The 41,136-nt window shown below is 57.1% G+C and carries 37 protein-coding genes and 2 pseudogenes (1 of these 39 only partly in view); 18 read left to right on the top strand and 21 right to left on the bottom strand.

Features of this window, described 5'->3' with window-relative positions; genetic code table 11:
• Positions 1 to 397, top strand: the 3' portion of a protein-coding gene (locus WH277_RS18615; protein WP_339506283.1) for an alpha/beta fold hydrolase. Its footprint begins 389 nt before the window's first position; the window shows 397 of its 786 coding nt (coding positions 390–786); the start codon falls outside the window, past its left edge; its stop codon occupies positions 395 to 397.
• A gap of 8 nt (positions 398 to 405) precedes the next feature.
• Here the strand turns inward: WH277_RS18615 and WH277_RS18620 are convergent, their stop codons facing one another.
• Entirely contained in the window at positions 406 to 2,088 is a 1,683-nt protein-coding gene (locus tag WH277_RS18620) for an SgrR family transcriptional regulator (RefSeq protein WP_171148446.1), read from the bottom strand.
• A 205-nt stretch (positions 2,089 to 2,293) separates the two neighbouring features.
• Between WH277_RS18620 and WH277_RS18625 the strand changes: the two genes are divergently transcribed.
• On the top strand, positions 2,294 to 3,004 hold the full coding sequence (locus WH277_RS18625; RefSeq protein ID WP_227534530.1) for a ribulose-phosphate 3-epimerase: 711 nt from the start codon (positions 2,294 to 2,296) through the stop codon (positions 3,002 to 3,004).
• Between the two features lie 52 nt (positions 3,005 to 3,056).
• Positions 3,057 to 4,991 carry a PTS fructose transporter subunit IIABC gene (locus WH277_RS18630; protein WP_167864907.1) on the top strand — a complete coding sequence of 645 codons (1,935 nt, stop codon included), beginning with the start codon at positions 3,057 to 3,059 and terminating at the stop codon, positions 4,989 to 4,991.
• 40 nt (positions 4,992 to 5,031) lie between these two features.
• On the opposite strand, the pseudogene WH277_RS18635 reads toward WH277_RS18630, so the two are convergent.
• Positions 5,032 to 5,857, bottom strand: a pseudogene (locus tag WH277_RS18635) (SDR family oxidoreductase).
• A gap of 93 nt (positions 5,858 to 5,950) precedes the next feature.
• Between WH277_RS18635 and WH277_RS18640 the strand changes: the two are divergent.
• Positions 5,951 to 6,874 carry a LysR family transcriptional regulator gene (locus WH277_RS18640; RefSeq protein WP_339506287.1) on the top strand — a complete coding sequence of 308 codons (924 nt, stop codon included), beginning with the start codon at positions 5,951 to 5,953 and terminating at the stop codon, positions 6,872 to 6,874.
• Here the strand turns inward: WH277_RS18640 and yghX are convergent.
• From yghX to WH277_RS18665, 5 genes are all read right to left on the bottom strand, one after another.
• Positions 6,855 to 7,742, bottom strand: a complete 888-nt coding sequence (gene yghX / locus WH277_RS18645; RefSeq protein ID WP_339506289.1) for a YghX family hydrolase — start codon at positions 7,740 to 7,742, stop codon at positions 6,855 to 6,857. The two genes, WH277_RS18640 and yghX, sit on opposite strands and share 20 nt — an antisense overlap.
• A gap of 77 nt (positions 7,743 to 7,819) precedes the next feature.
• Entirely contained in the window at positions 7,820 to 8,764 is a 945-nt protein-coding gene (locus tag WH277_RS18650) for an aliphatic sulfonate ABC transporter substrate-binding protein (RefSeq protein WP_133842000.1), read from the bottom strand.
• Positions 8,761 to 9,633: an ABC transporter substrate-binding protein gene (locus WH277_RS18655; RefSeq protein ID WP_339506291.1), complete on the bottom strand. Its 873-nt coding sequence runs from the start codon at positions 9,631 to 9,633 to the stop codon at positions 8,761 to 8,763. The genes WH277_RS18650 and WH277_RS18655 overlap by 4 nt, the downstream gene beginning before the upstream one ends.
• On the bottom strand, positions 9,630 to 10,778 hold the full coding sequence (locus WH277_RS18660; protein WP_339506293.1) for an LLM class flavin-dependent oxidoreductase: 1,149 nt from the start codon (positions 10,776 to 10,778) through the stop codon (positions 9,630 to 9,632). Before WH277_RS18660 ends, WH277_RS18655 begins: the two co-directional genes overlap by 4 nt.
• 165 nt (positions 10,779 to 10,943) lie before the next feature.
• Positions 10,944 to 11,606, bottom strand: a complete 663-nt coding sequence (locus tag WH277_RS18665; protein WP_339506294.1) for a DUF3313 domain-containing protein — start codon at positions 11,604 to 11,606, stop codon at positions 10,944 to 10,946.
• A 110-nt stretch (positions 11,607 to 11,716) separates the two neighbouring features.
• Between WH277_RS18665 and WH277_RS18670 the strand changes: the two genes are divergently transcribed.
• Both WH277_RS18670 and WH277_RS18675 read left to right on the top strand, forming a co-directional pair.
• Positions 11,717 to 12,331, top strand: coding sequence for a TetR/AcrR family transcriptional regulator (locus WH277_RS18670; protein WP_133841996.1), 615 nt, complete (start codon positions 11,717 to 11,719; stop codon positions 12,329 to 12,331).
• A 30-nt stretch (positions 12,332 to 12,361) separates the two neighbouring features.
• Complete coding sequence (locus tag WH277_RS18675; RefSeq protein ID WP_133841995.1) at positions 12,362 to 12,649, top strand: SelT/SelW/SelH family protein; 288 nt, start codon at positions 12,362 to 12,364, stop codon at positions 12,647 to 12,649.
• Between the two features lie 98 nt (positions 12,650 to 12,747).
• On the opposite strand, the gene WH277_RS18680 is transcribed toward WH277_RS18675, so the two are convergent.
• Positions 12,748 to 15,129 carry a TonB-dependent receptor domain-containing protein gene (locus tag WH277_RS18680; RefSeq protein ID WP_167864905.1) on the bottom strand — a complete coding sequence of 794 codons (2,382 nt, stop codon included), beginning with the start codon at positions 15,127 to 15,129 and terminating at the stop codon, positions 12,748 to 12,750.
• A gap of 906 nt (positions 15,130 to 16,035) precedes the next feature.
• Positions 16,036 to 16,515, bottom strand: coding sequence for a GNAT family N-acetyltransferase (locus tag WH277_RS18685; protein ID WP_339506295.1), 480 nt, complete (start codon positions 16,513 to 16,515; stop codon positions 16,036 to 16,038).
• Between the two features lie 93 nt (positions 16,516 to 16,608).
• On the opposite strand from WH277_RS18685, the gene WH277_RS18690 reads away from it, so the two are divergent.
• On the top strand, positions 16,609 to 17,526 hold the full coding sequence (locus tag WH277_RS18690) for a LysR family transcriptional regulator (protein ID WP_171148441.1): 918 nt from the start codon (positions 16,609 to 16,611) through the stop codon (positions 17,524 to 17,526).
• On the opposite strand, the gene WH277_RS18695 is transcribed toward WH277_RS18690, so the two are convergent.
• Positions 17,523 to 18,860, bottom strand: coding sequence for an LLM class flavin-dependent oxidoreductase (locus WH277_RS18695; RefSeq protein WP_133841992.1), 1,338 nt, complete (start codon positions 18,858 to 18,860; stop codon positions 17,523 to 17,525). The two genes, WH277_RS18690 and WH277_RS18695, sit on opposite strands and share 4 nt — an antisense overlap.
• A 227-nt stretch (positions 18,861 to 19,087) precedes the next feature.
• On the opposite strand from WH277_RS18695, the gene WH277_RS18700 reads away from it, so the two are divergent.
• Both WH277_RS18700 and WH277_RS18705 read left to right on the top strand, forming a co-directional pair.
• Positions 19,088 to 20,005 (top strand): bestrophin family protein, encoded by a 918-nt coding sequence (locus tag WH277_RS18700; RefSeq protein ID WP_133842155.1) that lies wholly within the window; start codon positions 19,088 to 19,090, stop codon positions 20,003 to 20,005.
• 115 nt (positions 20,006 to 20,120) lie between these two features.
• Positions 20,121 to 21,149, top strand: coding sequence for a Gfo/Idh/MocA family protein (locus WH277_RS18705; protein WP_133841991.1), 1,029 nt, complete (start codon positions 20,121 to 20,123; stop codon positions 21,147 to 21,149).
• Positions 21,150 to 21,255: 106 nt separating this feature from the next.
• Here the strand turns inward: WH277_RS18705 and WH277_RS18710 are convergent, their stop codons facing one another.
• Positions 21,256 to 22,260 carry a Gfo/Idh/MocA family oxidoreductase gene (locus WH277_RS18710; RefSeq protein WP_339506298.1) on the bottom strand — a complete coding sequence of 335 codons (1,005 nt, stop codon included), beginning with the start codon at positions 22,258 to 22,260 and terminating at the stop codon, positions 21,256 to 21,258.
• Between the two features lie 111 nt (positions 22,261 to 22,371).
• On the opposite strand from WH277_RS18710, the gene WH277_RS18715 reads away from it, so the two are divergent.
• Positions 22,372 to 23,403, top strand: coding sequence for a LacI family DNA-binding transcriptional regulator (locus tag WH277_RS18715; protein WP_339506300.1), 1,032 nt, complete (start codon positions 22,372 to 22,374; stop codon positions 23,401 to 23,403).
• A 16-nt stretch (positions 23,404 to 23,419) separates the two neighbouring features.
• On the opposite strand, the gene WH277_RS18720 is transcribed toward WH277_RS18715, so the two are convergent.
• Complete coding sequence (locus WH277_RS18720; protein ID WP_133841988.1) at positions 23,420 to 23,797, bottom strand: hypothetical protein; 378 nt, start codon at positions 23,795 to 23,797, stop codon at positions 23,420 to 23,422.
• A gap of 243 nt (positions 23,798 to 24,040) precedes the next feature.
• Positions 24,041 to 24,925 (bottom strand): LysR family transcriptional regulator, encoded by an 885-nt coding sequence (locus WH277_RS18725; RefSeq protein WP_241008212.1) that lies wholly within the window; start codon positions 24,923 to 24,925, stop codon positions 24,041 to 24,043.
• Between the two features lie 104 nt (positions 24,926 to 25,029).
• Between WH277_RS18725 and WH277_RS18730 the strand changes: the two genes are divergently transcribed.
• On the top strand, positions 25,030 to 25,536 hold the full coding sequence (locus WH277_RS18730) for a phenolic acid decarboxylase (RefSeq protein WP_166653692.1): 507 nt from the start codon (positions 25,030 to 25,032) through the stop codon (positions 25,534 to 25,536).
• 112 nt (positions 25,537 to 25,648) lie between these two features.
• On the opposite strand, the gene WH277_RS18735 is transcribed toward WH277_RS18730, so the two are convergent.
• From WH277_RS18735 to WH277_RS18745, 3 genes are all read right to left on the bottom strand, one after another.
• Positions 25,649 to 26,206: a hypothetical protein gene (locus tag WH277_RS18735; RefSeq protein WP_171148438.1), complete on the bottom strand. Its 558-nt coding sequence runs from the start codon at positions 26,204 to 26,206 to the stop codon at positions 25,649 to 25,651.
• Positions 26,207 to 26,390: 184 nt separating this feature from the next.
• Entirely contained in the window at positions 26,391 to 27,590 is a 1,200-nt protein-coding gene (gene fabV / locus WH277_RS18740) for an enoyl-ACP reductase FabV (RefSeq protein WP_259150355.1), read from the bottom strand.
• 168 nt (positions 27,591 to 27,758) lie between these two features.
• Positions 27,759 to 29,099, bottom strand: coding sequence for a D-serine ammonia-lyase (locus tag WH277_RS18745; RefSeq protein WP_133841985.1), 1,341 nt, complete (start codon positions 29,097 to 29,099; stop codon positions 27,759 to 27,761).
• Between the two features lie 400 nt (positions 29,100 to 29,499).
• On the opposite strand from WH277_RS18745, the gene WH277_RS18750 reads away from it, so the two are divergent.
• The 3 genes and pseudogenes from WH277_RS18750 to WH277_RS18760 form a co-directional block, all read left to right on the top strand.
• Positions 29,500 to 30,774, top strand: a complete 1,275-nt coding sequence (locus WH277_RS18750) for a Glu/Leu/Phe/Val family dehydrogenase (RefSeq protein ID WP_159336605.1) — start codon at positions 29,500 to 29,502, stop codon at positions 30,772 to 30,774.
• Between the two features lie 130 nt (positions 30,775 to 30,904).
• Entirely contained in the window at positions 30,905 to 31,924 is a 1,020-nt protein-coding gene (locus WH277_RS18755; RefSeq protein WP_339506303.1) for a LacI family DNA-binding transcriptional regulator, read from the top strand.
• Between the two features lie 220 nt (positions 31,925 to 32,144).
• Positions 32,145 to 32,465 (top strand): annotated as a pseudogene (locus WH277_RS18760) (TIM barrel protein); the annotation flags it as partial.
• A 111-nt stretch (positions 32,466 to 32,576) separates the two neighbouring features.
• Here the strand turns inward: WH277_RS18760 and WH277_RS18765 are convergent.
• Genes WH277_RS18765 through WH277_RS18775 form a run of 3 tightly spaced genes read right to left on the bottom strand, consistent with a single transcriptional unit; the run spans position 32,577 to position 34,279 of the window.
• Entirely contained in the window at positions 32,577 to 32,876 is a 300-nt protein-coding gene (locus WH277_RS18765; protein WP_339506304.1) for a hypothetical protein, read from the bottom strand.
• 48 nt (positions 32,877 to 32,924) lie between these two features.
• Positions 32,925 to 33,332 carry a DUF441 domain-containing protein gene (locus WH277_RS18770; RefSeq protein ID WP_445235333.1) on the bottom strand — a complete coding sequence of 136 codons (408 nt, stop codon included), beginning with the start codon at positions 33,330 to 33,332 and terminating at the stop codon, positions 32,925 to 32,927.
• Between the two features lie 20 nt (positions 33,333 to 33,352).
• The gene (locus WH277_RS18775; protein WP_339506309.1) at positions 33,353 to 34,279 is read right to left on the bottom strand and encodes an AraC family transcriptional regulator; all 927 of its coding nucleotides are present in this window, start codon (positions 34,277 to 34,279) and stop codon (positions 33,353 to 33,355) included.
• A 120-nt stretch (positions 34,280 to 34,399) separates the two neighbouring features.
• Here WH277_RS18775 and WH277_RS18780 point away from each other — a divergent pair, with 120 nt between their 5' ends.
• From WH277_RS18780 to WH277_RS18790, 3 genes are read left to right on the top strand one after another with little or no spacing between them, the layout of a single operon-like run.
• Positions 34,400 to 36,382: a TonB-dependent receptor gene (locus WH277_RS18780; protein WP_339506311.1), complete on the top strand. Its 1,983-nt coding sequence runs from the start codon at positions 34,400 to 34,402 to the stop codon at positions 36,380 to 36,382.
• Complete coding sequence (locus WH277_RS18785) at positions 36,379 to 37,371, top strand: methyltransferase (RefSeq protein WP_339506313.1); 993 nt, start codon at positions 36,379 to 36,381, stop codon at positions 37,369 to 37,371. The genes WH277_RS18780 and WH277_RS18785 overlap by 4 nt, the downstream gene beginning before the upstream one ends.
• Positions 37,368 to 38,552 carry an MFS transporter gene (locus tag WH277_RS18790; protein ID WP_339506315.1) on the top strand — a complete coding sequence of 395 codons (1,185 nt, stop codon included), beginning with the start codon at positions 37,368 to 37,370 and terminating at the stop codon, positions 38,550 to 38,552. Before WH277_RS18785 ends, WH277_RS18790 begins: the two co-directional genes overlap by 4 nt.
• Here WH277_RS18790 and WH277_RS18795 read toward each other — a convergent pair.
• Entirely contained in the window at positions 38,544 to 39,176 is a 633-nt protein-coding gene (locus WH277_RS18795; RefSeq protein ID WP_133841975.1) for a hypothetical protein, read from the bottom strand. The two genes, WH277_RS18790 and WH277_RS18795, sit on opposite strands and share 9 nt — an antisense overlap.
• 253 nt (positions 39,177 to 39,429) lie before the next feature.
• Here WH277_RS18795 and hpxO point away from each other — a divergent pair, with 253 nt between their 5' ends.
• A complete protein-coding gene (gene hpxO, locus WH277_RS18800; protein ID WP_339506319.1) occupies positions 39,430 to 40,587 on the top strand; it encodes an FAD-dependent urate hydroxylase HpxO in 1,158 nt (385 codons plus the stop codon).
• Positions 40,588 to 40,939: 352 nt separating this feature from the next.
• Here hpxO and WH277_RS18805 read toward each other — a convergent pair.
• Positions 40,940 to 41,136 (bottom strand): hypothetical protein (locus WH277_RS18805; RefSeq protein ID WP_339506321.1); only part of this gene is annotated, 197 nt, incomplete at its 5' end.

The following is a 41,136-nucleotide window of genomic DNA, read 5'->3' on the forward strand; positions in this document are numbered from 1 at the left end:
GGTGCCGTTTGCCCTCGCGGCCGATTATTTGCACTATTTCCCGGTGCACACCGGCCTTGAGGCCTTCCGTCAGTGCGGCCTGTTCACCACCCTGGCTGCCCTGTCCCCTGATAATGCCAGCGCGCTGGAGGCGCTGTTCAGCAAGGAAGTGGACCCGCAGTTACTGCGGCGTCTGGTGTTGTGCGATCCGGGTTTCGACAGCGAAGCACTGCGTGCCCTGCCGGTTTCACGTCGAGTGGTAGGCTGCGCGGAGGATGAGATCCACCCGCTGGCACTGGCGCAGGCGGTGGCTGCCGATCTGCACGTTTCATGTGATGAAATCACGGCCAAATCCCGCGATAAAGCAGCCTATTTCGCCGAACTGACCGCCATCCTTCAGCAGCAGATACACGCATAACCCTCAGATTACTCAATCCACAGCTGGCTGAAGTCTGGCCAGCCTAACGTACTGAGATCGCGCCAGGTAAAGGCAGAGTCCGATTCGTAATCCAGCCAGTGATGGAACAGCGGCAACAGCCAGCGCTGCTGGGTGATGCGCATAAACCAGCGGGCGATGGCGGGCATAAAGCGCTCGTTCTCGTGCTGGCTGTATTGCTGGATCAGCAGATGCAGGCTCTGCGTCATCTCCTGCGGCAGATGTTTTAACACCGGGTCCGGGATCATCCAGCTCAGGGCCGAATAAATATCGTCGAAGTCGATCATAAAGTTGCTCAGCCACAGATCGGCCCCTTCCACTTTCCCGCTCATAAACTCCAGCCAGCTGACCTGCTTGATCTGGCAACTGATGCCATGCTGCTGAAGGATAGCGACAATGCCACGCGCCAGCTCACTCAGCTCCGGTTGTTCAAAAGTGGCCAGCACCAGCGGGCGATTATTGCCAAAGGAGGGGTTCGGCTGGCCGTAATCGATAATACGGTGGTTCCAGTCCGGCAGCATCCCGGTGGCATAAGCCAGCGCCGTTGAGTAGTTTGGCGTCAGCTGGCTGCGGCGCAGAATATCCAGCGGTTGCAGCACCTCATTGAGAAAACGCCGCCAGTGCATATCCGCGCAGTGACCTTCACTGTCAATCAGAAGGAAACAGCCGCCCTGCTCCAGCTTGCGTTCGGTGGGCTTATTGATCGACTCGGCCTGATGCGTATGCAGCAGCGTGATAAAGCTCATGTTCAGCTCCTGCGTATCGAAGCGATAGACATTCACCTCGTCGATCATCGGCCTGCTCTGGTGGTAGTGACTGTTGCGCCGCAGACAGAGAACGGTATCGCTATGCTCGCTGATGCAAAACGGGCCGCTGCACAACCACTGACCATTACGCGTTTTGAATAGCCGCGCGGCCAGTACCGAAAGCAGACCGGGGAAGTTTTCCAGTGGCCGCTGTAGCAGAAAGCTTAGTTTTAATTCACCATCGAGTGAAATCTCGCTGATATCGCTAAACAGAGCGCGAAATTGCGCCGAATGGCGGGCATGTTCAAGGCAGCGGCGTACCTCATCCGCATTGATTTTACTGCCGTCTGAAAAGTGCAGGTTTTTACGCAGAAAAAACTGCCACTGAGTAAAGCTGTCGTTGTGCAACCAGTAGTGCGCCAGGTCCGGCACCACCGCACGCTGAAAGGGATCGTAACGCGTCAGGCCGCTAAAGCACTGGCGGATCAGGTGGCGCTCGGTGCGACGCTGCGGCAGCAGCGGATTCAGCCCGTCAATCGCCCGGTAATACGGGATTTTAAGCTGCACTTCATCGTTGGTGATAAAGGTGCCGAAATTATCGCGGATCAGATCTTTGATCTTCGGACTGCTGCCGCCGACCATTTTCAGCGCTTTATCGAACTGGCTGTGCTCCAGTAAGTCGCTGAGATTGTGCTGTTGCAGCGCCTGCGGGGTGATCAAAAAGCGTAACGAAGAGCGTTTTCCCCGACCGCGCTGGGGCTGCCAGTCTATCCACCCTGATTCCCGCATCCGGCTTAACAGAATGCGCGCATTACGCGGCGTACTGCTCAGGGCATGTGCCACTTCATCCACCTGCAAATGCGCAACATCATGCGCGGCGTAAAGCATATAGAGTCGCTGAAAATGCTCACCCAGTGCGGCCATCATCTTACCTGTTTTGCTGTTTTTTCCTATTTTAGGGCAAGATATGTTGCCTGACTGTGATCGTATTCATATTCATTTCCGGTTTTAACGAAAACCGGAAATGAATTTATCCGTGGCGCTGTGTTTTTAAGCGACAGCAAAAAATCAATGATGAAGATAAGGCGGGTCAGCCTGTTGGCCCGAATTAATCGACTCTGTGAACAAGGACATGATGATGACCACAACCCCACGTACCCACTGCCTGCAACAGCTGCCTACTGACCGCCTCCTGGCTGAAATGTCGGTATGGTCAGCCGACCTCGCCCATCTGGCCGATGACATCACTCGCGTCGATGAACTGGCGGATATCTACCATGTTGACGTTGCTGACGGCCACTTTACCCCCTCAATGCTGTTTTTCCCGGACCTGGTGGCGGCGCTGCGCAAGGTCACCACCAAACCGCTGCATGTTCACCTGATGGTATCCGACGCGATCCTGCTGGAGCAGATCGACCAGTTTGCCGAGGCCGGTGCCGATATCATCTCGATTCAGGGGGAAAATCAGCCCATCGAACAGGCGCTGGCGCGGATTGAGCACCACGGCTGTGCCGCCGGGATGGTGTTGCAACTGCATACCCCGGTCAGCGATTTAACGCCGTATCTCTCCCGCCTGGCGTTTGTCACCCTGCTCGGCACGCGCATGGGAGTCAAAGGTCAGGGACTGGCCGATGAGGCTTACGACCGGCTGCAACAGGCACGCCGTCTGATCCAGGATTCCCCTGCGCAGCAACACATCTTCCTCGCGGCCGATGGTGCCATCCGTGAACATACCGTGCCGGAACTGCGTCGCAGCGGAGCGGATACCGTGGTCATGGGATCGCTGGCGTTTAATGCCCCCGACTACCCGGCCACTATGAACTGGATACGCACCCTGCCGTAAGTCACCCGATCTTATTGCTGTACCCCCTACTGACCGACCGAGAGGCTGCATAATGATTAACACACTTATAAATGAAACATTAATCTGCCTTGATTTACACGCCACCCGCAAAGAGCAGGTGTTCAGCGAGATGGCTGAACTGCTGTTCCGTGCCGGCAATATTACGGATAAAGCGCAGTTTATTGCCGATGTGCAGGCGCGCGAAGCCATTGCGAACACCGGGTTTGAAGATGGGATTGCCATTCCTCATGCAAAAAGTGCCGCGGTGAAACACCCCGCCGTCGCTATCGGCATCAGCCGTCAGGGCATCGATTATGGTGCTGAAGACGGCCAGCCCAGCCGCCTGTTCTTTATGATCGCCTCGCCTGAGCAGGGTGCCGACCACCATATCGAAGTGCTGGCGGCATTCTCCGGGAAGTTTATTGAGGACGGTTTCAGTGAACGTCTGCTGGCCGCCGACAGCCCGGCGGCCGTCATGGCGCTGCTGACCGCCCCCACGCAGACGTCTGCGTCCACGGTTACCGCAACCAAAGGCTTGCTGATCGGCGTTACCGGCTGCCCGACCGGGATCGCGCACACTTACCTGGCGGCGGAAGCGCTGGAACAGGGAGCACGTGAACTGGGTTACCAGATTATTGTCGAAACCAACGGCTCCATCGGCGTGCGTAACAGCCCGACGGCTCAGCAAATTGCCGAGGCCGACGCCATTCTGGTGTGCAGTGATAAACAGGTGGAGATGGCGCGTTTTGCCGGGAAGAAGCTGATTCAAACCCCGGTCAAAGCCCCGATTAAAGCTGCGCAGCAGGTGATCCGCCAGGGGCTGGAAGCCCCGTTGTATCAGGCTGATAAATCTTCCGGCAGCAGCAGCGCGGCTGCGCAGCCTTCAGGACGCAGCGATATCTACCGTTTTCTGATGAACGGCGTGTCGCATATGATCCCCTTTGTGGTCACCGGCGGGCTGATGATTGCCCTGTCGCTGGCCATTGGCGGCCAGCCCGGCCCTTCCGGCATGAGTATTCCCGAAGGCAGTATCTGGCAGTCGGTGCTGGATGTCGGCGTGGTGGCCTTCAAACTGATGATCCCGATCCTTTCCGCCTATATCGCTTACGCTATCGGCGACCGCTCCGCGCTGGCTCCCGGCTTTATCGGCGGCTGGATTGCCAATACCGGCAGTTTCTACGGCGCAGAAGCGGGAACCGGGTTTATCGGTGCGATCCTCGCCGGGCTGATTGTGGGCTATGTGGTGCGCTGGCTGGCCACGCGCCGTTACCCCAAAATGGTACAACCACTTGTACCGATCCTGATCGTTCCCCTGACGGGTACGCTGTTTATTGCCGGGCTATTTATTTTTGTGATTGGCGCACCGATTTCCAGCGCCATGACCGGAATGAATCATCTGCTGGTGTCGCTGAATGGCAGTAGCCTGGTGCTGCTGGGTATTGTGATAGGCGGCATGGCCGGGTTTGATATGGGCGGGCCGGTGAATAAAGTCGCCTTCCTGTTCTGCCTGAGCATGCTGACGGCAGGCCATGCGGAGTATATGGGCGCAATTACCTGCGCCATTCCGGTAGCCCCGCTGGGGATGGGTCTGGCCACGTTCCTGTCCCGTAAGCTGTCGCTGTTTGCTGGTGAAGAGAATGAAGCCGGTAAAGCCTCGTTTGCGATGGGTCTGGTGGGTATTTCTGAAGGGGCCATTCCGTTTGCGGCACGCGACCCGCTTAGCGTGATCCCGGCTAACGTGATCGGCAGTATGGCGGCAGCGGTGATGGCGTTCCAGTTGGGCATCACCAATCAGGTTGCGCACGGCGGGCCAATTGTGGTCCTGCTGGGCGCGATGAACAAACCGTCACTGGCCCTGCTGACCATGTTTACCGGTGCTCTGCTGACGGCGGTGATTGCCATTGCGGTGAAATATATGCGCGTGAAGGCGGCACAGAATAAGCGCGCCGTCACCACCGCCTCCATGCAAAAATCCGCCACCCACTAACCCCCCCGACAGAGCGAGCCGGACGGCTCGCTCTGCATGGTCAGCCCTGTTTATCAACGCTGAATGCGATGTCTTTCGTTGCGTCAAGCACCTGCAAACGCGAGGTCAGCGCTTCCCGAATAGAGTGATACGCCTTGCTGCCCAGCGCCAGACGAAACGGCGGGTTATCGAGATCCGCTGCGGCAATAATCGCCTCCACGGTTTTTTTCGCATCACCATTAATCGCAATGCTGCCATCGGCAATCCCCCGCCGCACGGCTCCTGCGGGTGTGTTGTCGTAACACGCCATCGGTTCAGCGATATCAATCCCGGTGACAAACGGTGTATCGGTCGGCCCCGGTTCGGCTAGCAGGAAATCGATACCGAACGGCGCAACCTCCTGCGCGACGGACTCAATAAACCCTTCAATCCCCCATTTACTGGCGTGATAAAGGCTGAAATTAGGCCAGGCGATTTGCCCACCCTCCGAAGAAATTTGCACAATCCGCCCTCCTCCCTGTTGGCGCAGAAACGGCAATGCGGTGCGGATCAGCTGCACTGAACTGGTGAGGTTGGTGGCGATTTGCCGTGCGATCTGCGCGTCACTGACCTCCTCCGCTGCGCCAAACAGCCCGTAGCCTGCGTTACTGACCAGCACATCGATACGCCCGGCGCGGTCGAAGGCCTGCTGTATCACCGTGCGCATCGTGGCGGTATCCGTGCAGCACGACCGAGAGCTGTTCTCCCCAGCGGGCTAACAGATCGTCCAGCGGGCCGTGCCTGCGCAGGGTGGCAATCACGCGGTCGCCCCGCTGCAGCAGGCGTTCTGTCATCAGACGCCCCAGGCCTGTCGAGGTGCCGGTAATAAACCATGTTTTGTTGCTCATCGCTGCTCTCCATCAATGTTGTTTACTCACCCGCACAGCTTATGGCACGCTGACAGGCATGATAAGACTCAACAATTGGCATGAAGAGGTGAAATGAAATCACCAATACGAACCCCCTCGATCTCTGACCTCAAAGCCTTTATCGCCGTGGCAGAGCAACGCAGTTTTCGCCGGGCGGCAGAATTATCAGGCGTCACGCGCTCAACCCTGAGTCATGCTATTCGCGGGCTGGAAGAGCGCCTTGGCGTGCGCCTGCTGCACCGCACCACGCGCAGCGTGGCATTGACCGATGCCGGAGAAAAGCTGCTGCGGCGCATTACACCCCACCTCAACGGGCTGGAGCAGGCGCTTGAGGAGGTAGCGGATGCTCAGGGACAATTACTGGGAACGCTGCGGATTAACGGCGGTGAAGAGGCGATTCAGCAGCTACTGATGACCGTCATCCCGGAGTATCAGGCACGTTATCCGGGTGTGGAGCTGGATCTGGTGGTGGATGGCAGGCTGGTGGACATTGTGGCACAGGGGTTTGATGCCGGGATCCGGCTGGCGGAGGATGTGGCCGCCGATATGATCGCCGTGCGTTTTGGTGAGGATATCCGGTTTGTTGCCGTGGCCTCACCCGCCTATCTGGCGCAGCATCCGGCCCCCGGCGTGCCCGATGATCTGGCGCAGCATCGCTGCATTCGTCAGCGTCTGCCCGGCGGCAGGCGTTATCGCTGGGAATTTTCACGCCACGGACAGCAGATTGCGCTGGATGTTCCCGGCACGCTGACGCTAAACAGCTCAGCCCTGATGGCCGGGGCCGCCCTCCAGGGGCTGGGGATCGCCTATGTGCCAGAAAGCCATGTGCGGGAAGCGCTCAATCAGGGAATGCTGGTCAGGGTACTGGAGGCATGGTGCCCGCCAGTCCCTGGTTTATGCCTCTATTTCCCGGCGAATCGCCATATGCCCGTCAGCCTGAGGGCGCTGGTGGATATGATCAAACGCCAGAGTCCGGTTACACCAGATGGTGTTTAAACCAGGCGATGGTTCTCTCCCACGCCAGATCTGCCGCCGGTTTGTCATAACGCGGCGTCGAATCATTATGAAAACCGTGGTTCACGCCTTTATACACATAGCCTTCGTAGACTTTATGATGCTCTTTCAGCGCAGCTTCATAAGCCGGCCAGCCCTCGGTAATCCGTGTATCCAGCTCCGCATAATGCAGTAGCAGCGGCGCTTTGATTTTGGCCACATCTTCCGCTTTCGGCTGGCGACCATAAAACGGCACGGCAGCGCCCAGTTCGGGATAGGCCACGGCCGCCGCATTCGCCACCCCGCCGCCATAACAGAAGCCGGTTATGCCCACTTTGCCGCTGGCACCATCGTGCTGCATCAGAAACTCAATCGCCGCAAAAAAGTCGTTCATCAGCTTTGTCGGGTCAATTTGCTGTTGCAGCTCGCGCCCTTTCTCATCATTGCCCGGATAGCCGCCAACCGAACTTAATCCGTCCGGGGCCAGCGTAATAAAGCCGGCTTTCGCCACCCGCCGCGCCACATCCTCGATATACGGGTTCAGCCCGCGATTTTCATGCACCACCACCACTGCAGGCACCTTCCCCGTGACTTTCGCCGGACGGACGAGGTAACCCTTCACGCTCCCGTGTCCCTGCGGGGACGGGTAGTGAATATACTCCGCGAGAATATCGGGATCGGTAAACTCAACCTGCTGCGCATAGGCATAATTCGGCGTCAGTAAGGTGCCGAGTGCCGCCGCCGACAGGCCACCGACAACAAACTTCGCCGCGATATCCAGAAACTCACGTTTCGTGATTTTACCGTGTACATAGAAGTCAAAATATTCGAGCAGTTCAGGAGGGAAATCTTTTGCCGTCATACGTGTCATTAGCCAGGCTCCGTACGGTGCATAAAACGTGGGGCCGACGTTGCTGGTCGGCCCGGTTTGGCAGGATAGCGCGTGAGTTACAGTTCCACGCTGTGACCCTGAATATCAGGAATAGCCTTAATCAGCCCCTGTTGCAAGTACCACTCAGCAACATGCTGAATATGCTGGCGCTGCTCTGCCCCTACTGACGACAGCGGAACAGTATTGACCTCGCCCAGCCGATCGCCCAACCCTTCGCCCAGACGGCCCATCTGTTGTGCCCAGATTTTCCCGGCTTCATGCGGGTGCGCTTTGGCCCAGACATTCTGCTCTTTCATCACCTGCCAGACGATCTTCACCACGTCCGGATGCTGGCGGTTAAACTGCTCAGTGACAAAGTAACCCACGGCGTTCTCCGATCCCAGCTGTTTGCCATTGGTCAGCAGACGCCCTTCGTAGCTCTGACGCGCCAGCGACAGGAACGGGTCCCACACCGCCCAGGCATCCACATGACCGCCGACAAAGGCACTGCCGCTGTCCGTCGGCGTCAGGTACTCTTTCTGTACTTCGCTCTCTTTGATCCCGGCCGTCTGCAACGCGCGTGACAGCAGATACTCTCCCGTGCCACCCTTGTTCACCGCCACTTTTTTACCGCGCAGGTCCGCCAGCGTTTTCAGCGTGGAATCGTTGCGCACCACAATGCCTTCTCCATCAGGCGACATCGCCTGATAACCAAAGAACACCAGCGGCAGCCCGGCGGCAATGGCGGTGACAAAGGCCGTGGAGCTGCCGGTGGTCATATCAATGGCGTTGGCATTCATTGCTTCATAGGCGGGTGCCGCTGATGAGAACGGCCCTGCCCATTCCAGTTTTACGTTGTGCGCAGCCAGCGCTTTTTCCAGGCTGCCATTCTCTTTCGCCAGCGCCAGGTCGGTTGGTGCCCGTAAAAACCCTATTCTCAGTGTGATCTCGTCTGCGGCCTGCGCCGTCATTGTTACGCCTAACGCCGCGGCGACCAGCCAGCGCAGCACTCCCTTATTCATGCCTGTACTCCATTGTCGAGCGCGACGTTTATCCGCAGCGCCTGGGTGATAAATCGGGCGGCCAACAGATCGTCGGCCTGCTGTTGCTGCTCTGCCAGCAGTTCCGGGGTCACCCGGTGAATGCCCCACGGGCGGGACCGAATAGTCGAGAGCCAGCTGGTGACGCTGAGTGAGCCGGGAAGATGCCGATGGATCAGCTCCGCGGCCTGCTGACTGTTGCTGGCGATCCAGCGGTCATTCTCGGCCAGTACCGTCAGCAGGATTTCCGCCTGCTGCGCAGACTGATGCAGCCAGCGTTCACGGCACCAGAACAGGGAACGGTTGCGGATCACCTCGCCCACCTGAACAAGGCAGCGCACCTTTTTAGCATCCTGTGCCGCGGTTAGCCAGGGATCGATAGCCGCCCACAAATCCACCCGTCCCTCGCGCAGCGCACGGGCAGACTCACTGCCGTTAAGGTCAACCAGCTGGATATCGTCCAGTGTCAGCCCGTTCTGCAACAGCAGCCGGGCGAGGAAATGGTCGGTAAACGATCCTTTCATGCAGGCGATGCGCGCGCCTTTGAGATCGCTGGCGCTCTGACGCGGCCCGTCTTTCATCCCGAGCAGCGCGCAGTTTGCCGTCCGGTCGGGTGAGGCCGCCAGATAGGCCACGTCCAGACCGTTGCCCTGTGCCAGCAGCGGCGGCGTGGACCCGGTGCCGACGACATCCAGCCGTTGTTCTGCCAGAAAAGTGGCACTGTCGCCCCCATGCAGATAATCCGTCCAGACCACGCCGCCCTGCGCTGCCAGTGCCGTTTCCAGCACGCCGCGATGGCGCAGAATAAACAGTGAAAGATTGTTCGGGTGACTGCCAATACGTAACGTCATCCACGATCCTCCTGCTGCCCCACCGGGCTGTCCCACAGATTGCTCCAGGTGAAGGTATTACCGGAATCATCAGCCACGTGCGTCACCGCGGGCGCGTCCAGCGACAGACGCGGTAACACCAGCTGGCTGAAGCGTTGTGCTTCCTCCACCAGCGGGAAACCGGACAGGATAAACACCTCTACGCCGGCCTGCTGATAGTCATGCAGTACGCGCTCAACGGTTTCCGGGCTGCCGACAATCGCGGTACCCGGCCCCGGACGGACCAGGCCGATGCCAGCCCACAGATTCGGGTAAATCTCCAGCTCACGCGGGTTTTCCGGACGGGCGTTATTGTGCAGTGCGCTCATGCGTGCCTGACCGACAGAATCCGATCCGGCGGCCAGCGCGTGGCAGGCAGCAATCGCTTTATCGTCCATTGAACGGTACAGCGCCTCCACCGCCTGCCACGCGGCTTCATCCGTTTCCCGCAGGATCACATACAGACGGATGCCAAAGCGCAGCGTGCGCTGATGCTGAAGCGCTTTCTGTTTCACGGCGGCAATTTTCTCTGCGGCCTGCGGCGGCGTTTCACCCCAGGAGAGATAGGTATCAATATGTTTTGCCGCAACGTCCTGCGCTGCCTCCGATGAACCGCCGAACCATAGCGCAGGCGGTGGGTAGCCACCGTTGCCCAGCGCCAGACGGGCGTTGCTGATATGCAGGTGTTCACCTTCGAAATCCACCGTCTGTTCTGCCAGCAACGGCTTCAGCACGGTAAGAAACTCATCGCTTAACTGGTAGCGCTGGTCGTGTTCAAGATGCAGACCATACGCACCCAGGGTATTTTTATCGCCGCTCACCACATTGAGCAGCACGCGTCCCTGGGAGAACTGGTTGAACGTCACCGCCATTTTGGCCAGCAGCGTGGGGGAAACCAGCCCAGGTTGGATCGCGATCAGGAACTTCATCCGTTGCGTCAGCGGGATCAACGAAGCCCCGACAATCCAGGGGTCGTGCGCGCCGGTGGCCAGCAGCGCGCCGGTAAACCCCAGATTATCCACCGCCTGCGCCACTTCCTGAAACCAGGCATAGTCGATTTTGCGACTGCCGGAGGCGGTCCAGGGCTGCGGCCCGTCGGGGGCGGTGAGATACCAGTAGATTTCCATTAAGGCTTCCTTCTTTTTTTGCCTGAAGTAAACGACAGCAATAACAAAGCCGCACAGACAGAACAAAGAAGAAATCGGGGAAAGTTCAGCGTTAAAAAGCATTTAGAAAAAAAGCGGCTCTGCGGCCGCTTCTGTTTCCGGGTATTTCCTGGTGTTGACGTCAGACTATTTCAGCACAGCCAGCAGCTGGTCAGCCCCTTTATCAATGCCCACTTTAGCGGCCGACAGGGAACCAAAGCTGGCCCCGACATTCATTGCATTGGGATACTGTTTCGTCACCCAGGCCTGTAATAACTGGTTATTGTCGGCCTGATAGATCTCAACGGCATAACTGACTGAACCGTTCATCAGCCCTTCCCGCCCACGCACCGCCTGCACAATATTGTACGGCCCACCCGCCAGATCGAACTTGGTGAACGTTCCCAGCACCGGCGTGGTGGTCTCGGCTCCGGTAAGCGTCAGCTTAATGCGCAGCGCCTGTGGCGAGGGATGCTGGCTGGGTGAAAACCGGGTTTTCAGCACCTCGTTGCAGCGCTGGTACAGATAATCGGCCAGCTCCTGACGATCGGCCTGGCTGAGATCGCCAAACTGATTATCCGCGCCCTGATAGACGATGACCGGGTCCACCGTCACTGTGGTGTATTTTTTCCAGTCGACCTGGCCTGCGGTGCGCCACGGCTGGCGATAGGCATCCTCACCGCTGTTAGGCCGCAGCTGTTCAGCAGACGATAACCCGGCATAACGTGGTGGCTGCGTGCCCGCACAGCCTGCCAGTACTAGCGAGAGGAGTAATAAAGACGATGTAAAAACCTGGCGTTGAGTGAACATAAGAATACCCTTTTTTATAAGTGAACCGTACTGTACGGTATAGTTATGCCCTGGCAGGATTTTTCTGTCAATAAAATGTACACTCGGGTTTATTTTTCGCGGGAGAGCCGATGAAAGTCCGAACTGAAGCACGCCGTGAGGCGATCGTGGAAGCTGCCGCACAGCTTTTCCAGGAGATGGGTTACGAGCGCGCATCCATGAATGAGCTGTCAAAGCGCCTTGGCGGCTCCAAAGCCACGCTGTATAACTATTTTCCCTCGAAAGAGGAGCTGTTCAGCGCGGTGATCCGCACCTATGCCACTCAACATTTGACAGACGCCGCCAATGTACTTAACGATGCGGTGGCGAAAAGCGTGACGCTGGAAGAGAAACTACAGCGCTTTGGCGAGCAGATGTTGCAGGTGATGACCACGGATAATACCGCCCTGTCGGTTTATCGTATGGTGGTGGGGGAAGCCGGGCATTCCGATATGGGCATGCTGTTTTATGAATCCGGCCCGCGTGAGAGCGTGGAAAAACTGGCGCGGTTGTTCTCGTCAGCGATGGATAACGGCGCGCTGCGCCTCGGCGATCCGCAGGTACGCGCCTTGCAGTTTCTGGCACTGCTGACCGCTGAAATTGAAATCCGTATTTATCAGCGCACCGCTCCGCCAATGAGCGAGAAGCGGGTACGTGAAATGACAGCCTGCGCGGTCCGGATGTTTATGGCCGGGGCTGGAAAATAATCTTCTCAATACGATGGTGAGGTTACTTGCATGAGCCAATTACCGGTTGTCACGATCCAATATTGTTCCCAGTGCAACTGGATGCTGCGCGCCAGTTGGATGGCGCAGGAACTGCTGCATACCTTCAGTACCGATCTCGGTGCGGTTACCCTCATCCCCGGTACCGGCGGCGTGTATGAGATCACGGTAAATCAGCAGGTGATCTGGAACCGTAAAACCGATGACGGCTTCCCGGATGCTGCCGAGATCAAACGCCGCCTGCGCGCCGTCTGTTTCCCGGAGCGGGATTTGGGGCATATTGATCAGCACGCAAAATAAAGGGCTGACCGAAAAAGAAGGTCAGCCCCTACGCAATCCTGTCGGGGGCGACCCTTTTTTCCGGTCGCCCCGTGCTGGTGTTAAGCGTTTGCTTTACATCAGAAATCGACGTTCACACCTAACTGGAAGTTACGTCCTGGCTGGACGGCCAGTGAGCGATCGTTGATATCCACCTGAGTTTCCCCGGTCATATTACGGCTGCTGAGGTAATCCCAATATTTACGATCGGTCAGGTTATATACTCCACCGCTTAGCTTCACGTTCTTCGTCACTTTCACCCAGGCCGTCATATCCACCATGCCGTAACCCGGCACGCGCGTATATTCCGTGGTGGCGTCCGTCAGCGCACCTCCGCTGTTCAGGTAGCTGTTGCGGTTGGTGCTCTGCGCCTGCTTCCCTTTAACAAAAGTCGCGGTGATCGCCGTACCAAAGCGCTGCGCCGGATCGTCAAACGCCACGCCAACCACGGCTTTCATCGGGGCCACGCTGTCGAGGTCAACATACTTGTCGCCATCATAGCGGGATTTTGCCTGGCCCTTGCTGTAGCCCAACGCAAAGGTGGTACTCAGGCCGTTAACCTGATCAAACCAGGTGCCATAGTTGATTTTGGTGCTGACTTCTCCGCCCCAGATATAGGCTTTATCACGGTTTTCTGCCTGATAGATAGTGGCTATATTCGCAGGAACGTTAACGAACTTATCCGGTGCCGTAGCGCGAGAATAACGGGTCGACGCAATAAAGTTTTTGTACGTGTTATAGAACATCGCACCGTGCAGCGTTACGCCTTCCGTTGCCTGGCCCTTCACGCCCCATTCAACGTTGTTACTGGTTTCCGTTTCCAGATCGGTATTGCCCAGCAAGGCATACTGACGGTTTCCGGCGTAGCTGGAACCGAGGTTCCATGAACCATACAGCTGGCTGGCGTTCGGGAACTGCGCGCCGCGCTTGTACTGCACGTAGGTCATCAGCTGCGGGGTAATATCATAGTTAAAGCTGATGGACGGCAGCAGCTGCGTATCGCTGTTGGTTTTTCCGTACAGCTTCTCTGCATCGGCAGGCGTCAGCACATCCGTGCCCGCGGCCATATTGGCGAGGTTCTGCGGTTTGGTTTCCTGATGCGCCACACGCACGCCCGGCACCACAGAGAACGCATGACCATCAAGGTCAAACAGGATACTGTCCTGCACAAACGCGCCCAGCACCAGGGTACGGCTGTCACCCTCAGGTTTGGTGGTCATGCTGGTGCCGCTCTGTGCCGGAGACTGGCTGAACGGGCGTTCGGTTTCTGAAAGTCGCCCGTTGATCCCGGCCAGCAGATCGTGGCGACCCAGCGTCTTCGCCAGTTGGGCTTCGTAGCCGTACGTTTCCACGTTGTAATCAGAGTACACGCGCTGCATGGCACCCGCAGTGCCTAATGGCATCAGCGTATTGTCGTGTGCTTCAGTGTGCTGGTAATAAATTTTATTACTCAGGCTGTCGACCCAGTCGTTACCCGGTGTCCACTCATCTTTCAGGCTGACACCCCAGCGGCGGGTGTTGCTTTGCTGGTTCGCATCGCCCAGTAAGGTATTGCCGTCAGTAGCCCAGCTGTCATAGCGGCTGTGATTCACTTTGCTGTAAAAATCGACCGTTCCGGTCAGCTTGTGTTCATCGTTCGGCTGCCAGATACCGGACGTCAGCAACGCGTCGGAGTGCCAGTTTTCCGGGTAAGCGTCAAGTTCATCGCTGTTATTACGGGTCTGCTGACCATCACGGCGGCTGTACACCATCAGACCACGCAGGGTTTCATCCCCGGCGGCAGCGGTGATGCCGTTATGCCAGCTGCGGCTGGAGGAGTCGTAATCGCTCTGGAAGCCAAACGCAGTGTGTTTGCCCGGCGTCAGATAATCATCGGCTGATTTCGGCAGGAAGGAGACGGTACCGCCCAGTGCGGTATTCGCACGTGACGTTATCGTTGCGCCAGATTCAATCTCGACGCGACCGTAGAGATAAGGGTCAATGTAGTCACGGCCGATGCCGAAGGTGTTCACCCCGGCACGGCTGGCGTAGCTGCGCCCGGTGGCTTCTGGCTGCGGGATGCCATCGACGTCAAGCGCCACGCGGTTACCTTCCAGACCACGGATGTTATAGCCGGTGTAGCCGCCCCGGTCGAAGCCGCTTTTGCCCGTGGAAGAACCGCTGCTGCTGCCTACCGCGCCGATCAGCGGCTGGTAACGCATGATGGTGCCGAAGTTATTGCCACCACGCTGCTGCATATCGGCAGCATTAAGGGTGACTGAACTTCCTGCCACTTTCTTCACTTCTGGCGACAAGACGGTCATCACCGCATCATCCTGCGGCGTGTTTTGTTGGCGGGCTTTGGCGGACGATTCATCGGTCTGCTCAGCCGCGGTAAGCGGCGTGGAGACGGCGGCGGTGAACAGTGTCCCCACGACGAGAGACGTGTGCAGTAATCCCTGGCGGGATGAAAACTTAATCATGCGAAATACCTGCGATGTTATTATGGGTATTCGCTCAACAACGGCTTCAGGAATAGCAATTAACAAAGCCCTGTGGCAGGGCAAACAACGTTTATAATTTGCGACATAATATATGAATGATAATCATTATCAACATTAATGTTGCATTAGATTACCGTTTCCTGCGTCATTATTTCTTTTGTCTTACAAATGTAGGGGATGACCTTTTTTTTGGTCGACCCGAAAAACAAGGTCAAGGTCAAGGTCAAGGGCGTTTCGCTTTCCCGCTGCGCGGGCTGAGCGACCCAGGGCGGCCAGTCGCCGCCGCCCTGGGGACCCGGGCTTGCGGCAGGCGCATCGCCCGCTTAACGCGGGTTCCCTCAGTCAAGCGGCTTTCCTGCCGGATCGGTTGTGACGGGACATCCCTGTCCCGGCACACCCTCTCGCCGACGTCCTGTCGGCTCGTCCTGGAAATCCGCCCTCCTTCGGCGAAGCTTAATTGCCGCTCAAAAGGTCAACGGCCAGGTCAACGTCAAAAGAACAAACACGGAGCAAATATAAAAACCCCTTTTGGTCTTATTCAGTTTTTGTCTTTTTTAATTTTTAGATTTTGAATTGGGTTTTGACGTTGAAGCGGCAATTAAGCAGCGCTGAGGAGGCGATGTGAACCAGGATTCACCGCCAGGACGGCGGTGAAAGGTCGTGCCGGGACAGGACGTCCCGTCACGAACGGTCCGTCGGTGAACGGAGCTGACGAAGGCACCCGTGAAACGGGCGCGGCGCCTGCCGCAAGCCCGGGGTCAAGGGGCGGCGGCGACTGGCCGCCCCTTGTCGCTCAGCCCGCGACAGCGGGAAAGCGAAACGCCCTTGACCTGGAACTTGACCTTAACGCAAAGCGTAAAGCTTAAAGCGCAGAGCGCAAAAAACTCAGGATTCAGCAAAATCCGTCAATACCTGCCCTTCCATCCGGTAACGCACCCACTCATCCTGCGGCGCAGCCCCAATGCTTTTATAAAAATCGATGGCAGGCTGATTCCAGTCCAGCACGCTCCATTCCAGGCGGCCGCAGCCGCGCGCCACCGCAAGTTGTGCAATATAGCGCAGCAGCGTTTTACCGGCTTTCTGACCGCGAAAACGCGGGCTGACATACAGATCCTCCAGGTAAATACCGTTTTTCCCCAGCCACGTAGAGTAGCTGGTAAAGAACACCGCGTAGCCCGCTGCAACACCATCCACTTCACAAATCAGCGCTTCACTGGTGGAATTATCAGCAAACAGTGACGTTTCAATATCCTGCTGACTGGCGACCACTTCGTGCAGCGCTTTCTCATATTCAGCCAGTTCGGCGATCATCGCGAGGATCAGTTTGGCGTCCTGGCGTTCGGCGCGGCGGATAACGGTATTCATAATCATTCCCTGGAGCAGACAGTTGATGGTCGCCAGCATAACCGCTAATCTCTGCTGAATGAAGTGCATTATCCTCAGCGAATAGTGAATACCATGCATCTTAATCTTCGTTCCCTCGACCTGAATCTGCTGCTGGTGTTTGATGCGGTGTACCGCCATCAATCGGTGACGCGTGCTGCCAGCGAACTGGCACTCAGCAACTCGGCAATAAGCCATGCGCTGGGCCGCCTGCGCCGCTACTGCGACGATGAGCTGTTCTACCGCGTCGGCCATCAGATGCAGCCTACCCTGTTCGCCAGCGACCTGGCCGTGACGGTACACGACAGCCTGCACCTGCTGAATCAGGGCGTACAGAAACGCCCGCGCTTTGACCCGGCCAGCAGTCAGCACAGCTTTACCTTTGCCGTGACCGATTTTACCGCCTTCAGCCTGTTCCCGCGGCTGATCGGTCACTTACAGCACGTGGCTCCGGGGCTGCGTTTTCAACTGGTTCACAGCCAGCAGAAAGTGGCCCTGCATGAGCTGATGTCGGGCCGCGTGGATTTTGCGCTGGGATTCAGTGAGAATCACGACCGAAAATGGCCGGAAATTGATGAGCTGGACTGGCTGGAGGATGAGTATGTCACCATAGCCAATCCGGCGTTTTTTCCCGCTGACCCGCCGCTGACTCAGCAGCAGTATATCGCTGCACGTCATCTGGTGATCACCCCGTGGAATGAGGAATCCGGGTATATCGATAGTGAACTGGCCGCCATCGGTCTGAAGCGCGAGGTGGCGCTCAGGATGCCCTCAATGCTGGGTGCGCCGTTTATTATTGCCCAAAGCCCGCTGCTGCTGACGCTACCGCGCCACGCCGCGCAGACGCTGAATGCCAGCGCGGACTATGTGATCCACCCCCTGCCGTTCCGCATCCCTCCGTTCAGGGTGAAGGTCTACAGCTGGCAGAAAAACAGCCAGCGCGAGGCCTGCCACTGGCTGCTGGCGCGTCTGCGTGAGCTGAAAACGGCTTAACCCGCCTCGCGCAGATGCTCGCGGGCCTGGCTGTAACGGTTCGGCCGCGCCGGAATATCCAGGCGCTCACGCAGCGTACTGCTGTCATCCTGATGCCAGTAACCCCGCGCTTCGAGGATCGGCAGCACATAGCGCACCACATCCTCCAGCGCTTCATTCAGCACCGGGCCACAGATAATAAAGCCGCTGGCACCGCCCTGTTCCACCCAGCGAATAAAGGTATCGGCCACCTGTTCCGGAGTGCCGAAGAACTCGCCTTTTGGCAGTGTGGTACGGAAAGCCACTTCGCGCAGCGTCAGCTTTTCTTCTACCGCCAGGCGTTTGATCTGATCGGTGGTGGAGCGGAAACTGTTCTCCCCCAGGTTACCCAGCTCAGGGAACGGGCCGTCAGGATCGTACTGGCTGAAGTCGTGATGGTCGAAGAAGCGGCCAAGGTAGTTCAGCGCCTGCTCCAGTGATAACAACGACAGCAGATAGCGGTATTTCTCTTCCGCTTCCTGCGCTGTGGCACCGACAATCGGGCTGATGCCGGGGAAGATCCCCACCGGTTCGCGTCCCTGCTGCTTCACCTGTTGATTCAACTGGGCCGCATAGGTTTGCGCCTCTTCCAGCGAACGCGCATTGGTAAACACGGCATCCGCCGAGGCCGCCGCCAGACGAATACCTGATTCTGAAGCGCCCGCCTGGAAGATCACCGGCTGGCCCTGCGAGGAGCGCTGAATATTCAGCGGACCTTCTACCGAGAAGTGTTCGCCCTGATGATTGAGTTTATGCAGTTTCTGCGCGTCAAAGAACTCGCCGCTCTGCTGGTCACGAATAAACGCGCCCTCTTCCCAGGAGTCCCACAAGCCCTGCACCACCTCGATATACTCACGGGCAATCTGATAACGCTGCCCGTGTTCAGGGTGATCTTTACCAAAGTTACGCGCCGATCCCGCCAGCGGTGAGGTCACCACATTCCAGCCCGCACGACCGTTACTTAACAGATCGAGTGATGCCAGCTGCCGTGCCACGGTAAAGGGATCGCTGTAAGAGGTCGAGATGGTTCCCGCCAGCCCGATACGCCGGGTCACCGCCGCCAGTGACGACAGCAGTGCAACCGGCTCAAAGCGGTTCAGAAAGTGCGGCAGTGATTTTTCGTTAATGTGCAGACCGTCGGCAACGAACAGAAAATCCAGACCGGCCTCTTCCGCCTGATGTGCTAACTGGTGATACCAGTTGACGTTAACACTGGCGTCGGCGGGAACGCTGCGGTGCCGCCAGGCATTCATAAAGCCGCCTGCGCCCTGTAACATCAGGCCGAGTTTAATCCGTTGTGGGGTTTTCTGGCTCATGTGTGCTGCTCCCTGTTCGATGGAATATGACCTCAGATTTTCATAAAACCCCGATGGAATTAAATACCAATATCGGCTTTGTAATGCCGCTTTGTGGCAAACCCCGTGACGGTGGGTCGCGCGTGTGGAAAGAGGTTCCCATTTTCCTGACCCGGCCAGAGGCGTATGATGCTGCACTTTGGTTATACAAATGTTGTTTGCCTGCACCTTATTCGGATACCTTCGCTATGATCGTTCGCCCCCATCAACACTGGTTCCCGCGCCTTTTCTCCTGGCACGGTGCGGTGTTATCAAAAATTCTGTTCCGCCTCAGCCTGAATCTGATGATGGCCATCTTCGCGGTGATCTGCTTTCAGTGGTATGAAACGCTGGGCATTCGTCTGACGACAGCACCTTTCAGCCTGCTGGGCGTGGCGATTGCTATCTTCCTCGGGTTTCGCAACAGCGCCAGCTATGGCCGTTTTGTTGAAGCGCGCACCCTGTGGGGCGGGCTGCTGGTGGCGCAGCGTTCGTTGCTGCGCCAGGCGAAGGGGGCTTTGCGCCGCGACCCGGCAGCGGTACGCGAGTTTGGCGGCTTGCTTATGGCCTTTAGCTGGAGCCTGAAACATCAGCTACGCGGCACCGATGCCAGTGACGATATCCGCCGTCTGGCACCGAAAAGTGTGCAGGATGAGGTGCTGGCCAGCCCGTTTCGCGCCAACCGTCTGCTGCTCTGTATGGGACGCTGGCTGGCGGATAGACGGGAAGAAGGGGCGATTTCCGACCTGCTGTATAACGGTATGGACGGCAACCTCAATGAACTGGCGCATATTCTTAGCGGCTGCGAACGCATCAGTACCACACCGATTCCTTTTGCCTACAGCCTGATTGTGCACCGTACCGTATATCTGTTCTGTACCCTGCTGCCGTTCGCGCTGGTGGCAGACCTGCACTACATGACACCGCTGGTGTCGGTGTTTATCTCTTACACCTTTCTGTCGCTGGAATCGCTGGCTGAAGAGCTGGAAGATCCGTTCGGCACGGCGGCTAACGATCTGCCGCTGGATGCTATCTGTAACACCATTGAACGCATCCTCAGCGAAATGAACGATTTGACGCCGCTGCCCGCCGCCCATCAGCCGGACGCGCGTTTCAATCTCATTTGATGGCTTTCCATCATCAAAGCGTTTTCCCCTGCCATTCTGGCTATTTATAGTGAAAGGATCGCCGCCGGGCATGACCCGGCGGTGGCCCTACTCTCTATAATAATCAGGAGCCTCCATGTTTCCGTCACAGTTACCTCAACCGCGTATCCTTGACCCCAAGGCTGTCCCTGTCCTGCGCTGGGGCATTATCGGACCTGGCTGGATTGCTGAACGTTTTGCCAAAGCGCTAAAAGAAGGCACCTCGCAACGGCTGGTGGCGATCGCGTCACGATCACAGGAACGCGCCGCTGCATTTGCCGATAAAATGGGTATCCCACAGGCCTTTGGTAGCGCTGCTGAACTGCTGGCACAGCCGGATATCGATGCGGTGTATATCGCCACGCCGCATAATCATCACTACCCGGACGGGCTGCAGGCATTGCAGGCCGGCAAGCATGTACTCATTGAGAAACCGCTGGCACTCAACGCGCAACAAGGCCAGGCGCTGGCCGAGCTGGCGCAGGCGAAAGGATTGCTGTGTATGGAGGCAATGTGGTGTGATTTCCTGCCAAAATACGATGTGATCAGCCAGTTGCTGGAAGATGGCGTGTTGGGGGACCTGCATACGCTGCTGGCCGACCACGGCGAGTTTTTCACATCCGATCACCGTATTTTTAATGCCGACCTCGCCGGTGGCCCGATGCTGGATCTTGGCAGCTACCTGATTGGCTTCAGCATCAAGGTCGCCGGTGCGCCTGCCTCGATTTATGCCGCCGGGCAGCAGGTCCCTGGCGGGGTTAACGGCCAGGCATCGATGCTGCTGACGCATCACAACGGCATGCATTCCGTGCTGAATACCACCCTGTTCAGCAACACACCGGGAGGCGCAGTGATTGCCGGACGCGATGCGTCACTGAATATTGCCGGATCATTCTATGCGCCGGGGCCATTTACACTGACGGCCAGCCAGGGTGGCAACGTGCTGCATTTCGACGAACCGCGCAACCGTTATGACCAGCTGTTCCACGAGGCGGTACATTTTGCCTGGTGTGTCGGTCAGGGGAAAACCGAGTCGCCGGTACGTCCGTTGTCGGCCTCGCTGGCAACGTTAAGTGCGATGGATGAAGTGCGGCGACAGATTGGCCAGGTGTTCAATGAGGAGTAGCCGTTAACCCGACGTGGCCGACCTTTTGTTTCGGGCGGCCTGTCAGGTGCCTGCTTCGGCATGGGACGACCTAAAAAAGGGTCGCCCCCGACGATAAAGCGATAGGTTACAACCTCTGAACCTGACAAAAACGCCCCGTCTCCAGCGATTTCACCGCGGCCTCAGCAATTGCCTGCGCCTGCAAACCATCCTGTAACCCCGGCACAGACACTGACTCACCGTTCAGCGAACGCACAAACGCATCCAGATGCAGGTAATACGTCTCTTTCACCCGGTTAAACCAGTCGGCATACAGCGCAGGACGGGTAATGCCCTCAGTGGTATATAACGTGGCGCCCGCAGGGCTTTGCGCACCGGACTCTGACATCCCTTTCGCCCCCAACAGCGTAATCCGCTCCTCGTAGCCGTAGCCAGTACGACGTGTGTTATCGAGCTGTGCCAGTGCCCCGCTGTGCATCTTCATGATCAGCACCGAGGTATCCACATCGCCAAACTGAGCGATCTCCGGCATCGCCAACGCCGAACCCAGCGCACCAATGGTGTCGACTTCATCCCCGGTGAGCCAGCGCAGCAGATCGAAGAAATGGATCGCCTGGTCGCGCATCTGCCCGCCCGAGGTTTGCAGATAGCTTAGCGGGGGCAATTCAGACGCGCGGCACACCATCTGAATCAGTTCGGCTTTGCCCAACAACCCTTGCTGAAAATGCTGTTTCAACTGATTGTGGCTGGGATCAAAGCGCCGGTTAAATCCGACAGTGACGGCAGCCTGATAACGTGACACCTCATCCACGACTCTGCGTGCTTTATCCAGCGACAGATCGATCGGCTTTTCGCAGTACACCGCCTTGCCTGCGGCCACGGCGGCCGTCAGAAACTCGGCATGAGACGGCGTGGAAGTGGCGATCAGCACGCTATCTATCGCATCGCTGTTGATAGCGTCCAGCACGCTGCCCACCCGGGCGTCGTAGCGGGTGGCAATCTCATCCGCACGAGCGCTGTCCTGATCCGCCACCATTACCAGCTCACTATCCGGATGTGCCGCCAGGTTTTTTGCATGGACCTGACCAATGAATCCTGTGCCCAGCAGGGCAAACTGTCTTTTCTGTGCCATTGTTGCGACGCCTGTATCGGTTGAATGTTAACGTTTCGTTGCCAGGATAGCGTTCGCGAATATACTTGCTGAAACGACATTTTGATGGAAAGCCATCATGCGGAGTAAAGAGTGAAGAAGATCACGCTGGAAGCGGTGGCCAAACAAGCTGGCGTGGGCGTCGCCACCGTTGACAGAGTCATGAACGAACGCGGAGGCGTTTCCCCTGCCACCACCCGACGGGTATTGCAGGCAGCAAAGGACGCGGGGCTGAAGCGCCTGCTACCGGACGAACATCGCCAGCCGTGGAAAATTGAGCTGCTCCTCAGCAGTAGCGATGCCTTTTTTTTCCACCAGCTTTCTCAGGATTTCAGCCAGCTCGCCGGGCACATCGGTTACGGCCACATCACACTGCACCGCACGCTGATTGCCGAAGCAGAACCCGAAAAATTGGCGGCGCAGATCCTCAAGGCTGCCGCACAGCGCGATGGCATCATCATTTTTGCCCATGAGCATCCGGCCATTTTTGCCGCGCTGGAACAGTGCCAACAGCAGCAAGTTCCGGTGATTACCCTGGTCACCGATCTGCCCGGCGCGCCGCGTTTGTGTCATGTGGGCATTAACCAGCGCCAGGCCGGGCGCACCGCCGGGTTACTGATGGGCAATATGCTGAATTCGCCTGGCGATATCATCATTATCAGCGGGCGTTTTGACTATCTGGCACACCGCCAGCGGGTGGAAGGTTTTAGCGAAGTGATCGCCAGCAAATTTCCGCATCTGCGCGTCCACAAAGTGCTGGCGGCGCTCGACGAGCGTCAGCAGGTCGGCCGCCTGCTGGAGGAGCAGATCTATCAGAACCGTAAGTTGCACGGCATCTATAACACCGGGCTGGGCAACAGGGAGATCGCTGACGTCCTGGCGCGCCATCGTCTGCTGAAAAAATCGGTATTTATCACCCACGAACTCTACCCCACCACGCGTCAATTGCTGGCGGAAGAGGCGGTGGTACTGACGCTGGATCAAAATACCCGGGAACATGCACAGCGCGCGCTGACACTGATGCTCGAAAAACTGGAATGGCAAAAGAGGCCTGATGAATATCAGGACGGGAAAGTCGAGTTTATGCTTTATACGCGGGAGAATATGTCACCAGGGCCGGAATAACCGGCCCTGACGGGAATCACACTTCTTTGATGATCAACTGCATCAGCGTACTGCGAATTTCTTCACACACACGGCGCACGTTGTACTGATATTTAGGTGTGGCGATTTCATCAATTTCACTGCCCACCTTGTCCTGGATTTCACGATATTTTTCCAGTTGACCATTCGCTCGCAGGAAACGTTGGTTGTATTGCTCGAATACCGTGACGTTATAAGCCTGCATCACCTGCAATTCTTTGCGGCACTGTTCGACGCGTGCGTCAAAGCTGGACAGAGACTTCTGCTCAGACACGACAGGTGGCGGTGGTGGATTATGAGATGGAGCACGTTCAGGAGGCATGGCACAACCCGTTGCCAGCAATGCGGCAATCAATACCGGTGCAAATTTCGTCATTATATCACCCGAGTTAGGGTCCTGATTTTGGCAGGATATAGTTACGTTCTCAGGGAATAGTAGCAAATTATATCGCGTGATTACCACTTAGCTGTTTAGCACACATAAAATTTTATTTTTAATACCTTGGCGATATTTTAACCTGACGCTAACGCCAGTGGCACCGACAGGCAAGTCCCGATACCGCCAAACCGGCAGCCTGTCAGCCTGGCAGTCCCCCGCCCGCGTAACTGGCGTACCCGGTCAGCCCGTGCCCTGACTCAGCGCACGGAATAGCGTCAGCAACGTGGCAATCTCCCCCTCACCCGTCTGCACGCTATCGTCGGTCATCATACAAAGTGAACTGGTGCGCCGTTGCCCGCTGGTGAGTGGCAGGCGTTGCAGTTCACCGCTCTCCAGCCACGGTGTGATTTGCACTTCCGGCAGCCAGCCGTAACCCACCTGATGCAACACCGCTTCCAGCGCCGCCTCAATGCTGGTGAATGTCCAGTTTTCTGCCGCCGCAGGCTGGCCATCCTGCTGCTGCTGGCGGTCAAGGATTTCAATCAGCGGATAGCCGGCCAGCACGGAACGCGTAAGAGGAGCCGGGAGGGCTAACAGAGGATGATCGCGCTGGGCGACGGCAACGAAATCAATATTCAGCAGACCTTCGGCCTGACGCTGACCACAGCTTTCTCGCGTCAGGATCAGAATATCGGCCTGGCGCTGCGCACGTTGCTGTGCGCTTTCACCGCGTAACACTTCAGTCAGGTGCACCTGCGTGGCCGGATACTGTTGCTGGAACTGACGCAGCACATTAAACAAGGGCCCGCGTGGGAAAATACTGTCCACGATCAGGTCTATGCGCGCCCGACTGCCCGCTTTTAACGAGGCAGCACGGTTCTCCAGCTGCTGGAATGCGCTGAGGAGTGGTCGCGCCTGTGCCAGCAGAATCTGTCCTTCCGGCGTTAACTCTGCCCGCCGACCTACCGGTGTGAGCAGTGTGATCCCCAGTCGCTCCTGCATCAGCCCCAGCTGATAGCTGATCGCCGACTGGCTGCGGTTCACCTGCATGCCAGCGCGCGCAAAGCTGCCGCACGCCACCACTTCCTCTAATAACGCCCATTGCTCAAGACTGGTTTTGCTCAACATGGCTAACTCATCGAATTTTTCCATTAATTTGACGCAAAATTAGCGTTATTCATCGAAAAAATCCAGCGTTACAGTAGTGGCATACCTAATTGAGGAGAACAATGATGGCGCGTTTTAATCAGCATGATCTGAGTGAATTTGTCGGTAAACATCTGGTGTATACCTACGACAACGGCTGGAATTATGAAATCTACGTGAAAAATGGCACAACGCTGGATTATCGTATCCACAGTGGGATTGTTGCTAATCGCTGGGTGAAAGATCAGCAGGCATATATTGTTCGCGTGGCCGCAGAGGTATACAAAATTTCCTGGACTGAGCCAACCGGAACCGATGTCAGCCTGATCGTAAATCTGGCAGATAAGATTTTCCACGGCACCATTTTCTTCCCACGCTGGGTGATCAATAACCCTGAGCATACCGTCTGTTTCCAGAACGATCATATTGCGCAGATGGCGCGCTATCGTGATGCAGGCCCGGCTTACCCAACAGAAGTGATTGATGAGTTTGCTACGCTGACGTTTATTCGTGACTGCGGGGAGAATAACGAAACGGTGATTAACTGTCCGGCCAGTGAATTGCCAGCAGATTTTCCTGCAGGTCTGTAGGGGGATCTTTTTTCCGGTCAGCCATCAGTACCGGCCTGACCTTAACGCACATAAACAACACGGGGCGACCGGAAAAAAGGTCGCCCCGACAGGGTTCATGACGCGATAGTGGTTACTTCGCGAGAATATTATTCACCGCAGCAGCGTGGCCCACTTTGTCTTTAGAACCGGAGATCACCTGAATGACGGTAAATTTATTATCAGCGGCCGATAACAGCGTGGCCTGCTGGACATCCTTGCCGTCCATTTTGTCGGTTGCTTCAATGTGATAAACCTCAAGGCCTTTCACCTTCTCCGTCTTCTCACTGATCACCGTATAGTCCGGCGAAGCCTGCTTCTGTTTGTCTTTGATGGATTTCATGCCATCAATAAAATCAGCATCGGTTGCACCACGGGCCACAACCGGGATGGCATCTTCACCGATCAGCAGCACGCGTTTTTCCGCTTTGCTGACGTACATATTACCCGGGCCGCCGCCAGGGACAGGCTGCATCTCATAACCTTTGAGATTAAATGCCAGGTGCCCGCCAAGTAAGGAGACTTTCTCTGCCGCCGCCGCATTGGCCACGGGTGCTTTAGCTTCTGCCGCTACAGCCATATTTGCTGCACTGCTTAATGCCATCGCCATACACAGTGATCCTGCCAGAGTCATTGATTTTGATAATTTCATTATTCGAGCTTCCTTCTTCAAATTAAGATTCATTGTATTAATATTGTTATTCAATCAACCATCAGATTACTCTCGATCCTTATTTTTATTCTCTTTACCCTGATATCGCAGGACAAATGACAGTGTGATGAAGATAAAAAAAGCGCGACCCGTGGCCGCCCTTAAATAATATCCGTAACAGAAATTACATCTGTACCAGATTTTTGATTTTCACATCGGGATTAACATCCGCAGCGTAATCTACGCCGTCCAGACCGAAGCCGAACAGGTGCATAAACTCGGTTTTGTAGCCAGCGAAGTCAGAAACCTCGTTCAGGGTTTCGTCGGTCACGGTCTGCCACAGACGGGCGACTTCATCCTGCACTTCTGGCTGCAACTCTTTGTAGTCAGCGCGCAGACGGCCAGCGTCATCCAGAATCGGTGAGGCGTTGTACAGGCTGTCTTTAAACAGACCGTACACCTGCTCGATGCAACCTTCGTGGGTACCCTTCTCTTTCATCACTTTAAACAGCAGTGACAGATACAGTGGCATCACAGGAATCGCAGAGCTTGCCTGGGTCACAACCGCTTTCAGTACAGAAACACGTGCGTCACCGTTACCGTGAGCGGCCAGGGTGTCACGAATGGTCAGAACGCGCTTGTCCAGATCCTTTTTCGCTTCGCCGATAGAACCGTTCCAGTAGATGTCGTGGGTGATTTTCTCGCCCAGGTAGGTGAACGCAGTGGTCTTCGCGCCATCCGCCAGCACACCGGCTTCCAGCAGCGCATCAATCCACATCTGCCAGTCTTCGCCGCCCATTACCGCGACGGTACCGTCGATCTCTTCCTGGGAAGCAGGCTCCAGCGACACGTCAGTCAGCGTTTCTTTATCGGTGTTCAGGCCACGCGTGGTCAGCGGTTTACCGATCGGTTTCAGGGTTGAGTTGAACACTTCACCGGTTTTCGGATGGGTACGACGTGGCGCAGCCAGGCTGTAAACCACCAGATCAATCTGACCCAGATCTTCTTTGATCAGTTCAATGGTTTTCTGCTTAACCGCATCGGAATATGCGTCGCCATTGATGCTTTTTGCATACAGGCCTTTTTCAGTCGCGAACTCTTCAAATGCAGCAGAGTTGTACCAGCCAGCGGTGGCCGGTTTGGTCTCTTCGCCTGCACGCTCGAAGAACACACCCAGTGTGTCAGCGCCGCAACCAAATGCCGCAGAGATACGGGCAGCAAGGCCGTAACCGGTAGAGGCACCAATCACCAGCACTTTTTTCGGACCGGAGGCAATCGCGCCCTGAGCGGTGACGTACTCGATCTGTTTTTCTACGTTAGCTTTACAGCCTTCTGGATGGGCAGTAACACAGATGAAGCCACGGATGCGTGGTTTAATAATCATATTGACCTCAGTAATAGTCACTATACTCGTCATGCTTCTTGTTGCTGGTGTGTAGCCCGCAACGGACGCTTCCGGGTATAATTCGCGTTAGAATACCGCGTATGCCGGTTCAGGCAAAGTGCCGAAACATTCTTATCGTTATCCTGTCACGTTATCACCACGCTTTGCTCAGGGAGTGAGCACCCTCTGAGCCTGCGCGAGGTAGTGCGCCATTTCGCTTTCCGGCACCATACCGCCGCCCGTTGCCCACACCAGATGTGTGGCACGGGCAAGCGATGAGGCGCTGATGCCCTGCTTTGCCAGGTGCTGCGGTTCAGCGCTGATGCGCCACGGCCCGCACATTCCGGCCAGTGCCGAAGGTTCTAATGCCAGCGACTCATGCTGCTGCAATAACCCCAACAGAGCGTACATTTCCTCGTCGCTCAGCGTATAAAAGGCGCTGAGCAGCCGCGCCATGGCACGCCCGACAAAACCGGAAGCGCGCCCCACGGCCAGGCCATCGGCTGCCGTGCGATTATCAATGCCCAGATCCTGCACCGAGATCGCATCGTGCAGCCCGGTGTGGACCCCCAGCAGCATGCAGGGAGAATGCGTCGGTTCGGCAAAAACACAATGCACGTGATCGCCAAAAGCCAGCTTCAGGCCGAAGGCCACGCCACCGGGGCCGCCCCCCACGCCACAGGGCAGATAAACAAACAGCGGATGGTCGGCATCCACGGTTATATTCTCAGCGGCAAACTGCTGTTTCAGCCGTTCTCCGGCCACCGCATAGCCGAGAAACAGATTGTGCGAGTTCTCATCATCAATAAAGAAGCAGTGCGGATCGGATGCCGCCTGACGACGCCCTTCGGCCACCGCCACGCCGTAGTCCTGCTGGTATTCCACCACGTTCACGCCATGATCGCGCAGTTTCTGCTTCTTCCAGGCACGCGCGTCGGCCGACATATGCACGGTGACATCAAACCCCAGGCTGGCACTGATGATGCCAATCGACAGACCAAGATTGCCGGTTGAACCAACGGCAATCCGCTGCTGGCGGAAAAGTGCACGACAGTCAGGCGATGCAAGACGACGGTAATCTTCGTCCAGCGTCAAGAGTCCGGCGGATAGCGCCAACTGCTCGGCATGGGCCAGCACTTCATAAATGCCGCCGCGCGCTTTGATCGACCCCGATACCGGCAGATGGCTGTCTTTTTTCAGCCACAGTTTACCTGCAAGCACTTGCCCGTAACGAGCATCCAGCATCGGCTGCAGCCGTGGAAGCGCACAGATATCAGACTCGATAATCCCCTGCCGCGCTCGCGTTTCCGGAAATGCCTCCATCAGCCAGGGGGCAAAACGCTGTAATCGTGCGCTGGCATCGGCAACCTGTTCACGTGTCAATCCGACATGGGGATAGCCTTCGGTCAGCGATGTGGTGGCGGGATTGAACCAGGTGAGCGGTTGTAAGGCGCATAGCGTGTTAAGCAGTGGAAAGTTCCGTTTGAGATGTTCGACGTCCGGTAACATGGTGACTTCTCCTGTCTTTCAACATAATCGGGGATACGACCGGCGATTGCCGCAGGCATGCGCGTTAAAACCCAAAGTTTGATCGCATTCAAATTTCTGAAAAATATAAAGAAAATTCTGATATGCATTTTATCTGCATAATTACCGCCTGCCAACGGGCAGCGTAACAGGCCAATGCGATATGACCTGCTAACTATGCATTTACACCCTGAAAAATGCCTCATCAACATAGAATTTCACAATGTTTTAAAAACTTGGAAACCTTTTTTTGATGTTAAGTTAGGGGCAACTCAGTGAGATGCACTGAGCCATCCACGGTATTACAGTATTTATAACTAAGCGCCACCCGCCCGCTATGTCATACGCCAAACGGACAGGCGCTAAACAAAAAAGGTTTGTTATGGAAAAGCTCTCTTACGTTTCTGAAGGCAGCAAAACGGCCTGGTCAACTTACTTACAACAGATCGATCGTGTCGCACCTTATCTCGGTGACCTGTCGCGCTGGGTGGATACCCTGCGTCACCCTAAACGTTCCCTGATTGTTGATATTCCTCTGCAAATGGACGATGGCAGCATTCGCCACTTTGAAGGCTTCCGCGTGCAGCACAACCTGTCGCGCGGCCCGGGCAAAGGCGGTGTGCGTTACCATCCTAACGTCGATTTGAACGAAGTGATGGCGCTCTCTGCCTGGATGACGATCAAATGTGCAGCGGTTAACCTGCCGTACGGCGGGGCGAAAGGCGGGATTCGTGTTGATCCGTTTAGCCTGTCAGAAGGTGAGCTTGAACGCCTGACTCGCCGCTATACCAGCGAAATTGGTCTGATTATCGGCCCGCAAAAAGATATTCCTGCGCCAGACGTGGGCACCAATGCCAAAGTGATGGCATGGATGATGGATACCTATTCCATGAACCAGGGCACCACGATCACGGGCGTGGTCACGGGCAAACCGATTCACCTTGGCGGTTCTCTGGGCCGTGAAAAAGCGACCGGACGCGGGGTGTTTATTACCGGGCGCGAAGTGGCACGCCGCAGCGGTATCGAGATTGAAGGGGCGAAAGTCGCCGTGCAGGGCTTCGGTAACGTGGGTAGCGAAGCGGCGCGGCTGTTTAATGAGGCAGGCGCCCGCGTGATCGTTATTCAGGATCATACCGCCACTCTGTATAACCCGGCGGGGATTGACCTGGTGGCACTGAGCGAATGGCAGTTGGCCAACAAGAAGATTGCCGGGTTCAGCGGTGCGCAGGTGATTGATGATGAGGCCTTCTGGGACGTTGAAATGGATATCCTGATCCCGGCAGCGCTGGAAGGTCAGATCACCCGTCAGCGCGCGGAAAAACTGCACTGCCGTCTGGTGCTGGAAGGCGCTAACGGCCCCACCTTCCCGGAAGCCGATGATGTGCTGGCGGAACGCGGCATTACCGTGGTGCCGGATGTGGTCTGTAACGCAGGCGGTGTGACCGTCAGTTACTTTGAGTGGGTTCAGGACATGGCCAGCTTCTTCTGGAGCGAAGACGAAATCAATGAGCGCATGGATAAAATCATGACCGAAGCGATGGTCCATGTCTGGGATAAATCCCGCGAGAAAACGTGCAGCCTGCGCACAGCAGCCTATATTGTGGCCTGCGAACGCATCCTGATGGCGCGTAAAGATCGCGGTATCTACCCTGGATGATCCTCACCGGGGTGGTGCTTACCACCCCGTTTTCTACCCGCCTGACGCGACATTCTCCTCGCGAACATCTTGCTATCTTTCCGCCGTCACGGCAGGCTGTTAGCCCCTTTTCATGGATGCTGAACGGACTATGACGCGCAAACCTGCCCCTAAACTCCCGGTACGTAAAGTCACGGCCAAAGAGGTCGCCCTGCGCGCCGGGGTATCAAAATGGACCGTTTCGCGTGCCTTCACCGACGGCGCGTCAATTTCGCCAAAGACGCTGGAGCGGGTGATGTCAGCGGCCAGCGAGCTGGGCTGGCGGCCCAATCTGCTGGCACGCAGTTTGTCGAAAAAACGCTCCGGCATCATCGGTGTGGTGGTGGATGAGATGCACAACCCAAACCTGATCCCGTTGCTGGATGAAGTTACGCATCAGCTGCAGACGCATGGCTGCGTGGCACTGTTGCTGAACATCAGCAGCAGTCAGCGCGACGAAGCGATCCTGACGCTGGCCGATCAGCTTCAGGTCGATGGTCTGTTGTTTATGGGCACCCTGCTGAGTGACGAGATTATCCGTCTGGCGAAAGATATTTATCAGGTTCCTCTGGTGCAGATTGGCCGCAGCAGCGCCGACCCTTACATCCAGGTGGTGACCACCGATGGTTATCGTGCCGGGCGTGAAATCGCCGACCTGTTGCATGCCGAAGGCTACCAGCATTTTGCCTATATGAAGGGGCCGGATACTGACTCCAGCCAGCTGTTGCGCTATGACGGTTATCGCGACCGCCTGGTCGAACTGGGTGTGGATGCTGCCAGTATTGCCCTCTTCGATGCGCGGCATTATCAGCGCGACAGCGGTTACCGGACCTTTGCGCAGGCGCTGCAAGTGGGATCGCCGATTGATGCCCTGTTCTGTGAGAATGACATTCTGGCAATCGGTGCCATTGAAGCGATGCGCGCAGTAACGCCCGCACGACACGTGGGCATTGTCGGTTTTGACGGCATTGAACTGGCCGCTTCGCCCAGCTTTGCCTTGACCACCTGCGGCCAGCCGTTTTCGCGCCTGGTGCCGGATGCCATCCGACGGCTGACCACTCCCTGGGACGAAGAACACAATCAGCTCTATCCCGGCGAATTGCAGTTGCGCCAGTCTCATCGTCGCCCCTGATATCTGTCAGTAGATGATAATTTCTATCAAATCTATCATTTACTGACTTTTCCCTCTGATAATTTTGACACACTTCAAAGAATTTATATTTCACCGTGACAATAAATGGAATTTAAATTCCTTTTCACTTAGTCTCCCCCCCTCTGCAACCGACAATTTCGCCTCAGAGCGTGAATCAACCCGTTAAATGAAGATAGTTTTTTATCATTTACACTGATAGCTGACAGAGAATATCCGGGATATTGCGGCCATTGGCGCGCAGTACGGGATTAAATTCCAGATCGAAGTGGTGGCTTTTACTCCGTTCAACAGCCTGAAACAGGGCCTGGAAATCATTCAGGCCGTGGGCGCTGACAACGTGGGTGTGGTAGTCGACTTCTGGCATCTGTATGCCGGTGGCGATACCACGCCGGAAGAGGTTGCCGCCATGGATGTGAACCTGATTTATGGTGTGCATTTCTGCGATGGTCGTCGTTTGCACCCGGGTGAAGCCTGGGACGAACGCGTACAGCGCAACTATCAGCCAGGTGAAGGCGAAGTGTATGAAGAATAGTTAGCCGAAATAATTCGGGTTGCGGCAAGGCTGTAAGTCCCCGGGAGCATAGATAACTCTATGACCGGGGCGCGCAGACGCAGCCAACGCCGTTGCAGCTCAAAGTATGAAGGCTAGAAGGATAAATTGAAGTAGGGGCTGATAACGCTGCTTAAAGGCCTCGTTCTCTTCGACCAGACGCAGTGCCGCTTCCACCAGGTGATACACCGGCACGACAAACGGCATATCGCCGCTTTCATCCAGCTCCGGCAGCGTGGCAAACAGTTCAACCATCTCTGGCGTCGCTTCATAGTTCTGGCGGCCGATGGCATCCATCTGGCGACCGTGGGCGCGGGTTTTATTGGCCTGTTTCTGCTTCAGTTTGGCGCGGTTATTACGCTTATCTTGTTTAGTGCTCACACTGTTTCTCTGTCAGATAAAATTCTGGCGGCAGGATAACATATTTGCTCAGGATTTCCCGATCATCAGCGAGACCAGCCCTGCGGATAACGAAACGCCAATAATCGTCCCAATCAGCAACCCCCCGACCACGGTAGGCTGGCTGCTCATTAATGCCACGCCACGCCCGCCAACCCAGGAAACAAAAATGCCCACCGCAATCGCCAGCAGTGATTTCCAGTTCAGGAAGGAGTGCATCAGGGTGGTGGAAGGCAGCGTTCCGCTGGCAATGGGTGCCATGACGCCGATGGTCAGAATAATGATCCCGACCGTTACCCCCTGCTTTTCAATCCACGGGAACGTCTGTTGCAGCGGCGTCATGCGGATGGCGACCAGCACTAACAGGGCAATGGTGACAGTGAGGTTGTGGCTGAAATAACTCAAAGCGGCAAGAAACAGCAGAATAATGAGGGGCATAAGCATTTTCCGTATCGACTCTACTGTTTTTTTCCCGTCACCGCGCTGGCATGACGGCCAAAATAGCGATGAAACGCCACGCTGAAGTTATTCGCATGGCGATAACCCACCTGCCAGCCCGCCTGCGCCACCTGATACCCCTGCTCCAGCAGGCGGTGCGCCTGTTCCATGCGCAGCTGTAACAGCATCTGTCCCGGGGTGATATGAAAACGCTGATGAAAACCCTGCTTAAGTTTGTAATCGCTTAACCCTACCGCCATCGCCAGCGTGCTGAGGGAGAACGGCTCGGCCAGATGCGCCAGCATCCATTCCCGCGCCTGCTCCAGCCGCCGATCGTCCTGGGGGTGCAGCGGCCGGTTCCCCGCAGACAGGAGCAAATGCCGGTAAAGCGCCAGCAGATTCAGCGCATGGATCTGCTGCATCAGCGGATCCTGACGGCTGGCTTCCAGCTGTGCCAGTAGCGTTTCCGTTGCCGGGTTAAACGGCGTCCAGGCGTGGTGGGCCAGTATGGGCTGCCGGAACAGGCGTTCACACACCTCTTCACCAAAATAGTGTTTCACGCCGCTGGCCCCAATCAGCAGACGCAGCTGACTGACCGTTTCGCATGCACGATAGTGCCGCTCGCCCACGCTGCCGTTGAAGCTGGTCATGGTCAGATAGTGCTGGCTGAAGCGGGTTTCCTGCCCTTCCCGCCCCTGATAAACCGAATGGCCTGCCAGGCCGAAGGTCAGCACCAGCATCGGCTGTGCATGAGGATTGCAGGTTTCTTCAATCAGCGGCCGCTGAGGTTGATACAACGAGCGCACCAGCGTCATGCCGTCCGCAAGCGTGGTGAAATGCGAACGACAGTCACCGACCGTTGGCGGTAATGCGCGGATGGCACCCGTCACCTGCGCATCAGCGGCGCTGACGCGATAGCTTTGTGTGCCCTGAAAAGGCTGGATCATCAGGTTCACCGTTTCCCAGAGTAAAATCACCGCCTCGCAGACAAACGAGGATAATAAGCATTCTCATTTATAGATAGCATAGTTGGCGTTTCTGCGCTATCGACAACAATGAGGATCACCATGAGTACAGGTTACTGGGGGCTATTGCTGGCCCTGCCCGGCATCGCTGCTGCCGCCACCGATACCACTATTCACACCGCCGCCGATGAGATGGTAGTGACCGCCACCAAAACGGCCCTGCCTGCCGTCGAGGTGCCTGCCTCACTGTCCGTACTGTATGGCGAGGATCTGGAGGCACAACGGGTGGAGGAGATAAGCCAGCTGGCGGCACGCACGCCTGGCCTGGTGTTTCAACCCTGGGGACAGTCGGGTACCAACCTGCCCGTGATGCGCGGCCTGAGCGGCAGTGCGACCGGCTTCTCCTCCTCCGTATTACTGACCGAAGACGGTGTGCCGCAGCTGACGAATCAGGGGTTTGATAATGCCTTTATGGACGTGGAGCGCGTGGAGATCCTGCGCGGGCCACAATCCTCGCTCTATGGCCGTAACGCCGAGGCCGGGGTGATCAATGTGGTGACCCGCACCCCGGACAACCTGCAACGCGGCAGGATCGACGCGATCTATGGCAGTCGTAACCGTCAGCAGCTGCGCGGGAGTTTCAGCACGCCGCTGGTTGAGGATCGGCTGTATATGGCCGTTGCCGGGGAGTGGAAATCCCAGGATGGCGACATTGATAATGCCCTGCGCGGCGGCAAAGCCGATGACCGTGAGCGTGATAACCAGCGGCTGCAACTGCGCTGGACGCCCACCGATGCCGACGATCTCCGGCTGCGTTACAGCCATCAGAACTATCACGACGGCGGTTCACAGTGGGGCCCGGTCGCCAGCCGTGACCGGGTGGTCAACAGCGGCACCGATTCCTGGAACCATTCCCGTGCCAGCGTGATCTCCCTCGACTATCGCCATCTGCTGGAGAACGGCTGGCAGTTTCGTTCCATCAGTGCGCAGAGCGACTTCTGGGATCGGGTGCAGCAGGACACCGACTTTATCGCTGCCGACCGTCTGCACCTGCAACGCGACTACCATCTGACCACCCGTTCGCAGGAGTTCCGCTTGCAGGGCGAAGGCGACCGCCACCGCTGGCTGGCCGGGCTCTATTTTGACGCCGACGATCATCATTTCCGCTATCAGCAGAAACTGCCGCTGATGCTGACTGAGCAACGCATTGCGCAGCGCGGTAACACGCAGGCGTTGTTTGGCGAATGGACACAGACGCTGAGCGGGCCGTGGAGCCTGACGCTGGGCGGTCGCGCCGAACGCAGCGCTGTCAGCGTCACGCCTTCAACAGTGGACAAACGCGAAGCCAGCTGGCACAGCCTGTCACCGAAAATCGCCCTGCAATACCAGTGGTTGCCTGACGTCCAGACGTACGCCAGCTACAGCCAGGGTTTCCGTGCCGGAGGTTTCAACCTGTTCTCCCCGGCCACGCAGTATGCCCCCTACAACCCGGAGAAAGTGAAATCCTGGGAGCTGGGGATCAAAGGGCTGTCCGACGATAAACGCCTGCGCTACAGCAGCTCCATCTATCTGATGGATATCAGCGATATGCAGGTGCAGCAGATCGTTCAGGCGGGCGTGGTGTACATCGGCAATGCCGCCAAAGCCCGCTCGACGGGCTGGGAGCTGGAGGCAGATTACGCCTTGCTGGCAGAGCTGCGCGTGCAGGGCTCGCTGGGCCTTAACCATACGCGCTTTGACCGTTATCAGGACGGCGCGAATAACTATGCCGGGAACCATAACCCCTTCGCCCCGGATGCCACCGCCAGCCTTGGTCTGCGTTACGACCACAAGAGCGGCGCTTACAGCCAGCTGCAATGGCACGGCGTAGGCCGCAGCTTCCTCGATGCCGCTAATCAATATCAGCAGGCAGGCTACGGTGTTCTGGATATGACCATCGGCTATGCCTGGCGCGACCTCGATGTGTCGCTGTACGTCGATAATCTGACGGACAAAGAGTACGACGCAGTGGGCTACATCAACGGCACCGTACGTGTTTACAGCCCGGCGCGTGAAATGGGCCTCAAAGTGAGCTATCAACTATGAATACTGTACTCAAACACCTGGACCGGCTGGCTGCCAGTAGCGTGATGGCCGATGCGTTAGCGGTGGCCCTCGACCATCGCCTGTTCCATCATTTGCAACAGCCGCAAACGGCGGCACAGCTGGCTGCCCGGCTGAGCTGGCACCCGGACCCCACGGCCCCGCTGCTGGAGCTGCTGTGGAGTGACGGGTGGCTGAACCGCGAAGGCGATCGTTATCGGGTAACGGAGGCGGTACACGCGTTGCTCTGCCCGCAGGGGGATCGCTATGTGGGTGATGCCTGGCGTTATCGTCTGCGTTCACTGCGTGCTTTAGGCCAGCAGCTTCCGGCGCGGGTCACTCAACCGCTGCCCGGCTTCAGCGCACAACTGGCGCAGGATGCGGCCTGGGCCGAAGCCGCCAGCACGCAGATTGCTCAGGAACAGCGTGCGCTGACAGCGGATACGGCCTGCGCCATTGCCGCCACGCTACCGCACTTTACCCGCCCGGCAACCCTGCTGGATATGGGGGGTGGCCCCGGTCTGGTGAGCGCCGCGCTGGGGCAGCGCTATCCTCAGTTGCACGGCGTGGTACAGGACCTGCCATTAACCGCCGCCGTTGCCCAAAAGAATCTCAGCGCCGCCGGGCTGGATGGCCGCTTTAGCGCGCGCAGTGAGCTGACAGCAGAGGAGCGTTTCGACATTATCTGGTGCTCGTCGTTCCTGCATTTTGTCGCTGATCCACTGGAAACATTACGCCAGCTGCGGGCACGGCTGCGCCCCGGTGGCGTGTTGATCGCCGCCCATGCCGAAATTGGCCCACAGCCCGACCAGGCGCGCGAAGTGCTGCCCTTCTTCCTGCCGCTGATACTGCGCGGGAAACATGTGTTCCATCACGGCGAGATGACGCAGATGCTGGCTGGTGCCGGATTCAGCGGTATCCGCTGCCAGTCGTATCCGTTCCCGATGGCACCGCTGATGGTGCATGTGGCGTTTCAGGACGCCACACCATGAGGCGCGCTGGATTACAGCTGCTGTTTTTCTGGTTTAATTTCAGCCTGACGCTGCCCGTCACCTGGCTGATGCTCGGGCTGCCGCTGATCCTGCACCAGCAGGGCTGGAGCGGCAGTGAACTGGGGCTGTTTCAGCTGGCCGCCCTGCCCGCCGTGATCAAGCTGTGGCTGGCCTTTCCGGTGCAGCGCAGCCGTCTGTTTCGCCAGCGCTATAAAGACTGGGGCAGCCTCCTTTGGCTGTTGCTGGCGGCACTGTTTGCGCTGCTGAGCCAGATATCGTTGCAGCAGGATAAAACCGTGCTGTTTATGCTGCTGCTCGCGGGCAGCCTGCTGTTGGCCTGGTGCGATGTGCCGGTGAATGCGCTGGCCATCGCGCTGTTTCATGACGGCGAGCAACCCCGGGCGGGCAGCGTACGTGCGGCGGCGCTGTTTGCCGGTGCGGTGGGGGGCAGCGGCGTTATGCTGCTGCTATGGCAGCACTATGGCTGGGCGCTTCCCTGCTGGCTGATGAGTGCGGCGGCGTTGAGCAGCGCACTGCTATTACGTCTGCTGCCGGAACCGGCCCGGGGTGACCATCCTGCCGTGGCGGTACGGGGTTTCCTGCACCAGCCTGGCGGTAAAAGCTGGTTGCCGATCTGCCTGCTGGCCTTTCCCTTCCTCGGCTGCGGCTGGCTGTGGCTGAAACCCCTGCTGCTGGATGCCGGGCTACCGCTGCAACAGGTGATCCTTTGGGTCGGTGTTGGTGGCAGTGCACTGGGAGCGGTGGTGAGTTTACTCAGCGCCCGCGGGCTGACGCGCCGCAATGCGGCGGCGGCACTGCCGGGCTGGCTGGCCTTTGCCAGCCTCTCGCTGGCCGTGATGGCGCTGGGTGTGATTGGGCAACTGCCTGCCCGTTATCTGCTGGCAATTTCAACGCTGATGGCGGCGGCGATTGGCGGACTGTCAGCACTGATGTTTATGCTGATGATGGCATTCAGCCGTGCGGAAAATCGGGCGGTGGATTACGGTTTGCAGGCCAGTCTGTTTACGCTGTCGCGCCTGACGGTGCCGCTGTTCAGCGGGCTGCTGCTGGACCGGTTGGGCGCTGGATCCATGCTCTCCACGCTAGCGCTGCTGACGCTGCTGGTGGCGATATATGCCTGGCACCAGCGCCAGGCCATCGGTCAGCGCCTGTTAGTGTAGGAGATCGAGAGCGGCCTGCAAACTGACCTGCGGGCCACTCAGTACCGCCAGCGTGCTGTTCACGCGTTTCTCTGCTCCGCTCATCGACGCCTGCGCCAGTACAATACAGCCCAGTGCGCATTCCGGTCGTTGCTGAATATAATCGGCAATTTGCTGATGATAACCGTCGATGTCGCCCTGGTTAAACCAGGCCCAGGCACGGGGCACCAGCTCGACATACAGACGATCGCCGGGGATAAACGCGCTGAACAGCTGCGTGGTCGACTCCAGCGTCGACTGAGCGGTACACAGCACCAGGATCGTGCCGTGATAACGAGAGGCGATTTTGGCCAGCGTGGCATCCACCCGCAGTACGGGTTTACTGAACTCGGCTTCCCACACCGCCACACCCAATGTGGTACAGGTGACAATGACCGCATCGGCCTGCTGGCACAACTCTTCAATCGCACGGCGCGTAGCGGCCACAATTTCGGGAGTCACGCCCTGTTCGCCCTGCGTCTGTGCAAACAACTCACTCTCTACACGATGCAGCAGTTCAACCTCGTCGTAATCCAGCGTGGTTAACGCCTGCTCAAACACCTCGATATTGCTTCTGGCTGCATGCAGGCAGGCAATGATGGTCATAACCGCATCTCTTTTAAGGGGCAGAAGGTTACTTTGGCAAAAATAACAGAAATTGCCAGCGAAACTATTCACACCCGAACGAAAGTTTCACTATCACAGCACCATAAGCGTGCACTGCATCATTATCGCGCCGCCAATCGCTGCAACCTTTGTTTCATTCTTTCATCGGTGGCCCGCAGGGCGGCATGCTGTGTGCCATGAGAGGCTGGTATGGAAATTGCTTCCTTTACATATAGATCGAGAGGAGGAACGGATGAAAGCAATTATCATAGGTGCCGGTATTGGTGGGATGTGTACAGCGATTGCGCTGAAGCGCTGCGGGATCGACAGCGAAGTGTATGAAGCGGTGAAAGAGATTAAGCCGGTCGGCGCGGCTATTTCCATCTGGCCCAACGGTGTGAAATGCCTTAACTATCTTGGGATGAAAGATGCCCTGCGCGCCATTGGCGGCCCGATGCATTATATGGCGTATAAAGATTATCAGAGCGCGGAAACCCTGACGCAGTTCAGCCTTGATGCGCTGGTACAGGATTCTGGCGAGCGCCCTTACCCGGTGGCGCGTTCCGAACTCCAGGCGATGCTACTGAATACCTGGGGCTTTGATAAAGTGCAGTTCGGTAAACGCGTGAGTCGCGTTGAACAACAAAGTGACGGTGTCACGGCTTTCTTTGAAGATGGCAGTGAAGCGCAGGGAGACCTGCTGATTGCCTGTGACGGCACCCACTCGGTAGTGCGCGAGTCCGTGCTGGGTTACGCCACCGAGCGCCGATATGCGGGGTATGTGAACTGGAACGGGCTGGTCGAGATTGATGAGTCACTCGCCCCGGCCAACCAGTGGACGACCTTTGTGGGTGAAGGTAAACGTGTTTCGCTGATGCCGATTGCGGGTAACCGCTTTTACTTCTTCTTCGACGTGCCGTTGCCGAAGGGGTTGGCGGAGGATCGCATCAGCCTGCGTGATGATTTATCCCGTTACTTCGCTGGCTGGGCAGCGCCGGTGCAGCAGCTTATTGCGCAGCTGAATCCGGAAACGACCAATCGCGTGGAGATCCACGACATTGAGCCTTTCGCGCAGTTGGTTAAAGGCCGTGTGGCGCTGCTGGGGGATGCGGCACACAGTACCACGCCGGATATCGGCCAGGGCGGCTGTGCGGCGATGGAAGATGCGGTGGTTCTGGCGATGACGCTGCACAGTAACTCGCTGGGGATTGAGGATGCCCTGCTGCGTTATCAGCATAAGCGAGCCGATCGGGTGAAGGATCTGGTGCTGAAAGCACGTAAGCGCTGCGATGTGACTCATGCGAAGGACCCGGCGTTAACCGCCGAGTGGTACGCCGGGCTGAGGCAGGAATCCGGGGAACGCATTATCAGTGGGATGTGTGAGACGATTCAGGGTGGGCCATTAGCGTAACCTTCTATTTCGGTCGACCCGAAAGGCCGGTTCAACGTCTTAAGGTCAAGGTCTACGGCCAGGTCAAGGTCAAGGGCGTTTCGCTTTCCCGCTGCGCGGGCTGAGCGACAAGGGACGGCCAGTCGCCGCCGCCCCTTGTCCCCGGGCTTGCGGCAGGCGCATCGCCCGCTAAAGCGGGTTCCCTCAGTCGATCGGTTTTCCCGCCGGACCGGGCGTGACGGGACATCCCTGTCCCGGCTCACCCTCTCGCCGACGTCCTGTCGGCTCGTCCTGGAAATCCGCTCTCCTTCGGCGAGGCTTAATTGCCGCTCAAAAGGTCAACGGCCAGGTCAAAAGAACAATCAAAGACGGACTAAAAATAAACCAAACGCCAACGAACCATTCTTGGCTTTTGTTGGTGTTTTAATTTCTTAGATTTTTGTTTTGATGTTGAGGCGGCAATTAAGCCGCGCTGAGGAAGCGATGTGAACCAGGATGAACCGCCAGGACGGACGTCGCGTGCCGAGGCCCGCAGGGATGCGTCTTTTGCCGATCCGGCGTGCTCAAACT

Origin of the sequence: Erwinia sp. MYb416 (assembly GCF_037479575.1) — a bacterium.
In the GTDB taxonomy this organism is placed as follows: Bacteria; Pseudomonadota; Gammaproteobacteria; order Enterobacterales; family Enterobacteriaceae; genus Erwinia; species Erwinia rhapontici.

Bases quoted from the DNA above. Each gene is read 5' to 3' on its own strand.
- WH277_RS18620 (WP_171148446.1), bottom strand. From the start codon at position 2,088: ATGATGGCCGCACTGGGTGAGCATTTTCAGCGACTCTATATGCTTTAC.
- WH277_RS18795 (WP_133841975.1), bottom strand. From the start codon at position 39,176: ATGACCATCATTGCCTGCCTGCATGCAGCCAGAAGCAATATCGAGGTG.
- yghX (WP_339506289.1), bottom strand. From the start codon at position 7,742: ATGACACGTATGACGGCAAAAGATTTCCCTCCTGAACTGCTCGAATAT.
- WH277_RS18735 (WP_171148438.1), bottom strand. From the start codon at position 26,206: ATGAAATTATCAAAATCAATGACTCTGGCAGGATCACTGTGTATGGCG.
- WH277_RS18745 (WP_133841985.1), bottom strand. From the start codon at position 29,099: ATGTTACCGGACGTCGAACATCTCAAACGGAACTTTCCACTGCTTAAC.
- WH277_RS18790 (WP_339506315.1), top strand. From the start codon at position 37,368: ATGAGGCGCGCTGGATTACAGCTGCTGTTTTTCTGGTTTAATTTCAGC.
- WH277_RS18780 (WP_339506311.1), top strand. From the start codon at position 34,400: ATGAGTACAGGTTACTGGGGGCTATTGCTGGCCCTGCCCGGCATCGCT.
- WH277_RS18710 (WP_339506298.1), bottom strand. From the start codon at position 22,260: ATGGCACAGAAAAGACAGTTTGCCCTGCTGGGCACAGGATTCATTGGT.
- WH277_RS18785 (WP_339506313.1), top strand. From the start codon at position 36,379: ATGAATACTGTACTCAAACACCTGGACCGGCTGGCTGCCAGTAGCGTG.
- WH277_RS18655 (WP_339506291.1), bottom strand. From the start codon at position 9,633: ATGACGTTACGTATTGGCAGTCACCCGAACAATCTTTCACTGTTTATT.
- WH277_RS18640 (WP_339506287.1), top strand. From the start codon at position 5,951: ATGAAATCACCAATACGAACCCCCTCGATCTCTGACCTCAAAGCCTTT.
- WH277_RS18685 (WP_339506295.1), bottom strand. From the start codon at position 16,515: ATGAATACCGTTATCCGCCGCGCCGAACGCCAGGACGCCAAACTGATC.
- WH277_RS18680 (WP_167864905.1), bottom strand. From the start codon at position 15,129: ATGATTAAGTTTTCATCCCGCCAGGGATTACTGCACACGTCTCTCGTC.
- WH277_RS18690 (WP_171148441.1), top strand. From the start codon at position 16,609: ATGCATCTTAATCTTCGTTCCCTCGACCTGAATCTGCTGCTGGTGTTT.
- WH277_RS18630 (WP_167864907.1), top strand. From the start codon at position 3,057: ATGATTAACACACTTATAAATGAAACATTAATCTGCCTTGATTTACAC.
- WH277_RS18750 (WP_159336605.1), top strand. From the start codon at position 29,500: ATGGAAAAGCTCTCTTACGTTTCTGAAGGCAGCAAAACGGCCTGGTCA.
- WH277_RS18755 (WP_339506303.1), top strand. From the start codon at position 30,905: ATGACGCGCAAACCTGCCCCTAAACTCCCGGTACGTAAAGTCACGGCC.
- WH277_RS18660 (WP_339506293.1), bottom strand. From the start codon at position 10,778: ATGGAAATCTACTGGTATCTCACCGCCCCCGACGGGCCGCAGCCCTGG.
- WH277_RS18775 (WP_339506309.1), bottom strand. From the start codon at position 34,279: ATGATCCAGCCTTTTCAGGGCACACAAAGCTATCGCGTCAGCGCCGCT.
- WH277_RS18670 (WP_133841996.1), top strand. From the start codon at position 11,717: ATGAAAGTCCGAACTGAAGCACGCCGTGAGGCGATCGTGGAAGCTGCC.
- WH277_RS18665 (WP_339506294.1), bottom strand. From the start codon at position 11,606: ATGTTCACTCAACGCCAGGTTTTTACATCGTCTTTATTACTCCTCTCG.
- fabV (WP_259150355.1), bottom strand. From the start codon at position 27,590: ATGATTATTAAACCACGCATCCGTGGCTTCATCTGTGTTACTGCCCAT.
- WH277_RS18625 (WP_227534530.1), top strand. From the start codon at position 2,294: ATGATGATGACCACAACCCCACGTACCCACTGCCTGCAACAGCTGCCT.
- WH277_RS18730 (WP_166653692.1), top strand. From the start codon at position 25,030: ATGATGGCGCGTTTTAATCAGCATGATCTGAGTGAATTTGTCGGTAAA.
- WH277_RS18675 (WP_133841995.1), top strand. From the start codon at position 12,362: ATGAGCCAATTACCGGTTGTCACGATCCAATATTGTTCCCAGTGCAAC.
- WH277_RS18770 (WP_445235333.1), bottom strand. From the start codon at position 33,332: ATGCCCCTCATTATTCTGCTGTTTCTTGCCGCTTTGAGTTATTTCAGC.
- WH277_RS18705 (WP_133841991.1), top strand. From the start codon at position 20,121: ATGTTTCCGTCACAGTTACCTCAACCGCGTATCCTTGACCCCAAGGCT.
- hpxO (WP_339506319.1), top strand. From the start codon at position 39,430: ATGAAAGCAATTATCATAGGTGCCGGTATTGGTGGGATGTGTACAGCG.
- WH277_RS18650 (WP_133842000.1), bottom strand. From the start codon at position 8,764: ATGAATAAGGGAGTGCTGCGCTGGCTGGTCGCCGCGGCGTTAGGCGTA.
- WH277_RS18695 (WP_133841992.1), bottom strand. From the start codon at position 18,860: ATGAGCCAGAAAACCCCACAACGGATTAAACTCGGCCTGATGTTACAG.
- WH277_RS18720 (WP_133841988.1), bottom strand. From the start codon at position 23,797: ATGACGAAATTTGCACCGGTATTGATTGCCGCATTGCTGGCAACGGGT.
- WH277_RS18700 (WP_133842155.1), top strand. From the start codon at position 19,088: ATGATCGTTCGCCCCCATCAACACTGGTTCCCGCGCCTTTTCTCCTGG.